This window comes from Sinorhizobium sp. 7-81 (assembly GCF_030124405.1).
Lineage (GTDB): Bacteria > Pseudomonadota > Alphaproteobacteria > Rhizobiales > Rhizobiaceae > Sinorhizobium > Sinorhizobium psoraleae.
Genome location: NZ_JASKLT010000001.1, coordinates 785,160 through 842,830, shown reverse-complemented (window position 1 = coordinate 842,830; position 57,671 = coordinate 785,160). Strand labels below are relative to the sequence as shown.

The 57,671-nt window shown below is 61.1% G+C and carries 53 protein-coding genes (2 of these 53 cut by a window edge); 20 read left to right on the top strand and 33 right to left on the bottom strand.

Annotation, left to right across the window (positions count from 1 at the left end; genetic code table 11):
- On the top strand, positions 1–938 hold the 3' portion of the coding sequence (locus QN224_RS04025; protein WP_283975623.1) for an FAD-binding oxidoreductase. The gene continues 502 nt to the left of window position 1, outside the view; only the last 938 of its 1,440 coding nucleotides appear in the window; the start codon falls outside the window, past its left edge; the stop codon is at positions 936–938.
- Between the two features lie 62 nt (positions 939–1,000).
- On the opposite strand, the gene QN224_RS04020 is transcribed toward QN224_RS04025, so the two are convergent.
- Entirely contained in the window at positions 1,001–3,178 is a 2,178-nt protein-coding gene (locus QN224_RS04020; protein ID WP_283975622.1) for a DUF1217 domain-containing protein, read from the bottom strand.
- Between the two features lie 315 nt (positions 3,179–3,493).
- Here QN224_RS04020 and QN224_RS04015 point away from each other — a divergent pair, with 315 nt between their 5' ends.
- On the top strand, positions 3,494–4,060 hold the full coding sequence (locus QN224_RS04015; RefSeq protein ID WP_269277509.1) for a DUF6101 family protein: 567 nt from the start codon (positions 3,494–3,496) through the stop codon (positions 4,058–4,060).
- Positions 4,061–4,564: 504 nt separating this feature from the next.
- Here the strand turns inward: QN224_RS04015 and ubiA are convergent.
- From ubiA to QN224_RS04000, 3 genes are all read right to left on the bottom strand, one after another.
- Positions 4,565–5,524, bottom strand: coding sequence for a 4-hydroxybenzoate octaprenyltransferase (gene ubiA / locus QN224_RS04010; protein WP_283975621.1), 960 nt, complete (start codon positions 5,522–5,524; stop codon positions 4,565–4,567).
- A gap of 160 nt (positions 5,525–5,684) precedes the next feature.
- The gene (locus QN224_RS04005) at positions 5,685–6,488 is read right to left on the bottom strand and encodes a MipA/OmpV family protein (protein WP_283975620.1); all 804 of its coding nucleotides are present in this window, start codon (positions 6,486–6,488) and stop codon (positions 5,685–5,687) included.
- Between the two features lie 159 nt (positions 6,489–6,647).
- Positions 6,648–7,463 carry a helix-turn-helix transcriptional regulator gene (locus tag QN224_RS04000; protein WP_283975619.1) on the bottom strand — a complete coding sequence of 272 codons (816 nt, stop codon included), beginning with the start codon at positions 7,461–7,463 and terminating at the stop codon, positions 6,648–6,650.
- 110 nt (positions 7,464–7,573) lie between these two features.
- Here QN224_RS04000 and QN224_RS03995 point away from each other — a divergent pair, with 110 nt between their 5' ends.
- The 5 genes from QN224_RS03995 (at position 7,574) to QN224_RS03975 (ending at position 14,612) form a co-directional block, all read left to right on the top strand.
- Positions 7,574–8,770, top strand: coding sequence for an MFS transporter (locus tag QN224_RS03995; protein ID WP_173510660.1), 1,197 nt, complete (start codon positions 7,574–7,576; stop codon positions 8,768–8,770).
- A 161-nt stretch (positions 8,771–8,931) separates the two neighbouring features.
- Positions 8,932–9,972, top strand: a complete 1,041-nt coding sequence (locus QN224_RS03990; protein WP_283975618.1) for a spermidine/putrescine ABC transporter substrate-binding protein — start codon at positions 8,932–8,934, stop codon at positions 9,970–9,972.
- Positions 9,969–12,341, top strand: coding sequence for an EAL domain-containing protein (locus QN224_RS03985; protein WP_283975617.1), 2,373 nt, complete (start codon positions 9,969–9,971; stop codon positions 12,339–12,341). The genes QN224_RS03990 and QN224_RS03985 overlap by 4 nt, the downstream gene beginning before the upstream one ends.
- Before the next feature lie 205 nt (positions 12,342–12,546).
- Entirely contained in the window at positions 12,547–13,818 is a 1,272-nt protein-coding gene (gene purD / locus QN224_RS03980; protein WP_283975616.1) for a phosphoribosylamine--glycine ligase, read from the top strand.
- 269 nt (positions 13,819–14,087) lie between these two features.
- Positions 14,088–14,612, top strand: a complete 525-nt coding sequence (locus QN224_RS03975; RefSeq protein WP_173510664.1) for a plant virulence effector HPE1-like domain-containing protein — start codon at positions 14,088–14,090, stop codon at positions 14,610–14,612.
- A 172-nt stretch (positions 14,613–14,784) separates the two neighbouring features.
- On the opposite strand, the gene QN224_RS03970 is transcribed toward QN224_RS03975, so the two are convergent.
- The 12 genes from QN224_RS03970 to QN224_RS03915 form a co-directional block, all read right to left on the bottom strand.
- Positions 14,785–15,270, bottom strand: coding sequence for a DUF523 domain-containing protein (locus tag QN224_RS03970; RefSeq protein WP_283975615.1), 486 nt, complete (start codon positions 15,268–15,270; stop codon positions 14,785–14,787).
- A 31-nt stretch (positions 15,271–15,301) separates the two neighbouring features.
- Positions 15,302–15,931, bottom strand: coding sequence for a LysE family translocator (locus QN224_RS03965; RefSeq protein WP_283975614.1), 630 nt, complete (start codon positions 15,929–15,931; stop codon positions 15,302–15,304).
- Entirely contained in the window at positions 15,918–16,298 is a 381-nt protein-coding gene (locus QN224_RS03960; protein ID WP_283975613.1) for a cupin domain-containing protein, read from the bottom strand. The genes QN224_RS03965 and QN224_RS03960 overlap by 14 nt, the downstream gene beginning before the upstream one ends.
- Positions 16,299–16,379: 81 nt before the next feature.
- Positions 16,380–17,153 carry an AraC family transcriptional regulator gene (locus QN224_RS33835; RefSeq protein ID WP_283975612.1) on the bottom strand — a complete coding sequence of 258 codons (774 nt, stop codon included), beginning with the start codon at positions 17,151–17,153 and terminating at the stop codon, positions 16,380–16,382.
- Between the two features lie 190 nt (positions 17,154–17,343).
- Positions 17,344–19,509: a glycine--tRNA ligase subunit beta gene (gene glyS / locus QN224_RS03950; protein ID WP_283975611.1), complete on the bottom strand. Its 2,166-nt coding sequence runs from the start codon at positions 19,507–19,509 to the stop codon at positions 17,344–17,346.
- Positions 19,510–19,610: 101 nt separating this feature from the next.
- A complete protein-coding gene (locus QN224_RS03945) occupies positions 19,611–21,548 on the bottom strand; it encodes a DUF2207 domain-containing protein (protein WP_283975610.1) in 1,938 nt (645 codons plus the stop codon).
- A 22-nt stretch (positions 21,549–21,570) separates the two neighbouring features.
- Positions 21,571–22,119 carry a LemA family protein gene (locus QN224_RS03940; protein WP_283975609.1) on the bottom strand — a complete coding sequence of 183 codons (549 nt, stop codon included), beginning with the start codon at positions 22,117–22,119 and terminating at the stop codon, positions 21,571–21,573.
- 514 nt (positions 22,120–22,633) lie between these two features.
- Entirely contained in the window at positions 22,634–23,596 is a 963-nt protein-coding gene (locus QN224_RS03935) for a glycine--tRNA ligase subunit alpha (protein WP_173510672.1), read from the bottom strand.
- A gap of 113 nt (positions 23,597–23,709) precedes the next feature.
- A complete protein-coding gene (locus tag QN224_RS03930) occupies positions 23,710–23,901 on the bottom strand; it encodes a hypothetical protein (RefSeq protein WP_283975608.1) in 192 nt (63 codons plus the stop codon).
- A gap of 118 nt (positions 23,902–24,019) precedes the next feature.
- A complete protein-coding gene (locus QN224_RS03925) occupies positions 24,020–24,886 on the bottom strand; it encodes a S49 family peptidase (protein ID WP_283975607.1) in 867 nt (288 codons plus the stop codon).
- Positions 24,887–24,968: 82 nt separating this feature from the next.
- Complete coding sequence (locus tag QN224_RS03920; RefSeq protein ID WP_283975606.1) at positions 24,969–25,745, bottom strand: tRNA1(Val) (adenine(37)-N6)-methyltransferase; 777 nt, start codon at positions 25,743–25,745, stop codon at positions 24,969–24,971.
- Between the two features lie 52 nt (positions 25,746–25,797).
- Positions 25,798–26,019, bottom strand: coding sequence for a DUF2007 domain-containing protein (locus tag QN224_RS03915; protein WP_173510676.1), 222 nt, complete (start codon positions 26,017–26,019; stop codon positions 25,798–25,800).
- Positions 26,020–26,128: 109 nt separating this feature from the next.
- On the opposite strand from QN224_RS03915, the gene QN224_RS03910 reads away from it, so the two are divergent.
- Positions 26,129–27,145, top strand: coding sequence for a polyprenyl synthetase family protein (locus QN224_RS03910; RefSeq protein WP_173510677.1), 1,017 nt, complete (start codon positions 26,129–26,131; stop codon positions 27,143–27,145).
- On the opposite strand, the gene QN224_RS03905 is transcribed toward QN224_RS03910, so the two are convergent.
- Positions 27,142–27,306, bottom strand: coding sequence for a hypothetical protein (locus QN224_RS03905; RefSeq protein ID WP_173510678.1), 165 nt, complete (start codon positions 27,304–27,306; stop codon positions 27,142–27,144). The two genes, QN224_RS03910 and QN224_RS03905, sit on opposite strands and share 4 nt — an antisense overlap.
- On the opposite strand from QN224_RS03905, the gene QN224_RS03900 reads away from it, so the two are divergent.
- Genes QN224_RS03900 through moaB form a run of 3 tightly spaced genes read left to right on the top strand, consistent with a single transcriptional unit; the run spans position 27,298 to position 30,595 of the window.
- Positions 27,298–29,130, top strand: a complete 1,833-nt coding sequence (locus tag QN224_RS03900; RefSeq protein WP_283975605.1) for a tetratricopeptide repeat protein — start codon at positions 27,298–27,300, stop codon at positions 29,128–29,130. The genes QN224_RS03905 and QN224_RS03900 overlap by 9 nt on opposite strands.
- Before the next feature lie 4 nt (positions 29,131–29,134).
- Entirely contained in the window at positions 29,135–30,046 is a 912-nt protein-coding gene (locus tag QN224_RS03895; RefSeq protein WP_283975604.1) for a 4-(cytidine 5'-diphospho)-2-C-methyl-D-erythritol kinase, read from the top strand.
- A gap of 6 nt (positions 30,047–30,052) precedes the next feature.
- On the top strand, positions 30,053–30,595 hold the full coding sequence (gene moaB / locus QN224_RS03890; protein ID WP_173510681.1) for a molybdenum cofactor biosynthesis protein B: 543 nt from the start codon (positions 30,053–30,055) through the stop codon (positions 30,593–30,595).
- Between the two features lie 325 nt (positions 30,596–30,920).
- On the opposite strand, the gene QN224_RS03885 is transcribed toward moaB, so the two are convergent.
- Positions 30,921–31,451: a glycosyl transferase gene (locus tag QN224_RS03885; protein WP_283975603.1), complete on the bottom strand. Its 531-nt coding sequence runs from the start codon at positions 31,449–31,451 to the stop codon at positions 30,921–30,923.
- Positions 31,452–31,632: 181 nt separating this feature from the next.
- On the opposite strand from QN224_RS03885, the gene QN224_RS03880 reads away from it, so the two are divergent.
- On the top strand, positions 31,633–32,790 hold the full coding sequence (locus QN224_RS03880; protein ID WP_269277574.1) for a PA0069 family radical SAM protein: 1,158 nt from the start codon (positions 31,633–31,635) through the stop codon (positions 32,788–32,790).
- Positions 32,791–32,989: 199 nt separating this feature from the next.
- Positions 32,990–33,640, top strand: a complete 651-nt coding sequence (locus tag QN224_RS03875) for a ribonuclease HII (RefSeq protein ID WP_283975602.1) — start codon at positions 32,990–32,992, stop codon at positions 33,638–33,640.
- 156 nt (positions 33,641–33,796) lie between these two features.
- Here QN224_RS03875 and QN224_RS03870 read toward each other — a convergent pair whose 3' ends face one another.
- The 12 genes from QN224_RS03870 to QN224_RS03815 form a co-directional block, all read right to left on the bottom strand.
- Complete coding sequence (locus QN224_RS03870) at positions 33,797–34,282, bottom strand: F0F1 ATP synthase subunit B (RefSeq protein WP_269277579.1); 486 nt, start codon at positions 34,280–34,282, stop codon at positions 33,797–33,799.
- Positions 34,283–34,295: 13 nt separating this feature from the next.
- On the bottom strand, positions 34,296–34,907 hold the full coding sequence (locus QN224_RS03865; RefSeq protein ID WP_283975601.1) for a F0F1 ATP synthase subunit B: 612 nt from the start codon (positions 34,905–34,907) through the stop codon (positions 34,296–34,298).
- 77 nt (positions 34,908–34,984) lie between these two features.
- A complete protein-coding gene (locus tag QN224_RS03860) occupies positions 34,985–35,212 on the bottom strand; it encodes a F0F1 ATP synthase subunit C (RefSeq protein ID WP_012707029.1) in 228 nt (75 codons plus the stop codon).
- Between the two features lie 84 nt (positions 35,213–35,296).
- Positions 35,297–36,049 (bottom strand): F0F1 ATP synthase subunit A, encoded by a 753-nt coding sequence (locus tag QN224_RS03855; RefSeq protein WP_173510687.1) that lies wholly within the window; start codon positions 36,047–36,049, stop codon positions 35,297–35,299.
- A gap of 60 nt (positions 36,050–36,109) precedes the next feature.
- Positions 36,110–36,469 (bottom strand): AtpZ/AtpI family protein, encoded by a 360-nt coding sequence (locus QN224_RS03850; RefSeq protein ID WP_173510688.1) that lies wholly within the window; start codon positions 36,467–36,469, stop codon positions 36,110–36,112.
- A gap of 293 nt (positions 36,470–36,762) precedes the next feature.
- Positions 36,763–37,905 carry a cell wall hydrolase gene (locus QN224_RS03845; RefSeq protein ID WP_283976091.1) on the bottom strand — a complete coding sequence of 381 codons (1,143 nt, stop codon included), beginning with the start codon at positions 37,903–37,905 and terminating at the stop codon, positions 36,763–36,765.
- Between the two features lie 307 nt (positions 37,906–38,212).
- Positions 38,213–40,114, bottom strand: coding sequence for a potassium transporter Kup (locus QN224_RS03840; protein ID WP_283975600.1), 1,902 nt, complete (start codon positions 40,112–40,114; stop codon positions 38,213–38,215).
- 17 nt (positions 40,115–40,131) lie between these two features.
- Positions 40,132–41,109 (bottom strand): magnesium transporter CorA family protein, encoded by a 978-nt coding sequence (locus QN224_RS03835; RefSeq protein ID WP_283975599.1) that lies wholly within the window; start codon positions 41,107–41,109, stop codon positions 40,132–40,134.
- A gap of 303 nt (positions 41,110–41,412) precedes the next feature.
- Complete coding sequence (locus QN224_RS03830; RefSeq protein WP_283975598.1) at positions 41,413–42,570, bottom strand: Mrp/NBP35 family ATP-binding protein; 1,158 nt, start codon at positions 42,568–42,570, stop codon at positions 41,413–41,415.
- 524 nt (positions 42,571–43,094) lie between these two features.
- Complete coding sequence (locus QN224_RS03825) at positions 43,095–43,850, bottom strand: LuxR family transcriptional regulator (RefSeq protein WP_173510692.1); 756 nt, start codon at positions 43,848–43,850, stop codon at positions 43,095–43,097.
- 158 nt (positions 43,851–44,008) lie between these two features.
- A complete protein-coding gene (locus QN224_RS03820) occupies positions 44,009–44,749 on the bottom strand; it encodes an autoinducer binding domain-containing protein (RefSeq protein WP_283975597.1) in 741 nt (246 codons plus the stop codon).
- A gap of 197 nt (positions 44,750–44,946) precedes the next feature.
- The gene (locus QN224_RS03815; RefSeq protein ID WP_283975596.1) at positions 44,947–45,759 is read right to left on the bottom strand and encodes an IclR family transcriptional regulator; all 813 of its coding nucleotides are present in this window, start codon (positions 45,757–45,759) and stop codon (positions 44,947–44,949) included.
- 132 nt (positions 45,760–45,891) lie between these two features.
- On the opposite strand from QN224_RS03815, the gene QN224_RS03810 reads away from it, so the two are divergent.
- The 6 genes from QN224_RS03810 to QN224_RS03785 all read left to right on the top strand — a co-directional run bounded on the left by QN224_RS03810 (position 45,892) and on the right by QN224_RS03785 (position 52,158).
- The gene (locus QN224_RS03810) at positions 45,892–46,662 is read left to right on the top strand and encodes an SDR family oxidoreductase (protein WP_283975595.1); all 771 of its coding nucleotides are present in this window, start codon (positions 45,892–45,894) and stop codon (positions 46,660–46,662) included.
- On the top strand, positions 46,662–47,579 hold the full coding sequence (locus QN224_RS03805; protein WP_283975594.1) for a 2-dehydro-3-deoxygalactonokinase: 918 nt from the start codon (positions 46,662–46,664) through the stop codon (positions 47,577–47,579). Before QN224_RS03810 ends, QN224_RS03805 begins: the two co-directional genes overlap by 1 nt.
- Positions 47,580–47,593: 14 nt before the next feature.
- On the top strand, positions 47,594–48,229 hold the full coding sequence (locus QN224_RS03800) for a 2-dehydro-3-deoxy-6-phosphogalactonate aldolase (RefSeq protein ID WP_283975593.1): 636 nt from the start codon (positions 47,594–47,596) through the stop codon (positions 48,227–48,229).
- Positions 48,229–49,113, top strand: a complete 885-nt coding sequence (locus QN224_RS03795) for an SMP-30/gluconolactonase/LRE family protein (RefSeq protein ID WP_283975592.1) — start codon at positions 48,229–48,231, stop codon at positions 49,111–49,113. The genes QN224_RS03800 and QN224_RS03795 overlap by 1 nt, the downstream gene beginning before the upstream one ends.
- 84 nt (positions 49,114–49,197) lie before the next feature.
- On the top strand, positions 49,198–50,922 hold the full coding sequence (locus QN224_RS03790) for an IlvD/Edd family dehydratase (protein WP_283975591.1): 1,725 nt from the start codon (positions 49,198–49,200) through the stop codon (positions 50,920–50,922).
- 594 nt (positions 50,923–51,516) lie between these two features.
- On the top strand, positions 51,517–52,158 hold the full coding sequence (locus tag QN224_RS03785; RefSeq protein WP_173510700.1) for a PRC-barrel domain-containing protein: 642 nt from the start codon (positions 51,517–51,519) through the stop codon (positions 52,156–52,158).
- Between the two features lie 140 nt (positions 52,159–52,298).
- Here the strand turns inward: QN224_RS03785 and QN224_RS03780 are convergent, their stop codons facing one another.
- Complete coding sequence (locus QN224_RS03780; protein WP_283975590.1) at positions 52,299–54,347, bottom strand: NADH:flavin oxidoreductase; 2,049 nt, start codon at positions 54,345–54,347, stop codon at positions 52,299–52,301.
- 27 nt (positions 54,348–54,374) lie between these two features.
- Positions 54,375–55,922 carry a trimethylamine methyltransferase family protein gene (locus tag QN224_RS03775; protein WP_283975589.1) on the bottom strand — a complete coding sequence of 516 codons (1,548 nt, stop codon included), beginning with the start codon at positions 55,920–55,922 and terminating at the stop codon, positions 54,375–54,377.
- 91 nt (positions 55,923–56,013) lie between these two features.
- Between QN224_RS03775 and QN224_RS03770 the strand changes: the two genes are divergently transcribed.
- Positions 56,014–56,982 carry a LysR substrate-binding domain-containing protein gene (locus tag QN224_RS03770; protein WP_283975588.1) on the top strand — a complete coding sequence of 323 codons (969 nt, stop codon included), beginning with the start codon at positions 56,014–56,016 and terminating at the stop codon, positions 56,980–56,982.
- On the opposite strand, the gene QN224_RS03765 is transcribed toward QN224_RS03770, so the two are convergent.
- Positions 56,955–57,671 carry the 3' portion of a bifunctional diguanylate cyclase/phosphodiesterase gene (locus QN224_RS03765; protein ID WP_283976090.1) on the bottom strand. It continues 627 nt past the right edge of the window, so 717 of the gene's 1,344 nt are visible here — the last part of the coding sequence; its start codon lies beyond the right edge, outside the window; it ends in the stop codon at positions 56,955–56,957. The two genes, QN224_RS03770 and QN224_RS03765, sit on opposite strands and share 28 nt — an antisense overlap.

Sequence of the window (57,671 nt, the reverse complement as noted above, 5' to 3'; positions counted from 1 at the left end):
AGCTTTGCCTGGGGCTGGAAGTCGTGCTCCCGACCGGCGAGATCTGGGACGGATTGCGGCGGCTGAAGAAGGACAATACCGGCTACGATCTTCGCGACCTCTTCATCGGCGCCGAAGGAACGCTTGGCGTCATTACCGGCGCCGTGCTGAAGCTGCTCCCAAAGCCGCTTGGCCATCAAGTCGCTTTCGCTGGTCTCGGCAGCGTCGAGGATGCACTTCGTCTTTTTGACCGGGCATCGAGCCTCTGCGGCCCGGCGCTGACGGGCTTCGAGCTGATGCCGAGGATAGGCATTGAGTTCACCACGAGGCACATTCCGGGCGTGCGCGACCCCATGCCGACGGTCCATCCCTGGTATGCCTTGATCGATATCTCGACGTCGGATTCCGCCGAAAGCGCGGAGCGTTTGGTGCAGGGCGTGCTCGAAGCTGGCGTCAACGATGGTCTCGTTGAGAACGCCGTCATCGCGACAAGCGAGGCACAGCGCAAGGCGCTGTGGCATATGCGCGAGAGCATGTCGCCGGCACAGAAACCGGAAGGCGGCTCCATCAAGCACGATGTTTCGGTGCCGGTATCGAGCATCCCCGCCTTCATTGCGGAGGCCGATGCCGCCGTCATGAAAGCCATACCCGGGGCGCGCATATGCTCCTTCGGCCACATGGGCGACGGCAACATCCACTACAACATTTCCCAGCCGGTCGGCGCCGACAAGCAGGCGTTCCTGGACCGTTGGCGCGAAATAAACGCCATCGTCCACGGCATCGTGCTGAGATATCGCGGATCGATTTCGGCCGAGCACGGCATCGGCCAGCTGAAACGTGACGAGCTTGCGGAAATCCGCCCGGCGATCGAGATCGAGCTGATGCAACGGATCAAGCATGCCTTTGACCCAGCAGGCATCATGAATCCCGACAAGGTGCTGCGCTCCAGCTCAACGTGACCGATGCCAAAAGCTGGAGCGGGGCGCGAGCGGGAAACCGCTACACCTTTCGTCGAATTGCTCTAACCGCCCATCCTCAGTTGCGTCAGTTGCATCAGCGTGTCGGCGCTGATGCCGAAGCCGCCGCTGCCCGACAGGACGATGGCGGCGGGCGAGACATCGGTGTTGTTTTCGACGTCATAGAGAGCGGTGAAACGCTGCAGAAGTTTCTCGAGCTTCTCCGGATCATGAAGGTCGGCGATATCCAGCACGCGCTTGATATATTCGGCCTGAACATCGATGTCGCTGCTTGCCATCTCCTGCGGGATGCTGAAGGCGGTTCTGACGACCTGCATCAAGGCGCTGTCAGCAAGAAGGTCGTAAGCCGTGTTGACGTCGGAGGCCATGCGCTTGAAATAGAGCGCCAGGCGGACACCGGCATTGTCCGCGCCGGCATTCTCTTCCAGCGTCTGGTTGAGATAGAGATCCATCGTGGCAATGATGCCGCGCCGGGTCTGGATTTCGCCCGCGGCCCCGCGAGCAAGCTTTCCGTCGATATCGAAATTGAATGAGGCCACGATCTCGCGGTAGCGCGTGTCGCTCTCGGTGTTGATAAAGCTCTCCGGATCGTCGAGATCGGAGGCAAACATTTCCCGGAGATAGCTCGTCTCGACGGTTTCAGGATCGATGCCGGCGGCGACAAGGACGAAATCAACCAGGCGACGGTTGCCGAGAAAATCGTCAAGCGTTTCGATCTTCTCGATCTCGGCACTGTAGTACTTCGCCTCTTCCGTCGCCTTGGCCTTGTCCTCGTCGGTTCCGAAACGGCTCTTTTCGATAACGTAGGCCTTGGACGTGTTGAGGATCTCCGCCTCCGACTGCGCCAGCTTCGGTGCGCCGAGCGTGCCGTCGGGCTCGAAATTGAATGCCTTGGCGAGCTTCACGTAGCGCTCGTCCCTGAGAGAGTTGGCGTAGCTGTCGGGGTCGCCGAGATCGCTGGTCAGGACTTTTCTCAGTTTACGCAAGCTGTCGCCCTCCTCCTCAAGGCCGAAGGCGCGCAGCGCTAGCGTCATCATGCTGGAATCGTTGAGCAGGTTATCGACGCTCGTCAGCGTGTTGACCAGCATCTTGAAGCGTGAAATCAGCGCCTCGTCGGCAGCATCGTCCTTATCGTTGTAATGGACCATGTAACCGTCAGATGTCGTCGCCATTTGCGCCGCCGTTTGCGCGGGATCGCTGCTGGCGAGGGTGCCGTCCGTCTGGAAATTGAAGGCGGCGGCCATCACCTTGTAGGCGGCATTGTGCTCGCCGCCCATCGTGTTGGCGTAGCTGTTGGGGTCGTCGAGATCGCTGGTGAGGATGTTCTCGACCGTCGTCGTCAAAGTGCTCGGCGGCAATCCAAACGCGGTCACCACGTAGTTCAGCAAGCGGGTATTGGATTTCAAGTCGGCAACCGTCGTGATGCTGCCGATCGTCGCCTCGTAATAGCCCTTGTTGAGCAGAGCCTCCGCGGAGGTCACGCGGTCGCTGGCGTTCAGGATGTAGTTCTCGTTGATGGCGCTCTTTTGCGCCGCACTCTGCGCCAGCGTGCTCGTCGGCAGACTCCCGTCGGTCTGGAAATTGAACGCCTTCGCGAAATCCAGCGCCGTGCTGCTGCCGAGCTTGTTAACGTAGCTGTTCGGGTCGTTGACGTCGCTAGTCAGAATCTGTCTCAAATGAGAATAGGAAGTGTATTTGGGATCGAAGTCGAAGGCCTTCATCGCATAGGTCCTCAGGCGCTCGTTGCCCAGGAACTGGTCGACATCTGTCACGGTATCGATCACCGCGTTGTAATAGCTCGTCTCTGCATTGAGCACATTCGACTCGTTGGCGATCGTCTCGCTGTAGAGGCCGATCAGCGCATCGGTCTGGGCGTCGGTCTGCGCAACCGCGGTCGAGGAACCGAAACTGAATGCTTCGGCGAAGTTGCGATACCGCTCGTCCGTCAGGCGATTGGCAAAGCTGTTGTCGTCCTTCAGATCGCTCTCGAGGACCTTGCGCATGAAAGCGACCGCGTAAGTCATGTCCTCGAGACCGTGGGCCTTCATCGCGTAGGAATAAAGACGGTAATCGTCGAGAAATTCGTCGACCGAAGTCACCTTGCCGATATTCGCTTTGTAATACTCGGCCTCGCGCGCGACCAGCGGCTGGATCGACACGCGGTTGAGACTGGCCCTCATGTCGCGGGTGATGAGATTGTAGTCGATATAGGTCGAAACCATGCCCGTCGCCTTGTCGATTGCCGGCGGGACGCGCCCCACCAAAACAGAATTCTGACGCCACATCATCTCACGGGAGACTTGTGTGTGGCTTTTCCGGAGCTCGTTCGCGGTTGGAAGAATCGCGGCAATTTCGTTGACGAAGAAGAAACCTTGACGGGTCGGCTTTTGCTAACCATCGGGCCACGCAAAGTTTTTTTAACCGCAATTTTTAAGCCGTCCGGAAGAGCGGCTGCCTATTCTCCCGCCCATAGAGGACGAAAAGTCCCGACGAGAAGACCGGGAACCGGCTCTCAAGGAAAACAAGGGCGATTTGAAATGCGCAACACACTTTCTCAACCGGCTTGGGTTGAAAACAAGCTGAGGCTCGATCCGAAGCGTTTTCCGCAGCAGGCGACCTACGCCTTGCGCGGCCATGACGGCAATGTCACCATCAGCCTCGACGAGCGTGGCGCTGTTTTGCGCAAGGTGCTACCATCAAGCGGCCTGCCGCTTTCGATCGCCTTGCCCGCACGCGCGTTCCGGGGTGTTGCAGCGCGGGCCATCGACCATGGCGACGGGGAGGTTACAGTGACACTAGAACTCCATCACGACGATCCGGATCTTTGCATCCCGTTGCTCGTCGCCCACGACCTTTCCGACATTGCCGCCGACTGGCGGGCCTGGGCAGAGGCCTATCGCATCCCGATGCTGATGGTCGAAGCCGACGGTGTCGCCCGTCCGCTGGAGGAACACCTCGGCGATGTCCGCACCGCTCCGGTGAAGCCACGCCGCCGCCACTCCTTTTTCGCCGAACGCCGGCCGCGCTTTCTCGTGCGCCGCTCGACCGGAGAACTCGGCGTTCACATGAAAATAAACGGGCGCGAGATTATCGCCCGGTCCTGACCTTGATCAATCTCCAGTGCGAAGACCGGCCGACCCTGCGGCCGGTCTTCGTCGTTTACTGCATGTTTCCTTAAATCGTAGCCGATTTAAGGATCAAAACATGCAGCAATTCAAAGTGCTACAGCGTCCTTTGCGCGTCTGATAGGACGCGCGGCGCTGTACGCGGTCCGGTACGGATGTCGTCCGAAGGCCGATTTGTGGTGGAGCTTTATCCGCACGTTGCGGGAAATGTTACCGTAGAAACAGTGGTTTCGCCTTCTTCATGCCATATGCGCTCCATAGCGAGAGGCACGAATGAAGGAGAACCGCATGCGCAAGCACCTGCTCGCCGTCCTCATCGCCATTCGGGCTGTTTTCCGCGCACGCGCTGTCGTCAAGTCGCGCACGGCGGAGAGCGAACCGAGCTGGGCGTAAAGAGGCGCCACGACCGAACGGACGACCCTGACCGAGATGCTCGGTCGAACCGAAGCCTACACATCCTCCGGACCCTGCCGGAGGATTTTTTCATATCAGGCGTACAAGCAGCGTCAGGACCAGCCCGGCGAAAACAATGAGGCCGACGACGCTGTTGAACTTGAATAATGCAAGACACTGCAGCGGATCGTGGATATTCAGCACCAGGATCTGGTAGCCAAGCATGACCGCCGCGACCAGAAGACCTGCGTAAGCGAAGAAGCCCGCTCCCGCCGCGACGAAGGCCAGCAACATCAGCAGGACGGCTAATCCGTAGAGCCCGATCAGCCACGGCCGAGGATTGTCACCGAACCGGCGGGCGGTCGAGCGGACGCCGATCAATTCGTCATCCTCCCTGTCCTGGTAGGCGTAGATGGTGTCGTAGCCGATGGTCCAGGCGATCGCGGCGCCGTAGAGCACAACGGAGGCAAGCGACAGTTCGCCGAACTCCGCCGACCAACCCATTATCGCGCCCCAAGAAAAAGCAAGGCCGAGAAAAAATTGCGGCCAGTCCGTGAAGCGCTTGGCAAAGGGATAGATCGCCACCAGTGCAAGCGAGACGATACCAAGGAAAACAGTGAAACCATTGAACTGCAGCAGAACGAGAAGACCCACCAAGGCCTGCAGCACCATGAACGCCTTCGCCTGGAAGCGCGTGACGCGCCCGGAAGGCAGGGGACGCGAGCGCGTGCGCGCCACTTCCATATCGATATCGTGGTCGACGATGTCGTTATAGGTGCAGCCGGCCCCGCGCATGGCGATAGCACCGACCGTGAAAAGGAACACGTGGAACAGGAAGCGGCCTGCCGAGAAGCTGCCAAGGCTTGCCGCCGTCGCGGAAGCCAGCGCGGCCGACCAGAGGCAAGGCCACAACAAAAGCTGCCAGCCGATCGGCCTGTCCCAGCGGGCAAGCTGTGCATAGGGCCAGAATGCAGGTGGCAAGACTCGATAGACCCAGTTGTTGGACGGTGCGTCATGGACGCGGCCGGAATCTAGAGAGGAAGTGTTCATCGCTTCTGTTTGGCTCCCCTACAGCGCCGCGCGTCTAACCAGACGCGCAAAGGATGCTGTAGCACTTTGAATTGCTGCATGTCTGTGCCCTTAAAATCGCGATCGATTTTAAGGAGACATGCAGTGGGCCGTGCGGTCAAGCGGCAACCGCCCGCGACGATCAAGGAACAGTGAAGTCGAAGCGATAGGTCGCGGAAAGCCCGACCAGAAGCTGATTGCGGCTCCCGCGTTCGCGCACCAGGCTCGAATCGGCGGCTGGCCCCATCAATCGCCGGTATTCGGCATAAGCACTGGTCTCCATCTTCTCGGTCGCCTGCCAGGTGATCGCGGCGCCGAGGCCGGCGGAGTGGATGCCGCCGCCGGGGTCATAGGTGCTTAGGCCCGATGCGGCCGATTCCCTATTGTTCACACCATAATAGGCGTCGAAATAGTCGCTCGTCGCAGCGGTCAGCCGAGGACCGCCGGAAACCCGTACCGTGCTGCTGACATCGACGAAGGCGTCTGCCGCAACGTCTGCGACGACACCATGATGACTGCGGATGCCTTGGCGAACCTCGGCGCGCAGACGCATCCAGTCGGTCGGATAGACTTCGGCGAAGCCACCGATTTCGCCGCCGAACTTGACGGGATCGAGGCCCTTCAGATCGCTAGATCTATCCTCGTCCCGTTCGAAGATCAGTTTGCCCACGACGCCCGCGCGGATCCCACCCTGATCGAGGAGCCCGTAGGACATGTTGTCGTTGCGCGACGAGAAGCGCACGCTGCTGCCGGCCTTGCCGAGCGAGACCAAGGGAGCCGCCTGAAACATCCGGTCCGAAGCACCTTCATATTTCGGACCGATGAAGCCAGTGGCACCGACCTTCAGATACCAGTCACCCGACCACATATAGCGGCCGTCTCCGGCCGAAGCCGTGCCGGCCAGCAAGAAAAAAGCTCCAGAAAGAAAAGCGATGCGGATACGCAATGAACAACTCCGGGTGAATCATTCGCCAGGCGGGTGGATCGTACCGGGGCACGAGCGCGGGGGAAAGGTCGGATGTGACACACCGCCGCTTTATCGGCCGTGTGTTCCTACGATTCCGTTAACCAGGTCAATTCAGCTTTCGTTTCCCATGGCATCTTGTCAACCCGATTGGCCCCGCAGATAGAGGCTTGGCGGCGCCCCAAGCATTCGGCGAAACATGGTCGTGAACGCCGCGACATTCTCGTAGCCTGCATCCAGCGCCACGGCGATGATCGGCTCGCCGTCAGCGATGCGCGGCAGCGAACCGAAGATGCAGGCCTGCTGTCGCCAGGTGACGAAGCTGATGCCGGTCTCTTGTCGAAAAAGGCGCGTGAAGGAGCGGCGGCTGATGCCCATCCGATCGGCCCACTCGTCTATGGTGGCAGTCGCTGACGGTGCCTTCAGGAACTGCCGGCACAGCGAGGCAAGCCGGTGGTTCTGCGGGAAAGGCAAGCCCAACGGCCGCTCTGCAAGACGCGGGATCTCCGCCAGCAACAGATCCATGATCAATTGCTCCCTTCGCTCCGACGATTCTTCGCTTTCAGCACCGACGAGCGCATCAATGAGACTGGCGACCAGCGCGGTGATCTCCAACACCAGCGGCCGGTCCGCGGGGCTGGCGTCCGCGGAAATGTAGATCGAATGCATCCGGACATCGCTCACCATCTCGGCCGAGTGTTCCGTGCCGGCGGGAATGAGCAAGGCGTGCCCAGGAGGAATCATCCAACGCCCGCCCGGCGTATGCACGAGGACGACGCCGTGACGCGCCCACCACAACTGCGTGCGGCTGTGGCTGTGCGGAGGCACCTTCAGTCCGGAACCGTAGTCCTTGCCGATCGCCAGAACGGGGGCGTTCGCTTTCTCGATCCACTCCAAGCTTCTGAAATGGTCTGCATCCGGCAATTGCGGCAGGTGACTTCTTCTCGATTCCGGCATTTGGCCCACTCGCGAAAGAATTGGACCAAATCACAAAAGCAGGCCAGCGACAAGCCGTCTAGAGATGACGCAAAGACTTCAGGAACGAGCCGTTCGTAAGGAAATATCTCATGGCTTCGGTTACGTCGACGGGCAGCATCAGTCCCGAAAAGACCGCCTTCTCCGTCATTCTCGCAGTCAGCTTCTGCCATATGCTGAACGATATCATGCAGTCGCTGCTGACCGCACTATACCCGCTGCTGAAGGCGAACTACGCGCTCGACTTCGTCCAGATCGGCCTTTTGACCTTCACATTTCAATTGACCGCATCGATGCTGCAGCCTGCGGTCGGGATCGTTACCGACCGGTGGGGCCTGCCCTATTCATTGCCCGTGGCCATGCTTTCGACCTGCTCCGGGCTGATCCTCCTCGCAAGCGCCGGTGACTTCTGGATGCTTCTCGTGGCGGCGAGCCTGATTGGTGTCGGTTCCGCGATCTTTCATCCTGAATCTTCCCGCGTCGCCCGGCTTGCATCTGGCGGCCGCCACGGGCTGGCGCAATCGCTGTTCCAGGTCGGGGGCAATGCCGGGAGCGCGCTGGGGCCGCTGCTTGCGGCCTTCATCGTCATTCCGTTCGGCCAGGGCAGTCTCGCCTGGTTCTCGATCGTTGCGATCACCGGCTTCTTCGTCCTTTCCTGGGTCAGCACGTGGTACGTACGGCACCGCCGCATGACCATGAACCGGCCCGCACCGAACCGTGCGCTTCCCTTGCCGAAAGCTCGCGTCCTCTGGGCAATCGCGATCCTTGTTTTGCTGACCGCCACGAAGAACGTCTATCTCGCCAGCATATCCAGCTATTTCACCTTTTTCGTCATCGAGAAGTTCGGCACGAGCGTGCAACAGGCCCAGTTGATGCTGTTCCTGTTTCTCGGCTCGGCGGCCGCCGGAACCTTTCTCGGCGGACCGATCGGTGACCGATACGGCGCGCGCTTCGTCATCTGGTTCTCGATCCTCGGCGTCATTCCGTTCGCGCTCATGCTGCCCTATGCAAACCTGTTCTGGACGTGCGTCCTGAGCGTCCTCATCGGTCTCATCTTTTCGTCCGCCTTCTCGGCCATCGTCGTCTTCGCGCAGGAGCTCGTTCCCGGTCGCGTGGGATTGATAGCTGGCGTCTTCTTCGGTTTTGCCTTCGGCTTCGGCGGCATGGGCGCCGCGGTGCTCGGCATCTTCGCCGACCGGGAGGGCATCGCGTTCGTCTACAACATCTGCTCCTACCTGCCGTTGCTGGGCATCCTGACGGTGCTGCTGCCGAAGATCCCGGCGAGATAGGATGTGCCATCCCTGGGGGGCCGGCGGGCCACCCGGGGAGCGCCGTCCCGTCTCGTTACCGGCCGTGTCGAAATCTGCTTCTGCCGGGGTGGCCCTCTGTAATCATTCATAAATTATTGCAGGTTACGGTCACCTAATGGGGGCTTGGGCAGAGGCAGAAAATGAGAGGGCGCGCGGTTATTTCCGTCTTCCTGGCGACGCTGGTACACGCGTCCGCTGCTCGCGCCGAAACGCTCAATCTGCTCATCTGGGAATCCTACATCGACCAGGAGATCATCGACCGCTGGACGGAAAAGACAGGAGTCGCGATCCGTCAGGTCAACTATGACAGCGGCGATGCTCGCGACGAGATCCTTGCGGATCCCGGCAGCAACATAGATGTGGTCGTCGTCGGCGAAAACGGTGCGGCGCTGTTCGGCAGGAAGGGTGTGCTCGAACCGCTCACCGAGGCCAATGTGCCCTCGCTCAAGGATTATGCGCCCGAATGGCGCAAGCGCTGCGCCGGACACGGCCTGCCCTATCTTTGGGGCACAATGGGCATTCTCTACCGCTCCGATATCGTGACGGAGCGCCCGACCTCCTGGCAGGATCTGATGCGCCCGGCGCCGGCGCTGAAGAAGCATGTCGCGATGTTCGACGACCACAACGAGGCCTTCGTCGCGCCGTTGATGCTGCTTGGCGCCTCCATCAATGCCAACGACAACGAAACGCTGAAGGCCGCCTTCGACCTCATGAAGGAACAGGCTCCGTCGGTGCTGACCTACGACTATGTGATCACGTCCATCCAGAACCCGGCGATCGGCGAAAACATTCACATGGCGCTCGGCTACAGCGGTGACCAGCATGTGCTCAACGACAAGGCAGGCGTACCGGGTCTCTGGCACTATTCGGTCCCCGAGGAAGGAACGCTCTCCTGGCTCGACTGCATGGCAGCGACGTCGGGTTCGCCGAACAAGCGGCGGGCGCTGGAATTCCTCGATTTCATCGGTTCCGCGGAAAGCGCTGCCGCAAACGCGATGACATTGGCGATGCCGACGGCAAGCAGCGCGGCACTCAAGCTCCTGCCCGAAGCGATGCGCTCCGACCCGGCGGTCTATCCTCCTCCGGAAATATTGGCGAGGAGCCAATATCAGCGAGAACTTTCCATCCAGTCGGTGCAAGCACGCCGGCGCATCATCAGCACGTTGGCGAATTTCCAGTGACACTCGGCAAGCGCGCACTTTTCCTCATCTTCCCTGTGGTGCTTGCGGGTTACCTGCTCGCGGCCTTTTCGGTCCACATCGCCCAGAGCCGATCGATCCGGGCGCTCGAACACGCCAAGCTGTCGCAAAGGCTCGAACATACAGCCGCGGTGTTTCAAAGTGAGATCCGACGGAGCAGGAGCTTTCTCAACGCTTTGCTGAACGGCAATGCGCTGCGTCAGTTCGTATCCGAAACGGACAGGACCTATCGCGCCAGCGCACTCGGCGTGCGCCTGCAGGAGAGTGTAAAGTCGCTCTCGGACGATCCGATGGGCTTCGTCTCATTGATCATTCTGACCGCCAAGCTGGAAACGGAATATTACTTCGAGAACAGTTGGGATCCTTTTGCGGAAGTCGATGAGGCACAGGTCGAACTGGCAACGAAACTCATCAAGGGCACCAAGCTTACGGATTGGACCTACCTTCACGATGGCGGCGGGCGCCCCAGAATCGTCTACTCCCAGTTCATCGACCCGATCACCCTCAGCCGCCCTTTGCCCAGCAACAAGGCGAACGCGCTTCTGATGCAGGTTGCCGTGCAGCCCGATCGGTTCCTCGAAATGCAGACCGCGCTTAAGAAAGAGTATGGCGTCGACATCGTTCTCCAGCCCTGGCCGCTCGCCGTTACCGACGATCTTTCGGCTAGTGCCCCTATCGGGCCGGCACTCCACGCGACGCTTACGATTTCGGACTCACATTTCGAGAGGCAGATGCTGCGCCAAAAGGTGCTGCTTGCGCTTGGCGCCGTGGCCATGGGCCTTTTCTCCATCTGGCTGATCGTCGTCCTTATCCGGCGCTTCATTACCGAGCCGATCGCAACGCTCGACGCCAATGTCATGGCGGTCATGGTCGGCGCGCGCGACGAGATAGCGGACCGGGACGAAGCAGGCGAAATCGGGCGCCTGACCCGCAACATCCGCGAATTGCATCGCCAGTCGGTCCATTCGCTGGAACTCGTCCAGCGAAGCTCCTGGACGGATACACTAACCGGCATCAGCAATCGAGGTCACTTCAATACGCTTGCTGCCGGCGTTGTTCAGGAAGCCATCGCATCTGGCGAAAAATGCAGCTTGCTGTTCATCGACATCGACAACTTCAAATTCGTCAACGACAAGCATGGTCACGAAGTCGGCGATGAGCTCCTGAAAGCGCTTGCCACCCGACTTGCAGACCATGTCGGTGCCATCACCCAAAGACGGGGACAAAGGCCGGCAATCCTCGCCCGCCTATCGGGCGACGAATTTGCCGTCCTGGTGCGCTCAAGACCGGGCGACGGCACCGTCAGGGAAATCGCTGGCGCAATTCTCGCGCTGTTCGATGATGGTTTCGAGGTTACCGGCAAGCGCTATCCGGTGACGGCAAGCATCGGCGCCGCGATCTGTCCGGACGACGCGAGCAATGTCGCAGAACTGATCTCCAACGCCGACGCCGCCATGTATCAGGCCAAGAGCGCGGGCAAGAACCGCTCCAGCCGGTTCTCCCGCGCGCTCAACGACAAACGCACCCGATTGCGCCAGATCCAGGATGAATTGCGGTCTCTGGACCCAGACGAGCAGTTTCACCTGGTCTACATGCCGATCGTCGACACGAGAGGCCGCGTCACCGGCTGCGAGGCCTTGCTGCGCTGGCACTCCCCCGTTCTCGGCAACGTCACCCCGGACGAATTCGTCCCGATTGCCGAAAGCTCGGGTCTGTTTTCCAAGATCGACTGGTGGGTCATCAACAAGGCAATGTCCGATTGCCGCCAGCTGAAAGCGCTTTTCGGCCCGGAGACCGTGCTGGCGATCAATATTCCTTCGGCCGAACTGCACTCGCGGTCGATCAGCGACTATTTCTCGGATTGCGTTGAACGCCATGGACTTCAGCCGCAGTCGATCGACGTCGAGCTGACGGAGACGTTCGCGGTGCAGGTCAGCGACCAGTTGCGGCGGAACATCGAGGACCTGCGCCAGAAGGGTTTTCGGCTTTCGATCGATGATTTTGGCGCCGGGTACACGTCGGTTCAGCAGATCATCGACTATGCCGCGGATACGATCAAACTCGACCGAGCACTCGTTTCAAACCTGACCGCATCGCAATCCCTGCCGGTCCTCAAGGCCGTCGTCGCCCTGTGCCATGCGAAGGACATGGCGGTAGTCGGCGAAGGCGTGGACACGCCGGAAAAGCTTGCGATGCTGACCGCAGCCGGATGCGACCGGTTCCAGGGCTATCTGATCAGCAAACCGCTTTCGCTCGACGATCTCGGAATCTGGGCGCTGACCCGAACAGCGCGACCCGATGCCGAAGCGGCTGAAGGCGCTGCCGAAGACCGGCGGACGGTCGTCCGCTAGATACGCCATTCCCCTTAATCCACCGCGGCTGCCGCTTTTTCCTTGACCTTACCCCGCGTGCCGTCCTAACCGCAGCGCAGCAATTACAGCGCCGCGTCTAATCAGACGCGCAAAGGACGCTATAGAACTTTGAGTTTCTGCACGATTTTGTCCTTAAATCGATCTCGGTTTAAGGAATCATGCAGCAGCTGATGGCGAGGTGGCAATGAAGGTTCTTCTGATCGGATCGGGCGGACGCGAACACGCGCTTGCATGGAAAATCGCACAATCGCCCAAACTGACCACCCTCTATGCCGCGCCGGGCAACCCGGGCATCGCCGAAGAAGCGGCGATCGTCGCACTCGACGTCGACAATCAGCAGGCCGTGGTCGATTTCTGCCAAAGAACGGCGATCGATTTCGTCGTGATCGGCCCGGAGGCGCCGCTCGTTGCGGGGCTCGCAGACACGCTCCGCGCCGCGGGCATTCCGGTCTTCGGCCCGTCTGCTGCCGCTGCCCAGCTCGAAGGCTCCAAGGGCTTCACCAAGGATCTCTGCGCGAAATACGGAATTCCGACCGGCGCCTACAAACGCTTCACTGAAGTGGAGCCGGCGAAGGCCTATGTGCGGGAACAAGGCGCACCGATCGTCATCAAGGCGGACGGACTTGCCGCCGGCAAGGGCGTGACCGTCGCGATGACGCTCGACGACGCCCTCGCCGCTGTCGATGAGTGCTTTGCCGGCGCCTTCGGGTCCGCTGGTGCCGAAGTCGTCGTCGAGGCCTATCTCGACGGCGAGGAAGCAAGCTTCTTCTGCCTCTGCGACGGCAAGAACGTCCTGCCGCTTGCTTCGGCCCAGGATCACAAGCGCGTCGGCGACGGTGACACGGGGCCCAACACCGGTGGCATGGGCGCCTATTCGCCAGCACCGGTGATGACTGCCGAAATGGTCGAGCGCACGATGAAGGAGATCATCGAGCCGACGATGCGCGGCATGGCCGAAAGCGGTTACCCGTTTACCGGCGTGTTCTTCGCGGGGCTGATGATCACCAAAAACGGGCCGGAACTCATCGAATACAACGTTCGCTTCGGCGATCCCGAATGCCAGGTGCTGATGATGCGCATGAAGAGCGATCTGTTGCCGCTGCTCTACGCCGCGGCGACAGGAACGCTCGGCGACATGAGCATTGAATGGCGCGACGAGGCGGCGCTGACGGTCGTCATGGCCGCCCGGGGATATCCCGGCGCCTACGAGAAGAACACGCCGATCACTGCCCTGCCTGACGAATCCGCAACCACCAAGGTGTTTCATGCCGGCACGGCGATAAAGGACGGTCGGTTGGTTGCAACCGGCGGCCGCGTGCTGAACGTCACAGCCATGGGCGAAAGCGTCAGCAGCGCCAAGGACGCGGCCTATACGGTCCTGCGTGGTGTGTCATGGGAAAACGGATTCTATCGTCGCGACATCGGCTGGCGCGCCGTTGCCCGGGAAACCGCCTAGGCCACTGTGATTTTGGGTCGTATCGACCAGGAACATAAACGTGATCGATTCTAATGAGTTAGAGCGGATGCGGAGCGGAAAACCGCGCACAGCTCGCCCCGCTCTACTGCACGTTCCTAAAATCGTAGCCACAGCATCCTTTGCGCGTCTGATAGGACGCGCGGCGCTGTAAGCGAAAAGCCTGCATCGGTCAATTTTTATCGATCCTCCTGACGGGAAGGTAAGGGAAAAGCCATATTGTCGACCTCGACAGTTTCGAGGAGAATCCAATGCGTTCCCTGCTCATCTCCGGTGCTTTCGCGCTTCTCGCTGGCACGGCCGCTGCATCCTCAATCGAGGATGTCGTCTCCGGCAAGGCGATGAACTCCAGTGTCGCCGCGGTTTCCTGCGCGGACTGCCCGCCGCTGCAGCCGAAGAAGAAATCCTCCTATGTCGTCCCCGAGATCGCTCCGGGCACCGACAAGATCGAACTCAAGGAAATCGGTGGCGAGGTGAAGCTGGTGCGCACCGAAGCCTGGCTCGGCGGATCACCGGTCGTCTTCGTCAGCAAGGCACCCGAGGAGGTCGTAAGAGCCGCGGCGATGAAGGCCGGCGGGTCGGCGATTGCGAGCGCCTCGATGGACGTCGACCTGCGCCAGCCCGCGACGGGTGGCACCATCTCCCCGCAGATCGACGAGACGGCAAAAACCGCCGCCGTTCATGCGATCTCGCATGCAGAACCCGTTGCAGCATCGATGGCCAAGGGCAACTCACAGGAATTTGATCCAGCCGCATTCGAACTTCGGCTAGACTAAAACCATATAAATACAGTTCCCTGCCCCGTCCAGCTGACCCCTGACTTCACGGCTGACGGGCATTCGCTGCAATGGCGAGAGATTGCGCCCCTGAGAGAAGCAGGGGCGCAATCTTTTGGGGATATACGCCAGACGCATTCCTCATGCTGCCCTCGCCTATCCTGTCCATGCCTCACCCAGCTTTGGCGGCCAGACGCTCTATCTCGCTGTCGGAATAAACCTCGATGCCGTTCTGGCGCAGCAGCGCGGCGGTAACACCCATGCCCGGGTGCCGCGCTCCGCTGAAGCGGCCATCATAGATGAAGCTTGAGCCGCAAGACGGACTACCGTCGATCAACAGTGCAAATCGACAGCCGGTGTCGAGCGCCAGCGCCAAGGCATTCTCGGCTGCCCGGACAAATTCGTCTGTCACATCCCGGCCAGTCCTTTCAACCACCCGGGCTTTCCCCGAAAGCACATCGGCACCTACCTGTCCGTGCTCGATCTCCGCCGGCGGGCGCGGAACCGGCATGCCGGCCGACATCTCGGGACAGATCGTGACAAGCCTGCCCTCCTCACGCCAGCGATCGATCGCCGGATGAGAAAGCGGTTTCGATGCGCCGTCGTAGCGCACCGCATGGCCCATGAGACAGGCGCTGACGAGGATCTTGGCAGTCATACCGCTTCATAGACGGTTGCCGCAGGTCCTTTCAAGGGGCGAGCAATGGCAAGGCCACGGAGGCGAGCAGAAGGACGGCGAAGATCAGGTTGGCGATGCGTGCCTTCCATGGGTCGCGCAGGACCGTTGCGATAGCCGCTCCGAAGGAGAGCCAGGTCGTGTTAACGGCAACCGCAATGAGGGTGAGCGCGAGAGCTTTCGCGATCGCGCCGTCGACGCCCTGATCCACGTCGCTCGTGCTGCCGGCGTAAACAGCGCCGATCGCCGCATAGGCTTTGGGATTGGCGATCGCGAGCACAAATCCGCTAAGGAACGAAGGAGTGCCTGAGCCCTCTTCATGAGCGGCAACCGGCGGCGCAGTGGCGATATGCCACGCGAGATAGATCATATATGCGCCGGCGAGAACCGTCAGCGCCGTCTTCATGCCCGGCCGCTCGAGGATCAGGGCGGTTACGCCCGCAGCGATCGCGAGGACAACAGCAATTGTACCGATGTTGACGCCCGCGGCGTAATGCGCACTTCGGCGTATGCCGTGGGCCGCCCCCATACCGGCGAGACTGAGCGTCGCCGGACCGGGACTGCCCATCAGCGGCAAGGCCGCAAGGACCAGGAGAGCGAGATCGCCGGCCATGGTCGCGCCGCCGATGTCAGATCCAGACATCGTTGCGAGCGGTGCGCTCGCCGCCCTCGTGGCCGGTGTTCAGAACGCCGCGTGGCTCGATGAGCAACATCTTCACTTCGCCTGCCGCAAAGGGTTTGTGTTCGACTCCCTTCGGCACGACGTACATCTCGCCCGGGCTGACGGTCACAGAACCGTCGCGGAAATCGATCCGAAGCGTGCCGTCCAGCACGATGAACGCCTCGTCCGTTTCCGGATGATCGTGCCAGACGAAATCGCCCTCGATGCGAACGATCTTGACCTGGTAGTCGTTGATTTCGGCGATCACGCGCGGCTGCCACTGATCGGAAAACCGCGCCAGCTTCTCCTGAAAATTGATCGGCGCATAGGTTCGCTTCGACACATCCATTGCCTCTTCCTCCTGCCGTTTTCGGCTGAGGTTAGGGCCGGTATGGCAAGCGGTATTGAACGATCGTGCGGAGCGGAATGTTTAGCGGGAGGCCGGCGTACCCGCCATCCGCAGCCAGCGTCCCGGCGAAAGGCCGAAGGCCTTCTTGAAATGGCGGCTCATATGCGCCTGGTCCGCGAAACCGGCATCCAGCGCGGCCTCTGCGGGCGATATTCCCCGTCGCAGGTCGGTCTTCACCGCCTCCAGGCGCCGTTGAACGAGATAGCGATAGGGGCTGGTGCCGAACAGACGCCGGAAATCGCGGTTCAGCCCCCAACGATCCCGGCCACTGATCGCCTCGAGCATATCGAGCGTGACCGTGCCCTCCGGCAAATCGTGGAGGTAGAGCCGCGCGCGTTCGGCTGAGCGGTAGTCCAGGACCCGACCAGGCGGCGAAGTGGCGCCGGCCGCAGCTTCGAGCGCATGAGCAAGTTCGAAAAGGCCGTCGCCGAACTCCAGCGCTTCGATGCGGGCGTCCGTCGCCGGAAGCAGCGCGCGAACGGCCGCAAAGAGCCGCGGATCGGGGGAAATGCCGCCCTTGATGAAGGGCAGCGGACGGCCGCCCAGAACGCTCTGAATAGCCGCCGGCTCGATGTAGATCATGCGATAGCGGAAACCGTCGTCGCTGCCCGCATGGCCATCGTGCAGTTCGTCGGGATGAAGCACCATCGTTCTGCCGGGAAGGCTGAAGCGGTCGGCGCCGCGATAGCGGAAGCTCTGGACGCCTGAAAGCGTCTGTCCGATAGCGTAGGTATCGTGCCGGTGCGGCTCGTAGGCGTGCCCGGCGAAGAACGCCTCGATGCGCTCGAACGGCACCGCGTCTTCGGCAACGGCAATTCAGTCGCGTCGCCGCCCAAGGGTCGGCGGTTCGATGATGCCTGCACCTGCGCTCGGTTGGCCGCTCGTCATGCCCTACGAGATACGGTAATTGCCGTCGATTGTCGATGCAATGCGGCCGCCGCGCGCGTCAGGCGGGTAGCGGCGACCATGAGAACGGCGATTCTTGTTATCCCGCGATCTTCGAGAAATCGGCGACCGCCCCGGTCGCAGAGCGGATGAGCCCCAGCAACGCCAGACGGTTGGCGCGGATCGCCGCGTCCTCGTCATTCACCAGGACGTCATCGAAGAATTGATCGACCGGCTCTCGCAGTCTCGACAACGCCGCCATGGCCGAGCGGAAGTCCTCTTTCACGATCGCGTCACGGGCATCGCCGGTTGCGATCTTGATCGATGCGTGAAGGGTCCTTTCGGCGTCGAGTTTGAACAGCCGTTCGTCGACGGAAGCGGCGACCTCCGTGCCCTTTTTCTCCTCCGCCGCCAGAATCTGCGTTGCACGCTTGGTGCCAGCCAGCAGGTTCTTCCCCTCTTCGGCCGTGATGAATGCCGTCAGAGCTTCGACGCGCCGCGCGATCAGCAGCAGATCGTCGGCGTCCGATGTCAACACCGCGTCGATCAGATCATAGCGGGCTCCGAGATCGCGCAGGTAGACTTTCAATCGGTCGTGGAAGAAGGCGAGAAGGTCGGCAGAAACATCGCCGGCGACCTCCGGCCTCTGTGCCTTGAGCCCCGCGAGCGCAACATCGAAAGCCGGCCGAAGCGACAGCCGCGTTTTACCTTCCAGAATGAGGCGGATCACGCCGAGTGCGGCGCGGCGCAACGCATAGGGATCTTTCGAGCCCGTCGGCTTTTCGTCGATCGCCCAGAAGCCGACGAGGGTGTCGAGCTTGTCGGCAAGCGCGACCGTCACCGCAATGGGGTCGGTCGGCACGCGATCGGAGGGACCTTGCGGCTTGTAATGATCCTCGATCGCATTGGCGACGGCGGCCGTTTCGCCCTGCAGCACCGCGTATTTATGACCCATGATGCCCTGGAGCTCAGGGAATTCCCCCACGGCCTCGGTGCGCAGATCCGCCTTGGCGAGCACGGCGGCGCGGTCGACCTGAGCCAGATCAGCACCGGTGACATTGGCAAGTTCTGCGGCCAGCGCACGGATGCGGGCGACGCGTTCGCCCTGCGTTCCGAGCTTAGCGTGGAAGGTCACGTTCAACGCATCGAGCTTTGCCATGCGCTGATCGAGCGGCTTCTTGAGGTCGAGTCCGAATTTCACCGCGGACAGCGTGAGCGTGTCGAGATCCGGCAAGTTGCCCTGGTCCCGCTTCCAGAAATGCGCCGCATCCGAAAGGCGCGCGCGCACAACCTTGCCGTTGCCGTGGACGATTTCCTTGCCACCGTCCTTGGCCTCGATATTCGACACGAGGATGAACTTGTTCGACAGCGTTTCGGCGCCCGGCTCGCGCGTGACGAAGCACTTCTGGTTGGTTTTGATCGTCAGGCGGATGATCTCCGACGGGATTTCGAGGTAGCTCTCCTCGAAGCTCCCCATCAGCACCTGCGGCCATTCGACGAGACCCGACACCTCCTCGAGCAGGCCATCGTCCTCGACGAGTTCAAGACCGCTGGCAAAGGCGACGTTGTGGGCGTCGGCGGCAATGATCTCCTTGCGGCGCTCGGCATCGAGCACGACTTTCGCCTTATCGAGCTTCTCGGCATAATCGGCGAATCGGCGAACGGTGATCGCCTCCGGCGCATGGAAGCGGTGACCGTAAGTCACGTTGGAGGCGACGATGCCGTCGAGCTCGAACGGAATTATCGTGGTTTCCTCCGTCTCGGAACCGAAGGTGCAGACGATCGACTGGAGCGGGCGGACCCAGCGCAGGCTTCCAGGTCTCGCGGAGGCGGCACCGGAGCGCATCGATTTCGGCCATGGGAAATTGCGGATGATCGGCGGCATTGCCTCGGCGATGATCTCCTCGGCCGGCCGGCCCGGCTTGAGGATATGAGCGACGTAAAATTCCCCCTTCTTCGGGTCGCTATGGACATGGGCCTCGCTGATGGAGGAAAGGCCCGCGCCACGCAAGAAGCCTTCGATCGCCTTTTCATTCGCGTCGGTGCGCGGGCCTTTCCGCTCCTCGCGAATATCGGCGGAGCGCGCATTCAGGCCGCGGATGTCGAGCGTCAGCCGGCGCGGCGTCCAGTATTCGCGCGCGCCTTCATAGGTCAGACCTGCTTCAACCAGCGCGTCCGTCACAAGCTTTTTCAGGTCGCCCGCCGCCTTGCGCTGCATGCGAGCGGGAATTTCTTCGGAGCGCAGTTCGATAAGAAGATCGGGCATGGGACTCTAGACTTTGTTCTGTTCCGGACGGTTGCGGCGGACTTAGCAAGCTCCGATGAAAAAGTCACCAAGCCCGGCAAGAAATCGGCCGCTAATCGGCACTACCAGCCGCCACCGCCGCCGCCACCACCGCCGCCTCCGGAAAAGCCTCCGCCGGAGGAAAAGCCCGAGGACGAGCTCTTGGGCGGCGGCGGCAAGGACGCGGTCATGGTATCCGCCATCGAACCGGCGAAACCGCCGATCCTGTCGCCGAACGAACCCGGGCCAAAGGAGTCGCCGTGATACCAGCTCGGTTGGTAGGCAGCGGCAGCAGCACCCGCGGACGCGGCAAGCAGCCAGCGGTCGAACGTCTCCGTCCATGGCTTTTCGACGCCGAGCGCCACTGCGTAGGGCAACAGTGTCTCGAAATGGCGGGGCGACATTTCCGGCGCGCCCTGAAGGTTCATCCGATCCTTCTCGGCGAGTGTCATGTACTGCCGGAGCCCCTCGATCCCGTCCATCATCCGTGCGCCAAGCGGGGTCGGCGCGCCCATAAGGAAGAAGAAGAGCACATTGACGAGCACGATGCCGCCAACCGCGAAGAGCAACGGCAGGTCGTCCGCGCCAGTTGCCGAGAAGACGATGGCAGCTAGGACTCCGGAAAATATCGTGAGGAACACGAATGCGAAGAAGGCCAGGACCACGATCGACATGATGCGGCGTGCGAGGCTCGATCCGCGCCGGAACGACTTGCCGAACGAGACGGCGAAAATCGAGACGAAAAAGGCGATGAAAACCGGCACGATGACCAGCGGAATGCTTTCCTCGCTCAGATCTCCGAAGATGAAGAGCGCCGCCAAGGCAAGCACGGAGAGCAGAACGCCGCCGACAATATAGGCTGTGTTGGCGCGATAGTACTTGCCGCGATGCTCCCGCTCGATCGAACTGCGGAACGCGGATCCCGCCGCCTCGACTTTCGTCCCGTTCGCCCGATCGATCGTGAGCTTGCCACCGGCCGTCCCGATCGCCTTCATCAACGTGGCCTCGCCGGTCGGCAGCTTTTCCGCTCCCGCCTTGCCCGTCGCGGTGATGACGATCGCCTTCTTCAGGTCCTCGAGAACGACGTGTCCCTTGACCGCCAGGCTGAGCGCAGCGGCCGACAGCGCCGTCCACCCCTCTCCGGAGAAACCCTTGTTGTCGACGTAATTTACCAGCGCCGGCGAAATGCCGTCCGGCGCATCCCAGCGCGGCACCATCACACCGCGCGCAGGATCCCGACCGACACGCACCCAGGCGCGCCCATAATAGAGCGTAACGAGGACCAAGCCTGCACCGGCAATGACCAGGGCCAGGTGATCACGCAGCCACCAGATGTTTTCCCGAGAGGCGCTTGGCCGGTCGATGCTGCCCTTCGGCAGCTTGACCGCGATCGTCAGGCCCTCCTGCGGGCGCAGCCGGCGCGTGGTGGCGAAGAAGATTTCGTCGCCCTCCTCCACCGCCCGAGCATCCTTTCCTGTCGCGCCGTAACCGCCAGTGAATACGTCGAGCGCTTGCGACTTCACGCCTTGCGGCAACGTCACGGTGGCCGTTGCCTCCTCTATCGGGAAGGCCCATTCGGTTCCTGTCACATTCCAGTAGAGTTCGTCGTGATCGTCGAAGAATCGTATTTGCCGACTGGTCTCGTAGGTAATCTGAAACGTGTGTTCACCACGTGGCAGAAGCACTTCGGCCTTGCCCGTGTAAATGCGGATGCCGCCGCTGATCGCCTCGGTACGGTAGGCTTCTTCCTCGCCGTCGCGCTCGACCGAGACGAGGTCGAAATCCACCTTGCTGTGGCGTCCGTTCGCGTCGACGAAGGTCAGCGGGAAATCGCGATAGATGCCGCGCTTTATCTGGTTGCCCTCGACATTGGCCGTGATCGTCTCGGTCACGGTGAGCGTGCCGTCCTTCGCGACCTCGATGACCGAATGGTAGGACGAGATAATCTCTTCCGCGGATGCAGCCGACGGCCAAGCAAACACGAGAAGAACAAGCGCAAGGGCTGCGGAAAACCGCTTCATCGCAATTTCCTTTTCCGCACCGTCAGAATTTGACCGATGGCACTGCCCGATCCGCTTCGTTGGTGATCTCGAAATAGCTGGCCTTAGCAAAGCGGAAGGCGTTGGCGATCAGATTGGACGGGAAACTCTCGACCTTGACGTTGAGGTCACGGGCTGCGCCGTTGTAATAGCGCCGCGACATCTGGATCTCGCCCTCGATCGTCTCCAGCGAGCGCTGGAGTTCCACGAAATTTTCGTTGGCCTTGAGATCCGGATAGGCTTCGGCGAGAGCAAAGAGCTTGCCGAGCGCCTGCGAAAGCGCCCCTTCCACCGCCGCACGGGCGGTGACATCGCCCTGCGGCAACGCTTGGGCTCGATTGCGCAATGCGACGATCTCCTCGAGCGTCGACTTTTCGTGCGCCGCATACCCCTTCACAGTCTCGATCAGGTTGGGGATCAGATCGGCGCGCCGCTTCAATTGCACATCGATGCCGGACCAAGCCTCTTCGGCGACCTGCCGCGCCTTCACGAGGCCGTTATAGACAAAAACCAGATACAGGATCACCGCGACGCCGATTGCCAGCCCAATCATGAAAGCCCCTCCTTGAGAATCCGCCAGAGATTAGCCGCCGGCTTTTCAGCTTGAAAGGCATTTTTGCAATCAAAGCAACGAGTGAGCGCGAAGTTGGGAAGCGGCCCGTCGGCTCGACGCCGAGTGCAAAACCCTTCAATCGGGATATTCACGGCCGGCAGAAATGAAGCTGTTCCGCCGGGAACGGCGGCGAAACCAGCGATCGGCGAAAGTCGTCTTATCGAAGAACTCAAGACGCAAAGCCCACGGCCATGAATACGCTCTCTACTCTCATCAACGCGATCGCCTTCACAGCCCTCTTCGTTGCGTACGAGGGCGGAAGCCATAGCGACAGGCCGAGCGGCGTGCGTCGGGCGCTACAGACCTACGCCGGACAAGGATCCTCCGGTGCATTTCCAGTAACGGGTTTTCTGTGGTCGGATTCGCGCCCTTGCGAGCGATCTGATCGCTCGCCCGAATGCCCGGAGCTGGCCGCCCGCACGAACGAGATGGACGAAATCCGGCAGCCCACCGACTATGCTGCTTCCCTGCTCCAGTTGGCGCCGCCGGCGTCAGTCAGCAGGAACGCCTCGCCGCAGGCCTTTGCCAGCGTGCGAACGCGCAAGATATAGCTCTGGCGCTCGGTGACGGAGATCACGCCCCGCGCATCCAGCAGATTGAATACGTGGCTCGCCTTGATGCACTGGTCATAGGCCGGGAAAACGCATTTATGCAGGCGGTTATTGCTGCTGTCGCCGGGCGCGCCGGCGGCAAGCAGAGCCAAACATTCCTTTTCGGCGTCGATGAAATGCTGGTGGAGCATCGTCGTGTTGGCATATTCGAAATTGTGCCGCGAATATTCCTGCTCGGCCTGCAGGAAAACGTCGCCATAGCTGATCTTTTCGGCACCCTCGCGACCGTTGAAATTCAGGTCGTAAACATTGTCGACACCCTGGACATACATGGCCAGGCGCTCCAGACCATAGGTCAGCTCGCCGGCAACGGGCGAGCATTCGATTCCGCAGACCTGCTGGAAATAGGTGAACTGCGACACTTCCATGCCGTCGCACCAGCATTCCCAGCCGAGACCCCAGGCGCCGAGCGTCGGGCTCTCCCAATCATCCTCGACGAAGCGGATGTCGTGCAGCAGAGGGTCGAGGCCGATCGCCTCGAGCGAGCCGAGGTAGAGTTCCTGCAGGTTGGACGGATTCGGCTTCAGAAGCACCTGGTACTGGTAGTAGTGCTGAAGCCGGTTCGGGTTCTCGCCGTAGCGTCCATCGGTCGGGCGACGTGACGGCTGAACGTAAGCCGCACGCCACGGCTTCGGCCCGAGCGCGCGCAGCGTCGTCGCCGGATGAAATGTACCGGCGCCAACCTCCATGTCGTAAGGCTGCAGCACGGCGCAACCCTTGTCGGCCCAGTAGTTGTGCAGCGTCAGGATCAGGGCCTGAAAGGAGCGCTTCGGGTTCATGTGGTCCGGAAGGGAGGCGGTGGTCATGGGATCGTCCGAATTCTTCGAAATTTGCCGGACAGGTGCCATGCCGCACGGCAAGGGTCAAGCGTCTTGCCCGATCCCGTGTCCTGGTCCAGTCAGGGATAAGGCGTGAACCTTCACTCGTCGTCGCGCTTCAGGCGGTATTCTCCGGTCTTCGGGTCCTTGACAAGGGTTCCATTGGCACCTGTCTGTTGCTCGCGGCGCAGCCGCTCGCGCTGCCGCGCCAGCTTCTCGGCGTCGGCAATGAATTTCCGATATCCGATCCAGGCGATAATACCGACAATCAGGAGCAGGATAATCTGCGGCATCGTTCCTCCTCTGCACGCTTCATCCGATCGAACGCGGTGCCGGCGAAGCAATGCAGCCTTTCAAAGTGTAACAGCGACCCTGTACGCCTGACCAGATGCGAGGGTGGAGGAGCCGGATCTAAAGCCCGTATCGCGCCCACAGCGCCCTTTCTTCGAGTGCGTCGGCGAGGCCCGCGGCGGCCGACGCGGCCAAGGGCGCCGCGATTGCACCGGCGACGGCCGCACCCGGTTGGCGGCGGCCGAAGAGACTGCGTGCCGGCTGGATCAATTCGAGCCGCGCTTTTGCCCCATAACGTCTCTTCACCTCTCCGCGCATGTCGCCGAGAGCGTCGACGAGACCGAGTTCCTGCCCCCGCCGGCCTGTCCAGAAAAGGCCGGAAAAAATATCGGGATGATCTGCGAGAAGGGTCCCCCGGCGGGTCTTCACCATCTGGATGAACGTGTCGTGGATCTCGATCTGCAAGCTCTTGAGGAACTCGACGTCACGCTCCTTTTCCGGCTGGAACGGATCAAGCACCACCTTGTTTTCGCCGGCCGTGTAGACACGCCGTTCGACGCCGATCTTCTTCAGGAGTTCCGGGAAACCGAAGCCGCCGGAGACGACACCGATCGAGCCGACGATCGAAGTCGGATCGGCGATGATCTCGTCGCCGGCAAGCGCGATCATGTAGCCGCCGGACGCGGCCACGTCCTCGACGAAGATCAGAACGCGTTTTCTCTTTTCTTCGGCGAGGTCGCGGATGCGCTGGTAAATCAGGCGCGACTGAACCGGCGAGCCACCAGGCGAATTGATGGAGATGGCAACGGCCGGCGCGTCCTTGAGCGAGAAGGCCTTTTCCAAAAGCGGGGCGACGGTCGCGAGATTGAGGACCGGGCGAAACTGGCCGCCGCCGGCCATGATCGCGCCGTGAAGCCGAATCGCCGGAATCGTCACACCGTCCCTGCGAAACCGTCTCGGCATCAGCCTTTTAAAGAATCCGGCCATTTCAACTCCTGCCAGTCACAAACCTGATCTGCATGTATGCACTGCCGTCACAAACGCAATGCCCGTTTTCGCGCCTTGCGTCTTATTGCCGGCGGCGATAGGCAGCGCGCCCATTGTTGAGGTCATCCACCTCCTGAGAAAAGCGGTGTGTTCCCTCGTCATGCATCACGAGCGGCGCGCGCAGGGCCAGTCGCTTGCGGCTCTGCTTGATCGCCGTCACGAGGATGCGTACGGCATTCTCGCCCGCACGTGGAAGAAGCGGCGTGATCTCTATACCTCCGAAGCGCCGACCGCATGCCGCGATGATCTCGGCGATCGATTCCGGCCGGGCAATGAGAGACAGCTGTCCGCCCGGCTTCATGATCGCCCCGGCGGTCTTGATCCACGCCTCGAAAAGATCGTCGGTCATCGCGTGAGCCTCTGCCTTGAGACTGTCCGGCGTCTTCCGGTCCGCGGCGTCGTTGAACGGCGGGTTCATGATCACGTGATCGAAGGCGTCATCCGGCAGGCCGGCGGCGGAGCGTGCCTTGCCGCTCAGCGACACGTCGGCCTCGAGCACCGAGACTCGTGATGCGAAGTGTGCATTCTCTGGCAATGCGAGGCTGCGGCGGGCAAAGCCGGCCATGATGGCCGAACGCTCCACCAGCAGCACTTCAGCCTCGTCGATCCGCGAGGCGACCGCCATGCCGGCGGCGCCCGCACCGGCGCCGAGGTCTGCCACGCGGCAACGGTCGCGGCAGGACACGAGGGAGGAGAGCAGCATCGCATCCATGCCGGCTCGATGGCCCTGGCCGAGCGGCTGAATCAGGTGGAACCTACCCCGATGGAACGCATCCACCGTTTCCGGCATCGTCGTCATTGCCCCGCCCTTCCAAAGGGAAGGTCGCGAGCGGTTCGCAGAAAGGCCAAAGTCACTGCCGCAATTCCCTCTCCAGGCCCGCATCGATCAGGATCCGCCGCGCCCTGTCGGCATCATCATCCGCAACCAGGAAACGGCGCGGCAAAAGTCCCAGCGAACCCTCCAGGATGCTCATGCCCTGATCGGCAATAAAGCAGCCAATGCCGGCGTCCTTCATCAGGCTTTCGGCAAAGGAGAGAAGTACGGCGTCGTTCGTGCGGATCAGTTCCTTCATCCGGCTCGGTTTTCCTGTCTTATTTCAAGCAAGCGGGGCAATTCGCCTCTTGCCGCCTGAAAGCCCTCTTTCTATTGTCCAAATCGACAACGAAACAGGAGTCCGGGCGTTGGGCGTAGTGATACCGCTGGAAGACAAGAAAAACAAACAGGCGTCTGTGAAGCCGCTCGTCGACCTGACCATGTCCGACATGGAACGGGTCAACCAGCTCATCCTGTCCAAGGCCGGCTCCGATGTCCAGATGATACCGGAGGTCGCCAACCATCTGATTTCGTCCGGCGGCAAACGCCTGCGCCCCATGCTGACGCTCGCCGCCGCCTCGATGTTCGGCTACGAGGGCGACGCCCACATCAAGCTCGCGACCAGCGTCGAATTCATGCACACGGCAACGCTGTTGCACGACGATGTCGTCGACGAAAGCGATCTCCGGCGTGGAAAATCGACGGCACGCACGATCTGGGGCAACCAGGCAAGCGTGCTCGTCGGCGACTTCCTGCTCGGTCAAGCGTTCCGCATGATGGTCGATGTCGGTTCGCTCGAGGCGCTCGACGTGCTTTCGACGGCAGCCTCGGTCATTGCCGAGGGCGAAGTCCTGCAGCTTTCGGTCGCCAAGAACATGGAGACGACCGAAGACGACTACCTGCAGGTCATCCGCGCCAAGACGGCGGCACTCTTCGCCGCGGCAGCGGAAGTCGGACCGATCGTTGCGGCAACCAGCAAGGCGGACCGCAACGCGCTGAAGTCCTACGGCATGAACCTTGGTCTCGCCTTTCAATTGGTCGACGACGTCCTCGACTACGGCGGCTCCTCGATCGATCTCGGCAAGAACATCGGCGATGATTTCCGCGAAGGCAAGATCACGCTGCCGGTCATTCTTTCCTATCGGCGCGGCACGCCGGAGGATCGCGCCTTCTGGCGGGAAGCCATCGAAGGCGGCAACAACGACGGCCCAAATCTGGAAAAAGCGCTCGGCCTCATCCGGCGCTATGGCGGGCTTACCGACACGATTGCGCGTGCGCAGCATTATGGCACGATCGCGCGTGACGCCCTTGCACCGTTGCCGGCGTCCCCCTGGAAGTCAGCACTGGTCGAAGTGATCGATTTCTGCATCGATCGGGTAAGCTAGACCGGCAGGCAATTCACTTTAGGAATTTCTTGCCGCATTGCGCCAAAAAAGCCATTCTGTTCCTCAAAACTTGCTTCCGGCAATTTCCGATCGATTTCCGGAACAACCAGCGATGGTGTGGCAAACGCACCGTCGGCAATGAAAGGTTTGATATGCGGCAAAATACACTCCTTCGCCTTCTTGGCGGCGCGGCACTGCTGGCCCTTGCATCGGCGACCGGCAGCTATCAGGCCTTCGCCGAGGAAAAGGCGGCGGTCGAAGACGCGAAACCTTTCGACATCAAATCCGTCGACACGTTTTCCGGCGCCTTTCTTGCCGCCCGCACGGCCGATGTGGATCGCGACTTCGCCTCAGCAACCGAACTTTACAAGATCGCTCTGCAGTTCGAACCGAACAACAGCGACGTCAAGCAGCGGCTGATGATCACGCTGCTCATGGCAGGCAAGCTTGACGACGGCGTCAAGATCGCGGAGGACCTGAAGTCCGACCCGGCCGTCGAACGCATCACGACGGTCGTCCGTGCGATCGAAGCGATCCGTAAGCGCGAATACCGCAGCGCCCAAAAGCTGCTGGCCTATGACGGCCCGAACGATCTCGACCGGCTGATGAATACGCTTCTGTCCTCATGGGCGAAGTTCGGCCAAGGCCGGCCGAAGGAGGCGCTGGCGCAGATCAAGGCGCTTGACGGCCCGGAATGGTTCCGTGTTTTCAAGAATTATCACGCCGGTGCGATCGCACTTGCCGCCGGCGACAAGACAACGGCCCGCGCACGCCTCAACGACGCCATTCTCGACCGCGAAGGCGGCAGCGCCGCCCCGGACACGTTCATGCGTGCGGTAGAGGCGCTCGCCCGTTTCGAAGCTCGTGAGGGTAACAAGCAAAAGGCCCTGGATACGATCGCCGTCGGCGAAGGCATGGTCAACAACTACACGCCGCTCGAGGCGCTGAGAAAGAGTATCGAGGAAGGCAAGCCCCAGGAGCAGCAGGTTCGCAACGCCGTGCAAGGCGCCGCAGCGGTGCTCTTTTCGATCGGAGGCGCGCTCAACCGCGAAGGCGCCGAAGACGTCGTCTCGCTCTATTTGCAGACCGCACGCCAGCTTGATCCGGAAAGTGCCGACATTCTCGTCATGCTCGGCGGGATTGCCGAAAACCTGAAGAAGGACGAGGAGGCGATCGCGCTTTACAAGAGCGTGCCGGAAGGCTCGCCGATGCGCCGCCTCTCCGAGCTTCAACTCGGACTTAGCCTTGCCAGCATCGGCAAGGTCGAAGAGGCAAAGAAGCACCTGAGAGCGCTGATCGACGTCGATCCCAAGAATATCCGCAGCTATCTCGCCTATGGCAGCGTTCTGTCGGACGCCAAGGACTACAAGGAGATGGGCGAACTTTACGACCGAGCCGTCGCGGCCATCGGTCCCGTGCCGAAGCGCGGCGACTGGACCGTATTCTTCCAGCGCGGCATCGCCTACGAGCGGCAGAAGATCTGGGAGAAGGCGGAACCGAATTTCCGCAAGGCGCTGGAGCTCAATCCGGATCAGCCGCAGGTCCTGAACTATCTCGGCTACTCCTGGGTCGACATGAACATAAACCTCGAAGAGGGCCTCGACATGATCCGCAAGGCGGTCGAGCTCAAGCCCGATGACGGCTACATCGTCGATTCGCTCGGTTGGGCGTATTTCCGCATGAACCGGTTCGATGATGCCGTGACCGAACTCGAGCGCGCCGCCGAACTGATGGCTGGCGACGCCACGATCAACGACCACCTCGGCGATGCTTACTGGCGGGTCGGGCGCAAGCTCGAAGCGGTGTTCCAATGGAACCAGGCACTTGAGCTGAAACCCGAGGAAGCGGAAATTCCGAAGATCAAGGCGAAGATCGAAAACGGCTTGCCGCCGCTCAAGGCGCGGGTTCCGGCCGCGGCTGACGCCAAGGAAACATTGCCGAAGAAGACAGGTCCCGGGACCGCGACACCGGACAAGAAATCCTGAGGATATGCGGCTGGACGGCATTCCGGGTTTCGCGCTGACATGCGCGGCGCCTGCCAAAATCAATCTGGCGCTGCATGTAATTGGCCAGCGTGCCGACGGCCACCATCTTCTGGAAAGCCTGGTTACGTTCGCGGATTGCGGCGACCGGATCGGCCTTGCGGCGGCGGACGCCGACCGTTTCACCGTGTCGGGGCGCTTCTCGGGCGGTCTGCCGCTTTCGGCGGAAGGCAAGGACGGCAATCTGGTGCTGCGGGCGCGCGACCTGTTGCGGCGGGAGCTCGCGTCGCGCAGCATCGCCGCCGGCCCGGTTCATCTCCATCTCGAAAAAAACCTGCCCGTCGCCTCCGGTATCGGCGGCGGCTCGGCAGATGCGGCAGCCACTCTGTCGGGTCTGCTGTTGCTATGGAGGGCGTCGGTCGAGCCGCCAACGCTCGATGCCATTGCCCTCGAACTCGGCGCGGATGTGCCGATGTGCCTCGATGGCGGGCCGCTTCTTGCCAAGGGAATCGGCGAAGAGATTAGCCCCCTTCCCGATCTGCCGTCCTTCGCGATCGTCCTCGTCAATCCGCTGGTCGCCGTTTCGACGCCAGTGATCTTCCGGACACTGGTCAACAAGACGAATCCACCGCTCATCCTACCGCAAGGAATAGCCACAGCTGCGGACTGGTTGTCGGCCATGGCCGATATGCGCAACGATCTGGAGGTGCCCGCGCGCAGGCTCGCTCCGGTGATCGACGACGTGTCGGGTGCCCTAAGCGCGGCGGGCGCCACGCTTGTGCGCATGTCCGGCTCTGGCGCCACCTGCTTCGGGCTATTCGAGAGCGACGAAAGAGCGCAGCAGGCCGCTGACCGCATTTCCGCCAGCCAGCCAGAGTGGTACGTTTGCGCCGCTCGAACCACGGGGGAAGGAGGATAACACCCAATGCCTGTCATCGATGAAAGCCGCCCGTTCATTCCCGTCGGCATTGCAGTGCTCACGGTATCCGACACGCGCACACGCGCGAACGACAAGTCGGGAGATACGCTCGAGGCACGCATACGCGAGGCCGGCCATCGGGTTGAAGCGCGAGCGATCGTCCCGGACGACCGGCAGAAGATCTACGACCAAGTTAAGACCTGGACGCTGGATGAGGCAATCGACGTGGTCATTACCACCGGAGGCACCGGCTTTACCGGCCGCGACGTGACGCCGGAGGCGCTGGAGCCGCTCTTCGAAAAGCGCATGGACGGCTTTTCCGAAGTGTTCCACCGGATCTCCTACGAGAAGATCGGCACGTCGACGATCCAGTCGCGGGCTACTGGCGGCGTCGCCAACGCGACTTTCGTCTTCGTTCTGCCCGGATCGCCGGGCGCCTGCAAGGATGCCTGGGATGGCATCCTGAAGCAGCAACTCGACTATCGGCACATGCCCTGCAATTTCGTTGAAATCATGCCGCGCTTGGACGAGCACCTGCAGCGCGGCTGACGCGCTCGCCGGACCCGCCTTGAGATTTTCGTCGTCCAGCCCTGAGGTTGTTCCCTTCGAAACAGCGGGCCTCAAACGGACTCGGTAAATTCCTCACCGTCAGTTGGCGCGAGATGGTCAAAGGGCACACTGATCATGCATCTCAAGCGCAGCGAAGACAAATCTTCCCGACCACGCTGGCGGGAAGAGCAGGAGGCATACGACGTGCCGTCCATTGGATTGCATGGCCATTCATTTAGCTAGCAAGGTCATTTGAGAGCCGCTTCCGGGGGGTGCCGCTGACAAGACAGGCACCCCATTCTCGCGGCCGATAGATGGTCTGCCGCTACTCCGCAGCCGGTCTGCTGGCGGCCGCCACCCATGCGGGAACAAGCTCGGTCGCCAGTTTGCGCACTGCACGAACATTCACCATGTCGCTCAGCCGCATGTTCGCGCGGGCAACGGCGATCGCATCACGCTTTTGCATCAAAAACCCTGTCTCGAGCGGCCTGGCTCTGCGCGACAGGCGGCTTAACAGCGAGCGACGATGGATTCGCGAAGGAGAAAATCGCGCCGGGTTTTTGTTGAGCGACACATATTCGAGAAGTTCGTCGACCCATCTCCCCGTTGGCCGTGCGCCAGGTTCCAGGAACATCAGCCACTCCCCTCGGGCCGAACGGACGATTTCGCCCAAGTCCCAACTGACACAGAAGCGGCATCCGGCAGCATCCGCTACACGCAGCGAACCGTCTTTCGAACCGTGATCGAGAATGATGACGTCGCTGACGAGGCCCTCCACGGCGCCAGTAACAAGCACAGACAGCGTCTGCACGAGTTCGGCCTCGTTGTCCTGGGTTTCCATGATGATCGTCAGCATAGCCGTTCCTACCGCATTGCACTGCCAAATGCTACCCATCGGGCGTTGCCCCTTCGGCGCTCTCTATGCCACTCCCCGTTCGCTTCACATTCGCGAGTTTTGTTCTTGCTTTGTTCTGTTTTCTGCGATAGGAAAATAATCAGGACGAAACGGAGCACCGTCTGTTTCCGAGGAGATATCGATGACCGAGCTGTCTCAACTGAGGCAGGGTGCCTTTGCACCTGCCAACACCGCGGATATGGCCGAAGCAATGATCAAGGGAACGGGCCTGAGGATCGAGGTCGATCGGCGGCGTGGCCGCGGCGCTGGACTTAACATGTCCGGACGCTTTGAACCGAGAACGCGCGAGGTCTTCGACGACGGCTGGGAGAGCATCGAGGAATTGCCGCCCTTCAAGACGGAAGTCCAGGTCGAGAAGCCGCGGGCGGTCATCACGCGCAACGATTCCCCGGATATTTCCTTCGACCGTTCGATCAATCCCTATCGCGGTTGCGAGCATGGTTGCATCTACTGTTTTGCACGGCCGACCCATGCCTATATGGGACTCTCGGCAGGCCTCGACTTCGAGTCCAAACTTTTCTCGAAGCCGGATGCGCCGCGTTTGCTGGAACGCGAACTGGCAAGGCCAGACTACAAGGTTCGACCGATCGCGATCGGCACAAACACCGATCCCTATCAACCGATCGAGAAGGAATGGCGCATCATGCGCCAGATTCTCGAGGTGTTGAAGGCGGCAAACCACCCGGTGATGATCGTCACCAAATCGGCAATGGTGACCCGCGACATCGATCTGCTTGCTCCGATGGCGGAGAAGGGTCTCGCGCGCGTCGGAATTTCGGTGACCACGCTTGATCGAAAACTGGCGCGTACGATGGAGCCGCGGGCATCGACGCCGACTAAGCGGCTGGAGGCGATCCGCGCCATTTCGGAAGCGGGCATTCCGGCCGGTGTGCTGGTTGCGCCGATCATTCCGGCGCTGAACGACCACGAGATCGAACGCGTGCTCGATTCGGCAAAGGCGGCGGGCGCATCGGAAGCGAGCTATGTGCTGTTGCGGCTGCCGCTGGAAGTGAGCCCGCTCTTTCGCGATTGGCTCCTGCGGAATTATCCGAATCGCTATCGCCACGTGATGTCGTTGATCCGCTCCATGCGTGGCGGCAAGGATTATGACGCCGAGTTCGGCAAGCGCATGAAGGGTGCCGGTCCTTACGCCTGGCAGATCGGCCGGCGTTTCGAACTTGCCGCCAAGCGGCTAGGACTCAACCTGACGCGCCGACAATTGCGGAATGACATCTTCGTGCCCCCGCTCGGCATGGGAGTGCAGCTGTCACTGCTTTAGGATCGCCGACTTTTTGAGATTCCTCGACAATACGGGCCGACCTGTCTCCACGACAGGAACTCGATAGCATTCTTCACGCAAAATTTCGGTTCCGGCGCCCTCCCCCGCCTCAGGATGGCGCTGGTTTTCCTCCCGGTCACCGCCGCACTCGTACCGGGGGGCTTGAAGGGAATCGGGCGAATATGCGAGGGTCCCCCGCATGTCACGTCGCAAATCGCCCGATTCCCCACTTTTTCCCGTCGAACTCCCGGTTCCGGATTTCGGCTTCGAGCTTGCCGCCCGCAGAGATGGCCTTTGGCCCGTCGCCGGCGCCGACGAGGCCGGCCGTGGTCCGCTTGCCGGTCCGGTCGTCGCAGCTGCCGTCATCCTCGACCCGGACTCCATTCCGGCCGGCCTCAACGACAGCAAGCTGTTGAGTGCGGAACAGCGCGAGGCGCTTTTCGAGCAAATTCTCGCGACGGCTACAGTCTCGATCGCCTCATCTTCGGCGACACGCATCGACACGACCGATATTCTCAAGGCGAGCCTCGATGCGATGCGACGTGCCGTCGATGGTCTTTCCACGTCCGCGCGTTTTGTGCTCGTCGATGGCCGTGACGTTCCTCCGGGGCTTTCCTGTCACGCCAAGGCGATCGTTAAAGGCGATTGCCGATCGATGTCGATCGCCGCCGCGTCGATCGTCGCGAAGGTCACCCGCGACCGGATGATGGCGCGCGCCGACATCACCTTTCCGGCCTATGGCTTCGCCGTTCATGCGGGCTATGCAACGGTAAGGCATCGCGACGCCATCGACAGTCACGGTCCTTGCTCGCTGCATCGGATGAGCTTCCGTCCCTTTCGCCAGATTTAACTCCGACACGGCCGCCCACGCATCGACAGCATAGCGTGCGCGGACCGTGCGAAGTATCCGGCCCGTGTCCATCCCATTGCCGCCCGGCGACCGCCGCATGGACAACAAAAAAGGCCCCATGGGGCCTTTTTCGATTTCCGAGAACCAGTCATCGTCTCAGTTGAGCCGCGACTTGACCTCACCGAGTGCCTGCTTGAAGAGCGCTTCCTGCGCACCGGCATCGGTCTTGGCGGTCAAGACCTTCTCGGCAGCGCTGATCGCGAGATCAACGGCAGCCGAGCGGACGGCGTTGATCGCATCGTTTTCGGCCTGTTTGATCTTCTGCTCGGAAAGTGCCGTGCGGCGCGCGACATAGTCTTCAGTCTTCTGCTTGGCCTCCGCAGTCAGCATTTCCGCTTCTCGTTGCGCGGCGGCAACGATGCTGGCGGCCTCCGCTTCGGCGTCCTTGCGCTTGCGCTGATATTCAGCGACCAAGCCCTGGGCTTCTTCGCGCAGGCGCTTGGCTTCCGCCAGCTCGTTCCCGATCTTGTCGGCACGTGCGTCGAGTGCCTTGCCGATCATGCCCGGAACCTTGAGATAGGCGATGAGGACAAAGAAGAGAATCAGGCCGACGAGGGCGTAGAAAGTCGCATCAAGAGCCATCGTTCATTGCTCCTCAGTTGCCTGCAGATGCCTTGACCGCTGCAGCGATCTCGGCCTTGGTAACGGTTCCACCGATCAGTTGCTTAACGACGGCGGTTGCCGTGTCCTCGGCAATAGCGCCGACATCGGCGAGCGCCTTGGACTTGATCTCGGCAATGCGCGCTTCCGCAGCGGTGATCTTCTTCGTCAGATCGGCCTCGACGGCGGTCCGGTCAGCCGTCGCCTTTGCCTTCGCAGCCTCGCGCGCGGTATCGGCGATCGAATGGCCCTTGGCCCTGGCGCTTGCCAGTTCCTGCTCGTAGGAAGCGATGGCAGCGTCGGCTTCGCCCTTCAGGCGCGACGCTTCATCCAGATCCTGCGCGATCCGGTCGTGACGCGTTTCGAGAATGCCGCCAATGCGCGGAATGATGACCTTCGACATCAGCAGATAGAAGAGGCCGAACGTGATCGCGAGCCAGAGCAACTGCGATGCGAAATGGGTCGAATCGAAGGGCGGGAACACGCCCGTGCCGTGTTCGCCTTCGTGGGCCACACCCGTTTCGGTGTGCACCTCGCCGGCCGCAGCGGGATCGTGTGCTTCGCCTTCAGTGGTGGTTGACTGGGCATAAGCCGCGGTCACAAACATGCTCACCTCCAGGTGCACTCAAGAATATGCGCGGCCGCGACCCCTGAACGAGGCCGCGGCCAAAACTTCGGTCCTTATTAGACGGCGAAGAGGAGGAGCAGGGCTACGAGCAGCGAGAAGATGCCCAGAGCTTCCGTAACGGCGAAGCCGAATACGAGGCGGCCGAACTGGCCGTCAGCAGCCGACGGGTTGCGCAGCGCGCCGGACAGGTAGCTGCCGAAGATGTTGCCGAGGCCGAGAGCCGTGCCGGCCATACCAAGGCATGCAAGACCTGCGCCGATGAACTTTGCTGCTTCCGCTTCCATGATTGAACTCCTTCGAAATGGTGTTGCGGCTAGGATTTGTGCTTCCACCGGAGGAACCGGGCGGAAGCCAGCGACTGTGATTCCTTAGTGGCTTCCCGGATGGACAGCGTCGTTGAGATACATGCAGGTCAGCACCGCAAAGACGTAGGCCTGGAGGAAGCAGACGAGGAACTCAAGACCGGTAATGGCGACGGTCATGATGAGAGGCAGGATCGCACCGCCAATGCCGAGCGCGCCGAGGGCGCTCAACGAGGTGACGAAGCCCGCGAAAACCTTCAGCGTGATGTGGCCGGCGAGCATGTTGGCGAACAGTCGGACCGAAAGGCTGATGGGACGGGAAAGGAAGGAAATGATTTCGATCGCAACGACCAGCGGCAACAGTACCCCCGGCACACCGTGCGGCACGAAAAGCTTCAGGAAGCCAAGGCCGTGCTTGTAGAAACCATAGAGAATGACGGTCCCGATGACGAACACCGCCAGGGCGAAGGTGACGATGATCTGGCTGGTTACCGTGAAGAAGTACGGAAACATGCCGAGCAGGTTCGCCGTCAGGATGAACATGAACAGCGAGAAAACCATCGGGAAGAATTTCATGCCGTGGTTGCCCGCCCCTTCGCGAAGCATCGAGGCGATGAATTCATAGGACATTTCCGAAACCGACTGCAGGCGAGTCGGGATCAGTCCGCGCTGCGACGTGGTCAGATAAAGAAAGCCGGCGGCCACACCGACGGTCGCGACCATGAACAGCGACGCGTTGGTGAAGGAAAAGTCAATTCCGCCAATTTCGATCGGGACAATCTTGTTGACCAGGAACTGGTGGGTCGGATCGTTTGACACCGCGCTTCTCTTTCATTTTGCCCGCCCGCAAGCGGAAATCGTGTTCTTTCAGGCGGCGCCTCAGGCGCCATCCCCGTCCTTCTTTTCATTTCCAGGGCCGCGTTTGCCCGATTCCGGTGTCGCCACCATTCCGGCCGACCGCAGCACGTTCAAGACGCCGGCACAAAACCCGAGGAGCAGCAAGACGATCATGCCCCACGGCCCTGTACCCGCAAAGTGATCCAAAAGATAGCCTAGAAACGCCCCGACAAGGATCCCGGCGATGAACTCGCTCGAGAGCTTCATTGCCGCTGCGTAGCCTTGTCGGCTTTCTGCGGCGCGCGTCTCGGCATCGTCCGACTTGTCCGTCCGCTTGGACGCGATGTCGTCGCCAAGGCGCTTCAGCCGCGCTTCCAGACTTTCTTCCGGTTTCTCCGTCACATGGCTCCCCTTTGCAGCCCCACGCGGTCTTAAACGCGATTTCGGTCATACAAACGGCCGGTGTTCAAGCCACGCTTCGGCCCCCATTTGAAGTCGCGCGCAACATAGTTTTAGGCACCCTCATAGTCAAGGCATCAGAGCACGTTGGGCGTGGACAATATTTACCTTTAATATCATAATGTTAGCCGTAATCTCGGCAAGCTGCGGCAAAGCGGCAACGGGAATCGGCGACGGCTGAACGAGGTTCGCCTGCTGTCCGGCATCCTTTCATCCATCGGAACTGAGCTCGTCGATCAGCTCCAGCCGCCACCATAGGTGCGATAGAAGATGTGCAATCCGATCTTGCCGACGCGTTTCATGGTTTTTGCCCAGGCCGGCTTCACGTAGGTCGCGTGATAATGCGTTGCCGACCCCACTTCCGGCAGCCAGATCTTGCCGGCAGTCACGGCCATCGCGATTTCCCTGGCGGTCTTCCAGTGCGAGCGCGAGTAGATCAGGTCGCGGATCATGTCGCAGGCGAACGAGAATTGGCAGCGGTTGCGCCAGGCCTTGTTCTGGTAGACGACGCCGCAGATCGTCTTCGGGTAAGTGGGGTTGCGGACGCGGTTGAGAATGACCTGGGCCACGGCTGCCTGACCCTTTGCAGACTCGCTGCGGGCCTCGAAATAGATACCTTCAGCAAGGCAGGTCTGCTCCTCCTTGGTGAAGACCGTCGCTGGCAAAGCTGTTGCCGCCCAGGCATGGTCATCGGGCGCGATCTCCGGAATGAAGCGCCCCGCATTCCTGTCTTCCCGGAGGATGGAATCAAAGGGCGACTCACGCGCATAGTCCGGCTCGGGCCGGACATAGGCGGTCGCAAGAACATCGGCCTTGTCGTTGGTGATGAGCTTGGCGAGCATCGGCGAGACGCCGGGTTCAGCCTTCGGGGGTTTCCTTCTGTAGAAAGCCGTCGCGATCTCGATCTCCTTGCCCTTGATGCGCGGTTTGGCGAAAACCATCTTCTCAGCGCCGTCAAAGTCCGGCTCGGTCAGCGAACTCGTACGCTGGAGGATCGAACCGGCGGTAAAGTCCTTCGGCGGCGTCACCGGGCTGACGGCGACGATCCGACCCTTCTTCAGCTTGCGCGTTACGCGGTCTTCGTCAGGCGTGCCACCCTTGTGCTTGGTTTCCGCAGTCAGGGCCACATGGCTGCCGTCGGGCAAGGTGACGCCGGCGCCGCCATCCAAGGCACCGGTGGTGATCGGATCGGCGAACACCATCTCGACCTCGTGGAGCGAGCCGGCGGGCGATTGCGTCAGATACATCCGCCAGCGCTCGCCGCCATGATTGATGCCCGACAGAAAGGTCGCGAGGTCGGAATAGGCGACCGTGGACGGGAAGCTCATGAAAATGGCAATGCCGATAATCGCGGGCGCAGCCCAGGCCGGCAACGACATACGAGACTTGCTACGCAACTTCTGGCTCTTACGCACCAACCGGCTCCACGCAACTCTTACTCGGGCACGCGTTCTCGCAAGCCGGCAGAGGGCCAGCGGCAAGATTCCGTGCAGGAAGCTAAGATTTGGAAGCGGTCGGACGGCGCACCGGAACCGCTTCGTTCGAGCCTAGAAAATGAAGCATTAACCTTGATGTTTGGTTAATGCGGCACCACTACAGTGCCGTGCCGGCTCCGATTTTGGGGACAAAAACATGTGGTAGAGCCGGCGATGCTTGCGTCGGAGGCGGTACTTCTTCGCAGACCGTTCAGATGATCACGTGCGAGCCGAGTTCGACCACCCTGTTGGTCGGCAGACGGAAATAGTCCGATGGATCGATCGCCGCACTGGCGAGCGCGATGAACAGACGATCCTGCCAGTGCGGCATGCCGGACTGGGCGTCGGGCACAAGCTTGCGGCGACCGAGATAGAACGACGTCGACATAATGTCGAACTTGAGCCCCGACTTGCGGAAAAGTCCCAGCGCCTGCGAGACGTTCTGGGTTTCCATGAAGCCGAACTTCATCTCGAGCAGCGTGAAGCGCTCGGACAGCGGTTTCACGCTGACCCGCTCTTCCTTCGGCACTTTCGGTGTATTGGCCGTCCGGATCGTCAGGACGAAGTTCTGCATGTGCAGGACGTGATTGTGCTTGATGTTGTGGAGCAGGGCGGCAGGTGTCGACTCGGGATCGCTTGTCAGGAAGATCGCCGTGCCGGGTACGGCCACCGGCGCATGCTCGCTCTTGCGTTCGATCGACTTGATGAAGCTCGCCAGCGGAATGTCGATATGCCGCGTCTTGGCATGCAGCAGTTCCGTGCCGCGCTTCCAGGTCCACATGATCACGATGAAGGTCGCGGCGATCAGTATCGGCACATAGCCGCCATCATGGATCTTCAGCATGTTGGCGCCGAGAAAGACGCATTCCAGCGCGAACAGCGGCAGCAGCGCGCCGATCGCCCACCAGACCGACCAGTTCCAACGGACACGCAGGAACTCGAAGGCGAGGATCGTCGTGACGACCATGGCACCGGTGACGGAGATGCCATAGGCAGTCGCCAGCGCCTCGGAGGAACCGAACACGAAGACCAGAGCCATGACGCCGAACATCAGCAGCGTGTTGACGTTCGGCAAATAGATCTGGCCGGTATGGGTCTCGGATGTGTGGAAGATCGCCATGCGCGGCAGGAAGCCGAGATGGATTGCCTGGCGCGTCAGGGAAAAGGCGCCGGTAATCACCGCCTGGCTGGCGATGATCGTCGCCGCGGTCGCAAGAATGACGGCGGGAAGCAGCGCCCATTTCGGAAACATGAGGAAGAACGGATCGGACATCGCGTCCGGGTTCTTGAGCACGAACGCGCCCTGACCGAGATAGTTCAAGGTGAGCGCCGGAAAGACGACGGTGAACCACGCCCATTGGATCGGTCGCCGACCGAAATGGCCGAGGTCTGCATAGAGCGCCTCCGCGCCGGTGACGGTCAGAAAGACCGCACCGAGCACGACGATACCGACGAAGCCTTCGTTAATCATGAACGTGGCGGCGTAAAGTGGATTGAACGCCGCGAAGATCGACAGATCGTCGGCGATGTGCATCAGACCGACCGCGCCCATCACCAGAAACCAGACAAGGGTGATCGGTCCGAAGAAATTGGAAACCGCAGCCGTACCTTTCGACTGCAGTGCGAAGAGCAGCAAGAGAATGACGACGGCAATCGGAACGACATAATCCGAAAGGGCCGGCGTCACCAGCTTCAGTCCCTCCACGGCCGAAAGAACCGACAGGGCCGGCGTTATCATCGCGTCGCCGATGAACAGAGCTGCCCCGGCGATCCCCATGAAGAAGAGGATCGGCGTGTGGCCGTTGGCGGTCTTCATCAAAAGAGCAAGCAGGGAGAGCGTGCCGCCCTCCCCCTGGTTGTCGGCCCGCAAGAGAAACAACACGTATTTGATGGTGACGATGATCGTCAGCGCCCAGATCATCAACGAGATCAAGCCGATGATCTCGGCGTCCGTGACGCCGTTATCCGAAACGGGCCGCAGCGCTTCACGGAAAGCGTAGAGCGGGCTTGTGCCGATATCGCCATAGACGACGCCGATCGATCCGAGTCCCAGGACCAGCAGACGGCGCAAATTTTCGGACGCGGGTATGGCAGGGGCAGACAATTGAGACATGAGTGTCCAACAGGCTCTTAAAGCCAGCCTTTCCAGCGGAAGAAGAGGAAGGGGATCACGGCCGAAATCACCATAGCCGCAAGTGCCCACGGATAGCCGAGCTGCCATTCAAGCTCAGGCATCACGCGGAAATTCATGCCGTAGATGGAAGCGACGAGGGTCGGCGGCAAGAGGACCACGGATGCTATCGAGAAGATCTTGATGATCGCATTCTGCTCGACATTGATAAGGCCAAGAGACGCATCCAGCAGAAAGGTGATGTTTCCCGAGATAAACGCCGCGTGCTCGGAGAGCGATTGTATGTCCCGGGAGATCGAGCGGCAGAGTTCGCGGCTGTCCTTGTCCTCCTGCACGTCCGGAACAGTGTAGACGAAGGTCAGGAGCCTCGAAAGCGAAGCGAGACTGTCGCGGGTTTTCGCAACCAGTCTGTGGTGACCCGCGACATCACGCAGGCGAGCCTCGAGCAATTGCGGCGGGCGGCGCCTGGCTGCAGCCTTGTCACCAAAGACCTCGATCGACAGGCCATCAATCTTGTCCACGGCCTGCTCCAGAATTTCCGCTGTCCGGTCGGCAATCGTCTCGAGCAACCGGGTCAGAAGCACAGCGCCGTTGCGGCAGCCGCCGGGAATCCGATGCATGCCCGCCTTGAACAGCGCGAAAGCCCTGGGTTCCGCATAACGGATCGTCACCAGCCGTCCGCGCGAAAGAATGAAGCCGACATCGGTCAACCCGGGAATATCCGTATCGCTGCGGTAGACCAGCGATGCCGTCATGAACACGGCGTCGTTCTCGGTATAAAGACGGCTTGACGGCTCGATATCCTTCAGGTCTTCCCGCGTCGGGATGGAAATCCCCAGCAGTTTCTCCATCATCAGGTCTTCGGCCTTGCTCGGGTCGAGAAGATCGATCCAGACGACATCAGGCCGCAACAACGCTGGCGGCTCTGCCGCTGACAAGGCGACGGCCTCGCCGTTGGCACAATAGCCTACGATCATGCCGCTGCCCTTTTTATGCGGCGAGCAACGGTAACCCACGAAGCTCTGGAGCGATCAACCGCCACAAGAATTCCACGATGCAGATTCATCAGATGAAGGTTCCGCCCGGCACGACAAATCCTCAATCGTTTGTCTCCGGAGGCCACAGTCTCCGGTGAGAGGCACAGTGCCGATCATCGTGCACGAGTGCGGCACGGCATATGGCGCAACGGCCACGCAAAATCAATGCACCTTTGCGCATGCCTGTCCCCACAGGATTTCATTTTCGCCGCAAGCTAGCCTGCGAGACCGAGTGAAGCAAATCTATTCGAAGACGATATCGGGCATCGCCCTGCTCTTGTTCTGGCGAGCCGAGGAGACCTGCTCCCAAACCTTCGCTGCGATATCCCGGTAGATACGCGCGACCTCACCGCCGGGTTCCGAAACCACCAACGGAGTTCCCGCATCGGAGGTTTCGCGAATGCCCATGGTCAAAGGCACCTCGCCGAGGAAGGGCACCCCGATGCGCTCGGCTTCCTTGCGCGCGCCGCCGTGACCGAAGATATCGTAGCGTCTGCCGGTATCGGGTGCCACGAAGTAGCTCATGTTCTCGACAATGCCGAGAACGGGGACTTCCACCTTCCGGAACATCGCAAGACCTTTGCGCGCATCGACCAGCGCGAGATCCTGCGGCGTCGAGACGATGACGGCGCCGGCCAGCGGCACCTGCTGGGCCATCGTCAGTTGCGCGTCGCCCGTGCCCGGCGGCATGTCCACGACGAGAACGTCAAGATCACCCCAGGCCACCTCGCGCAGCATCTGCAGCAGGGCCGACTGGATCATCGGACCGCGCCAGATCATGGCGACCTCCTCATCGACGAGGAATCCCATCGACATGACCCTGAGCCCGTAGTTCTCCATCGGGCGAATAAGCCGCCCTTCGATCTGTTGCGGCCGGCCGCTGATTTTCAACAGGCGCGGCATGGAGGGGCCGTAGATATCGGCGTCAAGCAGACCGACCTTAAGGCCGTTCGCCTGCAGTGCGAGTGCCAGGTTCACCGATGTCGTCGATTTGCCGACACCACCCTTGCCGGAGGCAACCGCGATGATGGCGCCAACGCCCGGGATACCTGCCTTTGCCGGAATGCCGCCGGCCGGACGCTGAGCGTGCCCGTGTGTCGTGGGCGGAACCTGCCGCGGTCTTTCCACTGGCGCCGCCTGCGGTGCCGCCCTGCGGTCAGCCGTCAGCGCGACCATCGCCGCCTTGACGCCGGGTATTTCGCGCACGACCCTCTCCGCCGCCGCACGCATCGGCTCAAGCTCCTTCGCCCGGTCGGCCGGCACCGTGATCGAAAAATAAGCCTTGCCATCGGAAATGAAGACATCGGAGACGAGACCGAGGTCAACGATATTGCCTTCCATATCCGGACCGCGCACGCTGCGCAGCTTTTCAAGAACCGTTTCCCTGGTTACGTCCGGCATATCGCCCTCTTCATCTGTCTGTTCGTGCCACCGCGCCTGGCGCCTTTCGGACGATCGCAGACGGTAACGCTTTGAACCACCGGATAATTTTATCCTCAAATCAGAACCGATTTAAGGAATTATGCAGTGATAATTGAGGCGGAGCGGTTCGCCAATGCGACAGATAGGAAAAAACAGAGCCGCCAGCCGATCGTCATGTCCGTACATCCGGGATCACGAACGATCGGCGGCGGCCCTGCCCTCGCAACCTTCTTGGGCGCTGTCTTATTGTAGTCCCCTCTGGACACGACAATGCATATGCACAAGGCGTGCCAGACTCAGACCATTCTGGAAAAGTTATTAATTTCAAGAGGATGAAGCCGCCACGCATTAACGTTGCAGATGAAGATGGTTGCACTATTTCTGGGCAAACGTACTATTTGCGTACAAAAGGTGCGGCACCGACAGTAATCCTTGCACGCATGAAAGACATGGGCGGAGCAGGGTCGGAATGCCGCCTCAGTGTTTTTCGCTGGCGCCGGCGATCAGCTGATGTAGCCCTTCTTCATCGCCTTCACGACCGCCTGCGTGCGGTTTACGGCGTCGAGCTTCTTGGTGACGTGATTGAGGTAGTGATTGACCGTGTGCTCGGAGAGACCGAGGATCCCGGCGATTTCGGCGCTGGTCTTGCCAGCCGCCGTCCAGCTCAGGCACTGGATTTCCCGCTCGGACAGCGCGGTGTTGGTGCTCTTCCATACGGAACCGATCTCCGCCAACCGATTGTAGACGTGGATCGCGATCATCTGCAATTCCATGGCGGCCGTCATCGGCAAATCGGCTTCCGGCCCCATGAGGATCACCGCGCCCCGTCCGCCTTCGGCGTCGTGAACCGGGAAATAATTTGCCTGGAAGATGCCGTTTTCGCGCAGCATTGCAATGTAATCCGCGGCCGTGGCCGGCTTGCCACCCTCCTTCTCCCAGTCGTCGAGCATGATCTGGAACGGCGTCGTCGTCTCCCTCAGTCGGCGCACTCCGGTGCTGAAACGCAGCATTGACAGGCTGTCGTACTTGCTGAGGAGCTCGGCCGGCATGTTGGAGATAACGGTGGTCGCCGCCAGTCTCTCCACTTCGATCGCCGGAATCGAGCAGATGAGGAATGCCTTGAAACCAAAGATCTGCGTGACCCGCCGCATGTAGCGGATGATATCGAACTGGGTCTCAAGCTTTGCGATTTCAGACGCGAAATCACCGCCCCGGGGCAGATCGGTATCAGTCATCCCGGCCGTCATCGTATCTTGCATTCGCGCGTTCCATGGCATTCATCAATTATCAAATAGCCCGAGCGGTCGACCAATGCCAACAGGTGATCGACGTTCGGCGCTATTCATGCGCAAAAGGCTGTGTATTTCCCCCGGTTGGCGGGCTGCATATTCGGTCTGCCCCTCCGAAGAAGCGAAATTCAGTTGATCAGACCGGCGCGCATGGCTTTTGCAACGGTCTGAACACGATTGACCGAATCCAATTTGCGCGTTGCGCGATTGAGATAATGGTTCACCGTGTATTCGGATAGCGCCATGATCCTCGCCATCTCCATGGTCGTCTTGCCGGCAGCCGCCCAGCGCAGGCACTCGATCTCACGACGCGAAAGGCTACCGGGTCCTCGCCTGTCACGCCCCCGCACTTCGCTCAGCCGGCTGTAGAGAAGACCCGCCCAAAGATTGAGCGCCTGCATCTCATCATTGGACACAAGCTCCCTGCTCCCGCCAAAGGCTATGGCAGCGCGGCGTCCCGAAGCGTCGTGAACCGGCAGATAGAGGCCTCTCGGCAGCCCGGCCGTTTCGAAGACGCTAACCGCGGCATCACCCTTGCCGTCAAGCCGCCTGCGCGCAAGCTGGTGGGCATCGTAGGTGAAGGGAATTGTGCTGCGCCGCAACCGCTGGACGACAGGGCTGCCGTCGATCAGGCCGGCACTGTCGTAGCGTCTCAGGAACTCCGACGGCCAGGTCGTCATCAGCGCCTGCGTGGAAAGACTGTGGCATCCGGTTTCCGGGATGGACAGAACCAGGAATCCGCGAAAGCCGTAGGCATCCGATATCTGGCCGAGAACCCGCCTGATATCGTCTTCGCTGCCTAGCGCTTCGGCGATAGACCGCCCGCCAGGGAGAACCAATGACGATATGCCTGCGCTGAAATCTACCACCCGCTCGTCTCCCACATCCCGCGCCCGATCGAGCGAGGCCGCTCTCGCCATCATGAAATTGCGTCAATGCTTTCGCCAAAAAGCAAATTTCGCTCCGGCCCTTGCAACCGGCCGTAGCGGCGGGCCTGATATATCGCAAGCTAACGTTCTTGGAACACCTCGTCCAGTCGATGTTCCTAATTTACCGTAAAGCGGAGTTAACGTCCATTGCGCCCGGGGCCAAGGCGCATCCGGACCTCCTCCTCGATCTTTCCCGCCGCCCCGCGCACGACCTCGGCCCAAGACGCCAGTTGCGCCATGTTGACGCGATAGGCAGGCCCGGTGACGGACACGCCCGCAACCAGATCGTGTTCCGGAATGGCGATCGGCGCGGCGACGCAGCAGATTTCTGCCTCATGTTCCTCCCGGTCGAAAGCGTGTCCCTCACGGCGAATTTCATCGATTTCGGCAAGCAGGGCCGCTGCCGAGCGATGCGTGTGCGCGGTGAATGGGTGGAACCTCATCTTTGCGGCTATGCGCTCCAATTCCGGCTGAGGCAGCGACGACAGCGCTGCCTTGCCTATGCCTGTGCAATAGGCCGGCGACGCCTTGCCGATCTGCGAGCTCATGCGCACTGTCTGTCGACTCTCGACCTTGTCGACATAAATGATCTCCGTCTCCCGCAGGACGCCGAGGTGAACCGTCTCGCCGGTCAGCTCGTGCAGACGCAGAAGGTGGGATTCGGCGATGTCACGAAACCGGTTACCTGACCACGAACGATAGGCGAGCTTCAGCAAACGAAGGCCCGGCTCGTAAGACAGGTCACGGCCCTGCACGAGCAGGCCTTCCTCGACGAGGTGGCTGAGCAGCCGGTGCACCGTCCCGCGCGGCTGGCCGATGGACTGAACGATATCCGTGAACCGCTGGGGACTGCCGGCGGTCACCACGGCCTCAAGGACCGCCATGGCCTTGCCGAGCGTGCCGGTACCGGCGATTTCAATCTCTGTGTCGGTGGTCTTGATTACGTTCATGTCACCCAGCTTCGATCAGGGGCATCGTGCCTTGACAGGATAAAAGCAATGGCGCGATAATTCCAGATAATAAAACATAGTTCCATATAATGGAACTTCTATCCATCCCAAACTCAGCAACAGGGAGATGCCATGCCATTGCCGAGCGGTCAGTTTCCCGACCTGCAAAACAACGGTGTGCTCGTGACCGGCGGCGGGTCCGGCATCGGCGCCGCCCTGGTGGAAGGCTTTTTGCGGCAAGGCGCGCCAGTGGCCTTCATCGACATCGCAGAGGAAGAGAGCCTTGCACTCTGCGAGAAGCTGGCCGCCCAAACTGGAAGAAGGCCGCAATTCATTCCTGCCGATCTCAGGCAGATCTCGACCTTGAAATCGGCGGTCGACACCGCTGCCAGCACACTCGGCTCGATCCGAGTGCTCGTCAACAATGCCGCTCGTGACGACCGGCAGCAATTCGAAGCGGTGACGGAAGAAAGCTGGGACGAAAGCCTGTCCGTCAATCTCAGGCACTTCTTTTTCATGAGCCAGGCGGTAGCGCCCCACATGCGCCGCGACGGTGGCGGGTCGATCGTCAATTTCTCGTCGATCGCCTTCATGCTCAACATGCCGGACGTTCCTGCCTATGCAACGGCGAAGGCCGGCATCATCGGGCTCACCAAGTCGCTCGCCGGGAAACTCGGGCCGGACAATATTCGCGTCAACGCGATCCTTCCGGGCATGATCGTCACCGAACGGCAGAAGCGGCTGTGGCTGGACGACGACGCAATCACGCGGATGCAAGAGAGGCAGTGTCTGAAACGCATGTTGATCGCGGATGACCTCGTGGGGCCTTGCCTCTACCTGGCTTCCGACTGCTCAGCGGCAATGACGGCCCAGACAATGATCATCGATGGAGGCGTATTTTGATGACGGCAGCCTATTATGCCGCGGTCGACTGGGGAACCACGAGCTTCCGGCTGTGGATCATCGGGGAAGATGGAGCCGTTCTTGCGGAACGTCGCAGCGCGGAAGGCATGACGACGGCGGCAAAGGTCGGCTTTCATACGGTTCTAGACGCGCATCTCGCCGCGACAGACGCTCCCGGCCACCTCCCGATCATCATTTGCGGCATGGCCGGTGCCCGTCAGGGCTGGAGGGAGGCAGGCTATCTCGATACACCCGCCGCACTCACTGCAATTGCAGGGAGTGCTATCTCCGTTCCAGACGTCGATCGCGATATCCGGATACTTCCGGGCCTCGCCCAACGCGGCCTGCGGCACCCCGACGTGATGCGTGGTGAAGAAACGCAGCTTCTCGGCGCCGCCAGCACGCTTGGCAACGGGCGGCACCTCGTCTGCATGCCGGGCACCCACAGCAAATGGGTCCGCCTCAGCGGCGAGACGGTCGACGGTTTTTCCACCTTCATGACCGGCGAATTGTTCGATGTCGTTTCGCGCCATTCAATCCTCAGTCATGCCGTGTCGGGCGGAGGCACCTTCACCGGCAGAGAGCCGGCGTTCGTCGAGGCCGTGTCAAAAGCGACGAGGAATCCGGCGCTTGCCACAAATCTGCTTTTCTCCGTCCGCGCGGGACAGCTTCTCAACGGGATCAGCTCGACCGACGCCAAGGCACGGCTCTCCGGCACGCTGATCGGTATCGAGATCGCCGGCGCCCTTGCCACAGCCGGATCGATCGACGGAATTTGCCTCGTCGCCTCAGGCCCGCTTGGCGCACTCTACCGTGCGGCCCTGGAAAGCCAGGGTCTTAAAATTCAGCATGTTGACGCCGACGATGCGGTACGGGCGGGCCTTTCCACCGCCGCCTGCGCGATTTGGCCTCTTTGACAGAAAGAAAGAAGATGAACCGCATCCCCTGGCCGCCGATGAAATATCCGCTGATCGCCATCCTGCGCGGGCTGAAGCCCGCAGAAACGGAAGCCGTCGTCGGCGCCCTGATAGAAACGGGCTTCACGGCAATCGAAATCCCCCTGAACTCGCCCGATCCGTTTCATTCCATCGAAATCGCGGTGAAGATGGCACCGGCCAACTGCCTGATTGGCGCGGGAACCGTGTTGACGACGGCGCAGGTGGAACAACTGGCCGACGTCGGCGGGCGGCTGATGGTGAGCCCCAATGTCGAACCGTCGGTGATCAAGCTAGCCGTGACGAAAGGCATGGTGACGATGCCGGGCGTCTTCACGCCGACCGAGGCTCTTGCCGCCGCCGGCGCGGGCGCGACCGGTCTCAAGTTCTTTCCGGCGAGTGTACTCGGCCCCTCGGGCATTGCGGCGATCCGCGCCGTTCTTCCAAGCGACATCGAGATCGCAGCCGTCGGCGGCGTGTCCGAGAGCAACTTCTCCGACTATGCCAAGATCGGCATTCGCAGCTTCGGCCTCGGTTCGAGTCTCTACAAGCCCGGCATGACCGCCGCGGAGGTCGGAGAGCGAGCGAAGGCGACGCTCGAAGCATACGACGCCGTTTATGGGGGGCAATGATGATCGATCCCGTTCCCTTCTCCGGCCGCATTCTTTGCAATCTCGACTCCGCGCTCGGCGAAGGGCCAACCTTCGACCCCGGCAGCGGTACCGTCTGGTGGTTCAACATCACCGGCCAGGAATTGCACGAGCTGCATATCGAAAGCGGCCGAAAGACGGTTCACCCCCTGCCCTTTCTGGGAAGCGTGCTTGCCGTCATCGATCCCGCACGCCAGCTGATCGCGTCGGATCAGGGTCTCTTCCTTCGCGATACGAAAAGCGGCAAGCTCTCCCCTTTCGCCCTGCTCGAGGACAGCCCTGTCAACCGCTCCAACGATGGTCGCGTCCACCCTTCCGGCGCTCTCTGGATCGGTACGATGGGGCGCGGCGCGGAAAAACATTCGGGTTCGATCTATCACGTCGCCGGCAACCGTGTGACGAAGCTCTACGGCAACATCAGCATTCCGAACGCAATTTGCTTCTCGCCCGATGGAGCCACGGCGTATTTCGCCGATACGGACGTCAACCACCTGATGCGCGTCGATATTGATCCCGCTACCGCACTTCCGACCGGCGACGCCGTCGTTCTTGCCGACGAGAGTTCGTCACCCGGCGGTCTCGACGGCGCGGTTTGCGATGCCGACGGGCTGATCTGGAACGCGCGCTGGGGCGCAGGTTCCGTCGACGTCTATAAGCCGGACGGCCAAAAGATCGCCCGCTACGCCGTGCCCGCGACGCAGCCCAGCTGCCCCGCCTTCTTTGGAGCGAAGGCCGACCGGCTGCTGGTGACGTCAGCCTGGCAGGGGATGGACGGGACCGCGCGGGCGGCCGATCCAGATGCCGGCAAGACTTTCGACCTTGGCATCGAGGTCAAAGGTCGGTTCGAGCCCGCATTTCTGCTCTGATCACAACAAAGGCTGGCATCGGATCGCCAAAAAGTCATACAATTGCACCATGCGATGAATCGTCATGGTACGGGAGGGATTCGGATGAGCGAAAAGAAAAAGGAACTGAGAAGCCGGCACTGGTACGGCGGAACTCACAAGGACGGCTTCATTCATCGGTCCTGGATGAAAAACCAGGGCTTCCCTGACCATGTTTTCGACGGGCGACCGATCATCGGCATCTGCAACACCTGGTCCGAGCTCACGCCCTGCAACAGCCACCTGCGCGTTCTGGCCGAAGGCGTCAAACGCGGCGTCTGGGAGGCCGGCGGCTTTCCCGTCGAGTTCCCGGTTTCCTCGCTCGGCGAAACGCAGATGCGCCCGACCGCCATGCTCTTCCGCAACCTCCTGGCGATGGACGTCGAAGAGGCGATCCGCGCCCACGGGATCGACGGCGTCGTGCTGCTCGGCGGCTGCGACAAGACGACGCCGGGTCAATTGATGGGCGCTGCCTCCGTCGACCTGCCGACGATCGTCGTTTCCTCCGGACCGATGCTGAACGGCAAATGGAAAGGCAAGGACATCGGTTCGGGCACGGATGTCTGGAAATTCTCGGAAGCCGTGCGGGCCGGTGAAATGAGCCTGCAGGAATTCATGGCCGCAGAAAGCGGCATGTCGCGCTCGCCCGGCGTCTGTATGACGATGGGCACCGCAACCACGATGGCCTCTGTGGTGGAAGCCATGGGCCTTTCGCTCCCGACCAACGCGGCACTTCCTGCGGTGGACGCCCGCCGCATGGCGCTCGCGCACATGACCGGCAAGCGGATCGTCGATATGGTGCACGAGGACCTCAGGCTGTCCAAGATCCTGACGAAGAAGAATTTCGAGAACGGCATCATCGCCAACGCCGCCGTCGGCGGGTCGACCAATGCCGTCGTCCACATGCTCGCGATTGCCGGTCGCGCCGGGGTCGACATCTGTCTGGACGACTTCGATCGGGTTGGGGGTCAGGTTCCCTGCATCGTCAATTGCATGCCGTCGGGCAAGTATCTCATCGAGGATCTCGCCTATGCCGGCGGTCTCCCCGCAGTGATGAACCGCATTCGGCATCTGCTTCATCCGGACGCGCCGACCGTTTTCGGTGTTCCGATCAGCAAATATTGGGAGGGTGCGGAAGTCTATAACGACGACGTGATCCGGCCACTCGACAACCCGCTGCGCGCCGCGGCCGGCATCCGCGTGCTGAAAGGCAATCTCGCTCCCAACGGCGCGGTCATAAAGCCATCGGCTGCGAGCGAGCATCTGCTCGCGCACGAAGGCCCTGCCTATGTCTTCGAGACGATCGAAGATCTCAAGGCCAAGATCGACGACCCGGATCTGCCGGTGACCGAGGATACGATCCTCGTTCTCAAAGGCTGCGGCCCGAAGGGCTATCCCGGCATGGCGGAAGTCGGCAACATGCCGATCCCGCGCCGGCTTGTCGAAAAGGGCGTTCGCGACATGGTGCGCATTTCGGATGCGCGCATGTCCGGCACCGCCTTCGGCACCGTGGTTCTGCATGTCAGCCCGGAAGCCAACGCTGGCGGTCCGCTTGCGATCGTCAAGACCGGCGATCGTATCCGCCTCGATGCCCTGAGGGGCGAGTTGGACCTTCTGATCAGCGAGGAGGAGTTCCAGACGCGCATGACCGCTTGGCAGCCGCCGGAGCAGAAATGGCAACGCGGCTACTACAAGCTCTATTACGAGACCGTACTGCAGGCCGACAAGGGTGCCGACCTCGATTTCCTCGTCGGCAAGAGCGGCAGCGACGTGCAACGCGAAAGCCACTAGAGCATCCCGCTTTCGGGTGGAATCACCGAAAGCGGATAAGATGCTCTAGAATCAAAGTGCTAGGGCGCCCTTTGTGCGTTCATTTGAACGCACGGCGCTCTAGGATCACTTCGTTGTTCCATTGAAACATGGAAGTGATCCAACCCTTTGAAACAACGCAATTTCGGATGGAACACACTGCTCCTGGACTTGCTCAAGGACGTCATCGGCGCTCCATGTAAACCCACTGATGATGGAACAAGAAGGTCCCGGATCAACTAAGATCGGGGACCTTCATTGCGAATTTCGTCGCTCGCTCAAAGTATTCGCCTGGGCCGATCCGAGAAGACCTGGCTGCCGGCCTAGATTTAGCTACACCTAAACAAAGAAACGACTTCGTTAGCCGACTTTGCGTGACACGGCGACCAACCGCTTGATCCTGCCAAGACAAAGCATCCAAAGGTAGAATCGGCGCCATTGGCCCGGGCAGACACTTGCATTTTTTACGGAACAGATTTCGCTGCCGGACGTTGCTTGAGTATCACCAGCGCGGTGGGGAGGCCGATTCCCAACGCCGCGGGGGTGATCGACAACGTCAACGAAAGGCAGTCTGATATGACAAAGAAACTTGTATCTTCCGTTGCGGCTGGCGCGCTTCTCGTGGGCGTTACCTTTGCCCCGACAAGTTTCGCGCAGCAGACCACAACTCCCCCGCCTCCGTCGGAACCGGCACCCACGCAGATGCAGCCGGGCGGGACAACTCCGCCTGCGACAGAGCCTCCGGCCGCCGATCAGGCCCAGAAGCCTCCTGCGGCTGGTACTGAAGCGCCTGCTGATACGACCGCTGAAGCGGACTATCTGACCGAGCAGAAGGACGACCAGATCGCCACCAGCACCTATGTGGGCCAATCGGTCTACAATGCCGCCGATGAAAGCATCGGCGAAATCAACGATCTGATCATCAAGAAGGACGGTGGTGTCGAAGCGGCAGTGATCGGCGTCGGCGGCTTCCTTGGTATCGGCGAGAAGAACGTCGCGGTCCCGTTCGACCGGATCGAGATCGCCGAGCAGGCCGACACGGCAGCGTTGAAACTGACGACGACCGAAACGGCCGACACGCTGAAGGCGGCGCCTGAGTTCAAGACGAAGGCGCAGCTGATGGCCGAGCGCCAGTCCTCGCAGCCGGTTGACACATCGACGACATCGTCGACGGGTACGACGCCGGCAACGCCGACGCAGCCGGCACCTCAGCAGTAAGTTGACACCGAGCGGACTTCCGCTCCCAACAGAAGCGGCGCGTGATGCGCCGCTTTTTTTGCGAGTCAGATCATTTCATGATCTAACTTTTTGAAACCACGCAATTCCGGACGGAACCCGTTAGACTTTCCGGACTTGCTCTAGAACAGAACGCCGTATCTCAGCGCATCGTAGATGCCCGCATGGATGTTGCGGCTCGCCACCGCATCGCCGATCCGGAACAAGTCGAACGTCCCTTCGGGATTGCGAACGGCAATCGGGTTTTCGCGACGGATAAGAGCCTTGTAGTCGACCGCGCCCAGATTGCGGGACAGCGGCTTGAGCTCCAGGTAGAGTTCGGCCATCGGCACCGTTCCATGCTCGACGACCACTTGCGCGACTCGCCGCTCGACGGAAGCGGTCTCGGAAAAATCGGAACCCAGCGTCGCAACAAGCGCGTTGCCGTCGCGTCTCACCGATTTCAGCCGGGTGTTGATCGTTACCCGCACATTCTTCTCGGCAAAGGCCTTCGCGTAGGGAACATGGTTCATGCCGCCGACCTCGGGCGCGAACATGCGCTCGGGCGAGACGATTTCGAGCTCGATGCCGGCTCTGGCTATCAGCTCGGCTGCGGTCATGCCGCTATGCGCGCCGTTGTCGTCATAGAGCAGCACCGGCCCCTCGGCTTTCACCGTGCCGGCAATGATATCCCAGCTTGAAACGACGAGGTCGTCGCCTGTCCCGAGCGTGGGATTCTGAGCGATGCCGCCGGTCGCGACGACAACAAGATCCGGCTCACGCTCCAGCACGTCCTCCACCCCGGCAAAGACATTGTAGTGGATCGGGACACCCAGCCGTTCGAGCTCGGAAAGCCGCCAGTCGACGATGCCGATCATTTCCCTGCGGCGGGGGTTTCGCGCCGCAAGCAGGATCTGGCCGCCAGCTTCGCCGGTCGCCTCCAGCAGCTCGACCGAGTGACCGCGCTCGGCGAGCACGCGCGCGGCTTCGAGGCCGGCGGGTCCCGCCCCAACGACAACCGCACGCCGGCGGGGTCCGTCGCTCTTCGAAATGACGTGCGGCACGATCGCCTCGCGCCCGGTGGCCGCATTGTGGATACAGAGGGCGCCTCCGCCCTCATAGATGCGGTCGAGACAATAGGTTGCGCCCACGCAGGGCCGGATCTCGGCCTCGCGTCCCTCCTCGATCTTCCTGACGATATGCGGGTCGGCGATATGGGCGCGGGTCATGCCGACCATGTCGAGCTTGCCCTCGGCGATCGCGTGGCGCGCCGTCGCGACGTCGGCGATGCGGGCGGCGTGAAAGATCGGGAATTTTGTCGCCGCCCGAACTTCTCCCGCGAAGTCGAGATGCGGTGAAGCGGCCATGCCCTGGATAGGGATAACCTTGGTGAGCGGCGCGTCGTGATCGATATGGCCGCGAATGATATTCAGGAAGTCGAGCTTGCCGGAACCGGCGAGCCGCCTTGCGATCTCGACGCCTTCTTCCTTCGATAGGCCCTGGTCCCAGTCTTCATCCGCAACCATGCGCGTGCCGACGATGAAGTCAGGACCGACCGCCTTGCGCACGGCGTCGAGCACCAGATTCATAAAGCGCAGACGATTGTCGAGCGAGCCGCCATATTCGTCGTCGCGATGATTGGTGGCCGGCGACCAGAAGCTGTCGATCAGATGGCCGTAGGCCTCGATCTCGATGCCGTCGAGGCCGGCGGCCTGCATGCGACTGGCGGCCGCTGCATAATCGCTGACGATCCGCTCGATGTCCCATTCCTCGATTTCCTTCGGAAAGGACCGATGCGCCGGCTCGCGGATCGGAGAGGCGCTCAGCACGGGCAGCCAGTCGCCCCTGTTCCAGCTCGTGCGACGGCCAAGATGGGTCAACTGGATCATGACGGCGGTGCCGTGCTCATGACAGTCGTCGGCGATCTTCTTCAGCCACGGCACGATTTCATCGGCGTAGGCGTAGAGATTGCCGAAAGCCGGCGGAGAGTCCTCGGAAACGATCGCCGAGCCGGCCGTCATCGTCAGCGCGATGCCCCCCTTGGCCTTTTCCAGATGATAGAGCCGATAGCGGTCCTTTGGCATCCCGTCTTCCGAATAGGCCGGCTCATGGGCCGTGGACATGATCCTGTTCTTGAGAGTCAAATGCTTTAGACGGTAAGGCTGGAGCAGCGGGTCTTTCGAGAGGGTCATTCAACGGTCCTTGGGCTGTCGTGCCGGTCAGTACCAGGCGTCGGGCATGCTGTTCTTGCGTCTGGTGACATAGTCCATCAGAGCCTCGTCGATTGCTACATCCAGAGGCGGCGCTTCGTATTCGGCCAGCGTCTTCTTCCAGCTTCGGTTGGCGCGCGTCGCCATGTCCGTCTCGCCCTGCTCGACCCACTTCTCGAACGGTTCGTTGTCCGAAAGCGCGCTGTCCCAGAAAGCGGTCTGATAGTTGCGCATCGTATGATCGCATCCGAGAAAATGGCTGCCCGGCCCAACCTCCAGAAAGGCATCCATCGCAAGCGCATTGTCGTCGACGACCACGCCGGCGAGATACGAGTGGAGCGCTCCGCAGAAATCGGTGTCCATCACGAACTTCTCGTAGGACATCGCGAGCAGACCATCGACGAAACCCGCCGAATGCAGGATGAAATTGGCGCCGCAATGGACTGCCGACAGCATCGACATGACGCCCTCTTGCATCGCCTGGGCGTCCGGCAGCTTCGAATTGGAAAAATTGCCGGCGCAGCGCAGCGGCAGGCCCAACCGGCGGGCGAGCTGCCCGACGACCATGCTGCCGATCGCCGGCTCCGGCGTCCCGAAAGTAGGCGAGCCGGAGCGAAGCGACATCGAGGAAAGGAAGTTGCCGAAGATCACCGGCGCTCCCTTTCGTTCGAGCTGCGTCAGCGCGCAACCGGCAAGCGTTTCGGCATAGGACTGGGCGATGGCGCCGGCATTGGTCACAGGCCCCATCGCCCCGCCCAGGATGAAGGGCACGATGACCGCCGCCTGGTTGGCGCGCGCATAGGCGCGCAACGACCTGGTCATCGTTCCGTCCCAGACGAGCGGCGAATTGACGTTGACGTTGCCGAGAATGACGCAGTTCTTGTCCACGAAATCGGCGCCGAAGAGGATGCGCGCCATTTCGATCGAATCCTCGGCACGCTCCTCGGCCGTAATCGAACCCATGAAGGCGCGATCGGAATATTTGATGTGGCTGTAGACCATATCAAAATGGCGCTTGTTGACCGGCACGTCGACCGGCTCGCAGATCGTTCCGCCGGAATGGTGCAGCCAAGGGCTCGACTGGGCGAGTTTGATCAGATTGCGGAAATCCTCGATCGTGCCGTAGCGCCTGCCCCGATCAATGTCGGTCACGAAGGGAGAGCCATAGGCTGGAGCGAAGACGACGTTGCGGCCGCCAATCTCGACATTGCGGGCGGGATTGCGGGCATGCTGGGTGAATTGCGCCGGTGCCGAACGGACGATTTCATTCAACATGCCGGGTTCGAAGGTGACCCGGACGCCATCGATCCTTGCGCCAGCCCGCTTCCAGTGATCAAGCGCCGCGGCATCATCGCGAAACTCGATTCCGACTTCGGCGAGAATACGATCCGCGATCCTCTCGATCCGCTGCAGGCTTTCCTCGCCGAGAATATCGTAGGTCGGTATGTTGCGGACGATAAAGGGAACGCCGAGATTCCTGCCGGCTTCCCGTCGCTGCGATCTGGCACCCCGGGTTCGCCGAGACGCCTCTCCCGTTGCTGCCGACGATGCTTCCATTTGCCAACCTCCCATCATTTTTCATGATGCTAGTGACGATCAAGGTGATTGTAACGCTGGAAAAATTTGACGCATTCTATAAGCTGCATTTATGGAAAATCTGCGCCGCCTCCTTCCTTCCGCCGCCAGCCTCATCGTTTTCGAGGCGGCCGGCCGCCATCAGAATTTCACCCGCGCCGCAAATGAGCTCGGAATGACGCAAGCGGCGGTATCTTACGCCATCCGAGGTCTCGAGGACCAACTCGGCGTACCGCTGTTTCACCGCGTGCACCGCGCGGTCCAATTGACGGAGGCAGGCGAAAAATTCCATGCGGACGTCTCGGTTGGCCTGTCGCGGATCCAGAAATCGGCTGAGGATATTCGTGCGAAAGGTCGCGAGACGAATGTCACCCTCGCCGCTTCGACCGCCTTTGCCTCGATGTGGATGCTTCCGAGGCTGACGCGGCTGCGCGAAGACCTGCCGGAGATCGATCTTCGCATCCAGACCAGCGTGCGCGACCTCGATCTCGACGAAGAACCCATTCCCTTGGGCATTCGAGGCGGTGATCCCAGCCATTGGCCACGATATCATGCGGCTCTGCTGGCCGAGGAAGTGGTCAACGCCGTTGCGACGCCCGCCTATATCGAGGCGCATGGCCTGCCAGAAACGCCGGCCGACCTCTCACGACACAATCTCATCCATCTCGAAGAGCCCGTGCGGCGAGCTTGCGACTGGACGGAGTGGTTCGCGAGTGCGGGCCTTGCTTATCCTGCGCAGGGGCGACGGCTTACGATAAACGACTACGTGCTGGTCATCCAGGCAGTGCTTGCCGGGGAAGGAATCGCGCTCGGCTGGGAACACCTGATCGAGCGGCAGGTCCGCTCCGGCGCACTTGTTCCGGTGGGCGGGCACGTGTTGAGGACCGGACACGCATTCTATGTCGTCTGGCCGCGGTCGCGCGAACTCAACACGCAAGCACGGCGCATCAGGGACTGGCTATTAGACGAGGGGTTGCGTGACCGTTCCGCGGCCGGTGCCGATGAAGGCGACCATCAACGGGATGCCGCTACTTCGCGATAGCGATCGGAAAGATAACGCATCGTCGCAACGGCGTCCGCCGGCTTGCCGTAGAAATAGCCCTGCCCCATGCCGCAGCCGAGCGCCTTCAACTTCAGCGCTTCGGAAAAATCCTCGATGCCCTCGGCGACGACCTCAAGCTCCAGCCCTTCGCACATCGAGACGATGGCCTTGATGATATGTTCCGACGCGCGATCGGCGGAGATCCGGGAGACGAAGGCGCGATCGATTTTCACCTTGTCGAAGGAAAAGTCCCGCAGCCGGCCGAGGCTCGATTGTCCCGTCCCGAAATCATCGAGCGACACGCGCACGCCCGCCGCCCGCAATTCGGAAACGATCTTCTGCGCCACGTCGGCATCCGCCATCACCGCTGTCTCGGTGATCTCAAGCTCCAGCCGGCGTGGGTCGAGCCCGACCTGATCAATGATCGACAGCAGACGCGCGCTGGTCGCGGTATCCATCAGCTGCGCAGAGGAGAGATTGAAGGAAAGGAAAAGTTCCTTCGGCCACGACAACGCGGCCTGTGCCGCCTTGCGCAAAAGCGTTTCCGCCAGCGACTCGATAAAGCCGCGCTCTTCGGCAAGCGGCACGAACACGGATGGCGAAACGTAGCCGAGATCCGCGTCACACCATCTTGCCAGCGCTTCGAAGCCGACGACCGTGTCGCTGCGAAGATCGACGATGGGCTGGAA

Coding starts and splice junctions, on each gene's coding strand:
- QN224_RS04020 (WP_283975622.1), bottom strand. CDS start 3,178: ATGGTTTCGACCTATATCGACTACAATCTCATCACCCGCGACATGAGG.
- QN224_RS04015 (WP_269277509.1), top strand. CDS start 3,494: ATGCGCAACACACTTTCTCAACCGGCTTGGGTTGAAAACAAGCTGAGG.
- ubiA (WP_283975621.1), bottom strand. CDS start 5,524: ATGAACACTTCCTCTCTAGATTCCGGCCGCGTCCATGACGCACCGTCC.
- QN224_RS04000 (WP_283975619.1), bottom strand. CDS start 7,463: ATGCCGGAATCGAGAAGAAGTCACCTGCCGCAATTGCCGGATGCAGAC.
- QN224_RS03995 (WP_173510660.1), top strand. CDS start 7,574: ATGGCTTCGGTTACGTCGACGGGCAGCATCAGTCCCGAAAAGACCGCC.
- QN224_RS03990 (WP_283975618.1), top strand. CDS start 8,932: ATGAGAGGGCGCGCGGTTATTTCCGTCTTCCTGGCGACGCTGGTACAC.
- purD (WP_283975616.1), top strand. CDS start 12,547: ATGAAGGTTCTTCTGATCGGATCGGGCGGACGCGAACACGCGCTTGCA.
- QN224_RS03975 (WP_173510664.1), top strand. CDS start 14,088: ATGCGTTCCCTGCTCATCTCCGGTGCTTTCGCGCTTCTCGCTGGCACG.
- QN224_RS03970 (WP_283975615.1), bottom strand. CDS start 15,270: ATGACTGCCAAGATCCTCGTCAGCGCCTGTCTCATGGGCCATGCGGTG.
- QN224_RS03965 (WP_283975614.1), bottom strand. CDS start 15,931: ATGTCTGGATCTGACATCGGCGGCGCGACCATGGCCGGCGATCTCGCT.
- QN224_RS03960 (WP_283975613.1), bottom strand. CDS start 16,298: ATGGATGTGTCGAAGCGAACCTATGCGCCGATCAATTTTCAGGAGAAG.
- glyS (WP_283975611.1), bottom strand. CDS start 19,509: ATGCCCGATCTTCTTATCGAACTGCGCTCCGAAGAAATTCCCGCTCGC.
- QN224_RS03945 (WP_283975610.1), bottom strand. CDS start 21,548: ATGAAGCGGTTTTCCGCAGCCCTTGCGCTTGTTCTTCTCGTGTTTGCT.
- QN224_RS03940 (WP_283975609.1), bottom strand. CDS start 22,119: ATGATTGGGCTGGCAATCGGCGTCGCGGTGATCCTGTATCTGGTTTTT.
- QN224_RS03935 (WP_173510672.1), bottom strand. CDS start 23,596: ATGACCACCGCCTCCCTTCCGGACCACATGAACCCGAAGCGCTCCTTT.
- QN224_RS03930 (WP_283975608.1), bottom strand. CDS start 23,901: ATGCCGCAGATTATCCTGCTCCTGATTGTCGGTATTATCGCCTGGATC.
- QN224_RS03925 (WP_283975607.1), bottom strand. CDS start 24,886: ATGGCCGGATTCTTTAAAAGGCTGATGCCGAGACGGTTTCGCAGGGAC.
- QN224_RS03920 (WP_283975606.1), bottom strand. CDS start 25,745: ATGACGACGATGCCGGAAACGGTGGATGCGTTCCATCGGGGTAGGTTC.
- QN224_RS03915 (WP_173510676.1), bottom strand. CDS start 26,019: ATGAAGGAACTGATCCGCACGAACGACGCCGTACTTCTCTCCTTTGCC.
- QN224_RS03900 (WP_283975605.1), top strand. CDS start 27,298: ATGCGGCAAAATACACTCCTTCGCCTTCTTGGCGGCGCGGCACTGCTG.
- QN224_RS03895 (WP_283975604.1), top strand. CDS start 29,135: ATGCGGCTGGACGGCATTCCGGGTTTCGCGCTGACATGCGCGGCGCCT.
- moaB (WP_173510681.1), top strand. CDS start 30,053: ATGCCTGTCATCGATGAAAGCCGCCCGTTCATTCCCGTCGGCATTGCA.
- QN224_RS03885 (WP_283975603.1), bottom strand. CDS start 31,451: ATGCTGACGATCATCATGGAAACCCAGGACAACGAGGCCGAACTCGTG.
- QN224_RS03880 (WP_269277574.1), top strand. CDS start 31,633: ATGACCGAGCTGTCTCAACTGAGGCAGGGTGCCTTTGCACCTGCCAAC.
- QN224_RS03875 (WP_283975602.1), top strand. CDS start 32,990: ATGTCACGTCGCAAATCGCCCGATTCCCCACTTTTTCCCGTCGAACTC.
- QN224_RS03870 (WP_269277579.1), bottom strand. CDS start 34,282: ATGGCTCTTGATGCGACTTTCTACGCCCTCGTCGGCCTGATTCTCTTC.
- QN224_RS03865 (WP_283975601.1), bottom strand. CDS start 34,907: ATGTTTGTGACCGCGGCTTATGCCCAGTCAACCACCACTGAAGGCGAA.
- QN224_RS03860 (WP_012707029.1), bottom strand. CDS start 35,212: ATGGAAGCGGAAGCAGCAAAGTTCATCGGCGCAGGTCTTGCATGCCTT.
- QN224_RS03845 (WP_283976091.1), bottom strand. CDS start 37,905: ATGTCGTTGCCGGCCTGGGCTGCGCCCGCGATTATCGGCATTGCCATT.
- QN224_RS03840 (WP_283975600.1), bottom strand. CDS start 40,114: ATGTCTCAATTGTCTGCCCCTGCCATACCCGCGTCCGAAAATTTGCGC.
- QN224_RS03835 (WP_283975599.1), bottom strand. CDS start 41,109: ATGATCGTAGGCTATTGTGCCAACGGCGAGGCCGTCGCCTTGTCAGCG.
- QN224_RS03830 (WP_283975598.1), bottom strand. CDS start 42,570: ATGCCGGACGTAACCAGGGAAACGGTTCTTGAAAAGCTGCGCAGCGTG.
- QN224_RS03825 (WP_173510692.1), bottom strand. CDS start 43,850: ATGCAAGATACGATGACGGCCGGGATGACTGATACCGATCTGCCCCGG.
- QN224_RS03815 (WP_283975596.1), bottom strand. CDS start 45,759: ATGAACGTAATCAAGACCACCGACACAGAGATTGAAATCGCCGGTACC.
- QN224_RS03810 (WP_283975595.1), top strand. CDS start 45,892: ATGCCATTGCCGAGCGGTCAGTTTCCCGACCTGCAAAACAACGGTGTG.
- QN224_RS03805 (WP_283975594.1), top strand. CDS start 46,662: ATGACGGCAGCCTATTATGCCGCGGTCGACTGGGGAACCACGAGCTTC.
- QN224_RS03800 (WP_283975593.1), top strand. CDS start 47,594: ATGAACCGCATCCCCTGGCCGCCGATGAAATATCCGCTGATCGCCATC.
- QN224_RS03795 (WP_283975592.1), top strand. CDS start 48,229: ATGATCGATCCCGTTCCCTTCTCCGGCCGCATTCTTTGCAATCTCGAC.
- QN224_RS03790 (WP_283975591.1), top strand. CDS start 49,198: ATGAGCGAAAAGAAAAAGGAACTGAGAAGCCGGCACTGGTACGGCGGA.
- QN224_RS03785 (WP_173510700.1), top strand. CDS start 51,517: ATGACAAAGAAACTTGTATCTTCCGTTGCGGCTGGCGCGCTTCTCGTG.
- QN224_RS03780 (WP_283975590.1), bottom strand. CDS start 54,347: ATGACCCTCTCGAAAGACCCGCTGCTCCAGCCTTACCGTCTAAAGCAT.
- QN224_RS03775 (WP_283975589.1), bottom strand. CDS start 55,922: ATGGAAGCATCGTCGGCAGCAACGGGAGAGGCGTCTCGGCGAACCCGG.
- QN224_RS03770 (WP_283975588.1), top strand. CDS start 56,014: ATGGAAAATCTGCGCCGCCTCCTTCCTTCCGCCGCCAGCCTCATCGTT.